Origin of the sequence: Bacillus salitolerans (assembly GCF_042680805.1) — a bacterium.
Classification (GTDB): Bacteria; Bacillota; Bacilli; order Bacillales; family SA4; genus Bacillus_CJ; species Bacillus_CJ salitolerans.
The window spans coordinates 1-52,813 of the sequence record NZ_JBHUEM010000023.1 but is presented as its reverse complement, the minus strand read 5'-3'; the positions used below and the strand labels follow the sequence as shown (position 1 = coordinate 52,813).

Below are 52,813 nucleotides of genomic sequence, written 5' to 3'. Positions count from 1 at the left end.
ATTAGATTAGTTGGAACGCCGTATGCGGTGAAAGTCGCATGTACGGTGTGAACAGGGGGAAAAGGGGGAGATAATGTCAAACCTTTACCTATCTGTATGAACAAGAGAACAACAAGTATGACAGGACGATGATTCTGAAATTAAGACAGATTTGGTTTCTATAGTAATTTATTGTCATGGGTGTATATAGTTTCATAAAAATAAAAGTGATATAATATAAGAAACCATTCATGAAAAGGTGGGTGACCACAATGAATACTGCCAAAGAGCGTTTACTTAAAATTATTGATGAGATTCCTGAACAAGAGGTAGATAAAATCTTAGACTTTGCTGAATACTTAAAGGCAAATAAAGAAAGAAGCTTGTCTAAGGATTTAACTAAGGCTAGTGAAAGCAGCCTGGATTTTTGGGACAATGAAATAGATGATGAGATTTGGAATGATGTATAATCAGGGTGACATTGTTTTAATTCTAGTCCCGTTTAGTGACCTAACAAATAGAAAACAACGCCCTGTGTTAATTATATCAAATGATGATTATAACAAAATTACTGAAGATATTGTTGTTGTCGCTATTACATCTCAGTTGAGAGATCTTGACTATTCAGTAGTTATTGAAGAAGCTAACTTAGATGAGGGTACACTCAAAACAACATCTGCAGTTAGAGCAGATAAAGTTTACACACTATCTAAAAATATTGTCAGAAAAAAGTTTGGAAAAGTGAACACTGAGGTATTAAAAGATGTTCAAGCAAAACTAAATGCATTAATAAAATAATTAAAACATAGATAATGGGACTATAGAGTGGTCTCATTTTTTAATGACAGAAATATTTACACTAGAAATTGTGAAGAAATGTACTTAAACTAAAGGGGGCACTTCTTGAATAAGAGAAATAAGATCAGCAGCTGCTGATCTTTATTTGATGAGGAAGGAAAAGGGATTGCCCCAATGGAAGTAAAGAGGCAGTTAAGTGATGGAGGGATAACTTTGGATAACGAACCTAAAAGAAAGAAACCGGTTAATGATGTAATAGACCATTTTGAGAAAATTGATGGTTCCCTTGAATTTGATAAGAAAAATTTACCGAAAAAAGCAAAACATACTGGTTATTTTATGATAGGAATTTATGTTTTTTCGATTGTATTAGTGCTATTCGCAATAGTATATGGGTTCTTTAAGTGAAATGGTAAATTTAAATTTCAACTATGCGGTGCGGTTGTTGAAAAGTTAATTTATAAAAGGTTCTATTTTACTAGGCTCAACAAAAGTCAGCACGAGTTTTTCTTCTTTCCCTTTCCATTTAACAGTTGCTTGTAAGGTAGTGTTTTGATTTATCTTATTAGAACAACAGGTATAACCTCTATTATATGATGTGTTATCTTTTAATAACGCAGTTTTGCTACTAGTTTTACCAAAGGGTTTATTGATGGTGTAGTAAATAGGGGGTTCATCCCCATTTGGTTCGTATGTGTATAATGACTTATCAGGTTTTCCTTTATACCTAATAACTTTCACATACCAATTTTCGCCTTTTTCATTTATGTGTGCGACATAGGTAATCTCCCAATTCTTACTGTAACCATTAAATACTAAAGCGTTCTCTGCACTAATGTAAGCCACAGAAGAAATAATGTCCGAATGATTAGATAGATTATCTCGATTATTTAGTTTTATGTTTGATGATGAACATCCAGCAATGCAAATGAAAAATAAAATCGAAACTGCAAATCGGCTTTTACGCACTACTTGACCACCTCCCTATGTAATAAAATACCTATTAAAAGTATAGGGAAATTATTACAGATGTAGTGAAAGAAAGAGAATAACCTCAAAACAATAATTTAAAGAAGGCAGTATGTAAAGATTCTCACTTAAACTATTGGGGGCGTTTCTGGAACAAGCAGGAACGCTTACTTTACTATTCGAGGCGGGTTAGTGTAAGAAGAAAAGATAAAATAATTCTTACTTAAATGGACTGAAGAAGTAGGTGTAAAGATATATGTTACTAAATAAAAGTGGAAAGATTAATGAAATAGTTTATAACAATACTGCTTATTATAATGGAAAATATAGATATTACCCTACAATTTCAGGATTAGTAGGTATATTGGATGAAATTATTAGTTCTAATTCAACTACCGATTTTGTAAGAATTACACCATTTTATATAAATGAACAATTGGATAGTCAAATTGAGTTTGAAGAATATATGTTTTTTATAGAATGCAGAGATTGGTTTGACGAGAAAATCCAGAAGGAACATATTATAGATTGTCTTGATGTTCCAGATACCCAACGAACACTTAACGATTTGAGATTAGGTTCAATATTATATCCTTTATGTCAAAAAGACGATGTAACTTCTTATAAAATTGCTCTTGAAAAATACAAGGAAAGTTTAAGAGAACTTCTACCCATAATGATGAATGTAGCAAAGTCAGAAATGAAATTAAAAGAAGTCGATTTACCTTTTGGTTATTTCTGTTTTGAAATTCAAAGTGGATAATATTTTCGTTGTTAAGCTAAAGGGGGCATTTCTGCAAGAAGGAGAAGTGCTTTTTTGTGGAAGTTTATTAAGTTAAAGGAACAGTTTAGTAATAAAGCAATATTGAATTTATTTTAAATTGGGGGATTTTATGTTTTTAAGGAAATTTTTTGGATTTGTTTTAACCACTCTCTTAACTGGATTATTTCTTAACCTTTTCTTTGCAATAATGGATGGTTTTACTAATTATAACTTTTTTGCTGCTTTTGGTGTTCTTCTTGTTGGTGCAACTCCATTTATACTTCTTATTGGCTTACCAGTATCTATCTTATCTGATTATCTGACTAAGAATTTAAACGACAAACAAAGAAATAAAAATGCATTATTGATTCATAGTATCTTTGGTCTAATTATTGGTTTAGTTCTGTCTTTCTTTTTTGAACATTTACTTCTTATCGTATTAACATTAATATCCGCACTAATATTCTGGATAGTTGATGAGGGTATGAGAAATAAATTTAAGGATAATAATTCAAAATTTTTCATTTAACGGGAGCGAGTGTTCAATAAGAGCATTAGCTTTTTGACTAAATGGATAAGGGGGATGGATTATATGGTATTTGAAACATTAACAGGACAACTTTCTATTAGCAGCCTAAAGCCTCTTTTTATTTTATATTAAATGTGAAATCATATACTTAAAGTAAAGAGGGCTTGCACAAAACAGTTCTATTACAAACGGGGGCTATTCTTCAACAAGGAGAATAGATTTCTTTATTGAAGTAAGGAGCCAATAGATTTGAAACGAAAAAGGACATTTTTCGTCTATATAACGAAGATGGTTAAGGGAGTTTTTTTTATGAAAAAAAATGAGTTTGGTCTTATCTCTGTTTCTTTTTTTCAATTGGATTATTTGGTTGCCAGGAAAATAGTGAAGTAAAGGTAGATCATTCACAAATTAACACCGAAAGATTAGAAAAAATTACTATTGATTCAATGGAAAGCAATTCCGAAACACTTGTTATCAATGCTACAGAAACAATTGAAATGATTAACGAAGCGATAGAAAATGCTGAAAAAATAATTAGGTATTATCAATATGGCAGACCCTGAATTTAAAATTGAAATTGGGGAGGAAACATTTTGAACAAGATTTTCTCAAAATAAAGGAGTTCTTTTTGATTTTGTAAATGGTTTGAGGGCTTTTTTGGTCAATTTTTATTTTAAAGCTACACTAATTTCTATTATTTGTAAAAAAGTTGGCTGTTTTGATTATTTGCTCTAATTCTAAAAATAATAGTCGTAATCATCCTTTTTTCGTTTGATTATTAAAAAAACAGGTTAGCTAAATTAGCTAACCTGCTTCGTTATTACTCTTCATCATTAAACGCTTCGACAAACGAGGCAAGCGTACGTGCCATAACGCCTGTTGCACCTGCTGGTCCTAGATCATGTTCAGCAGCTGATGTTGCTGTTCCAGCAATATCTAGATGAACCCAAGGTGTCTCTTCAGCAAATTCACCGATAAACGCACCAGCGAAAATGGCATGACCGTCTCTTCCAGGTGAATTGTTTAAGTCAGCCACTGGGCTCTTTCTTACACGTTCCTTTATCTTATCGGTAATCGGTAATCTCCAAATCATCTCACCTACTTCATGTGAAGCAAGTAACACTTTCTCGAACAATTCTTCATTGTTTGCCATCGCTCCTGTAATATGATGACCTAGAGCTATAACTACACCGCCTGTTAATGTCGCTACGTCTACTAAATAGTTGGCCCCGTGATGCTTTGCATATGTAACTGCATCTGCAAGTGCAAGGCGTCCTTCAGCATCTGTATTTAAAATTTCAATTGTTTTTCCGCTCATGGATGTCACGACATCATCCGGTTTAAACGCACTTCCACTAATCATATTATCGGTTGAAGGAATAACCGCAAGCACGTTTTGTTCTGGTTTTAGCTCACCGATAATTTCCATAGCACCTAAAACTGCACCTGCGCCTCCCATATCAGTTTTCATTCCAACAAGACCTTCCTTTGGCTTTATGGAATATCCACCTGAATCATAGGTGATACCTTTTCCAACTAAACCAATAACATCTGTCCACTCTTCTTTACCTTGATACTTAATAACGATCATTTTAGGCGGCTCTACAGACCCTTTATTAACAGCAAGAAGCGCACCCATTCCCAAATTTTCCATTTCCTCTTTATCTAGGATTTCATATTCCATATTATATTTAGTTGCTAGCTCAATCGCGTAATTTGCCATATCTGTTGCCGTAAGCATATTCGCTGGTGTATTGACCAATGTACGCGCTGAGTTAGTTCCTCTTCCATAAGCATAACCAACCGCTAAGCTAGCTTGTAATTCATTTTGATCACTATTTGAGTATACGATAACGGTTGAAAGTTCCTTTTCAGGCTCATTCGATTTTTGTTTATAGTCTTCAAATTTATATGTAGCAAGTGTCATTGCCTCCGAAAGTGCATGTGCAGCTTCTAAATCATTTACCTTTTCCGTTACAAAGCTGTCGAGAAGAACGTTAACTTCTGTTAACTTTGCTGCCTTCACGTTTTTAAATAATTTCCCAAAAGAGCTTCTAGCATGTTCAAAATTGAATTCATCTTCTTTTCCAAGACCAACGAAAAAAATTCTGTTCGCCTCAAGTTTCCCCAGAGTCGGAACCTTCGAAACAACTCCCCTTTTGGCAGAAATATCTCCGTCTTTCACAAGCTGCGAGAGCATATTTCCGAATGCCACATCTACTTCCATTAATAACCCCTCAAAAGAAGTTGTCTTTTCAAACAAACCAATCACAAGTGTTTCTTTTACTTCATTCAACAATAAATCATTTTTCACTGTAAACATGAAAACACCTCCATATGTATCTATCTTTATTATAGACAAACTCCATAAATATTTCGAGTATCTAAACACTTTGAACAACACTAAAATTCAATAAATATCAGAGATTAGCAAAGATACCCTTATTCATCTAAATTTAAATAAAGCCTAGGTAACTCAGGCAATTTTTTAACCTCTTCAAAGGGAAGTCTGTCTATATCTTGTGGTATAATAGATAAACATTGTTCAATAAATCGGTTTACATGCTCTAGATCAAGTCCCCAATAAGTAGGGCGATATGGTTGAATGTACCGATGACCTGCGTTCATCATTAATCTTGCACCTTTTACGTTTCCGTATTCATAATGATAGATAGCAACTGTCATTTGGAGTAATCCTTTAAGGAAAAAGTTCCCTTTATCAGTCATCCAAATGTCTTCTAATAAATCGTGGCACGTGTAATAGTCACCTTCATTGAACTTTATAAAGAATTCAAAGTATTCCATTGGATAATCAGTCATTTTGATCCCCCAATTCTTTTTTAAACGAAGATTATATATCACTATCATAACAAATTTACACATACAAGCAGCTAGATATAACATACTACGCACGAAAGGACGTTTGATCGATGAGTTTATTTACAAACTTTCCGTTATTGGCAGCATTAGCCTCTATCTTTTTTGCTCAATTCATTAAAGTGCCTATTCAATATATAGCTACTCGAAAAATTGACTGGGGGTTATTAACAAGTACTGGTGGAATGCCAAGTTCTCACTCTGCAGCAGTAACAGCACTCGCTACTGGAATTGCCTTGCAACAAGGCTTAGAATCGCCTATTTTTGCAACCGCAACGGTATTTGCTATCATCGTGATGTTTGATGCAACTGGGGTAAGAAGACATGCTGGAGAACAAGCAACGGTACTAAATAAATTAGTATCGGATTTTCATAAATTTGTTGAAGAAGCAAAGGATTGGCCGAAAAAGAAAGAACAAGAAAAACGTAAGGAGTTAAAGGAACTCCTAGGTCATCAACCGATTGAGGTATTCTTTGGTGGACTCTCTGGAATCTTGCTTACACTTGGACTTTATTATCTCATTTACTAGGAGGAACTATGAGACTCATATCCATTTGTCCCAGTAATACCGAACTACTGGCCTTTCTAGAAATTGAACACTTATTGGTTGGAATCGATGATTTTTCTGATTGGCCACAGAGTATTTGCGACTTGCCTAGGCTTGGGCCAGACTTATCCATTAATATGGAAAAGCTAGAGAAATTAAAACCAGATTTAGTCCTCGCATCGTTAAGTGTACCTGGTATGGAGAAAAACGTGGTGGAGTTAGAAAGAAGAAACATTCCTCATATTGTCTTGAATCCTGGCTCCCTTTCTGATATTGCGGACGACTTGTTACTAGTTGGTGAAAAAACGGGTTATGAACATAAAGCTCGTGAAGTAGTAAACCGTTATAATAACATAATTGATGATTACAAAAAACGATCATCAGCAATTAAAGATTTACCAACATTATATTGGGAATGGTGGCCAAAGCCTATCTTTAGCCCAGGAGGATTTAACTGGCTAACTGAGATTAGTATGCTTGCTGGTGGTAAAAATATTTTTTCTAATAAGGATACCGCTAGCTATCAGGCAGAGTGGGATGAAATTAGAAAGATTAACCCAGACCATATATGCCTCGCTTGGGTTGGAGTTCAGCAGGAAAAGATGAAGCCTGAACTGATTCGAAAAAGACCGAATGCTCTAGAGATGAAGGCGATTCAAAACAACAATATTCATATTCTTGAAGAATCTTTATATTGTCGTCCTTCTCCAAGACTTCTTGTAGGCTTGAAGAAGTTAGCATCCATCTTACACCCTACCATTTTTTCAAATAACGATGGAATAGATACTCTATTAGAAAAAAATAAAAGCGCCGTATGAGCGCTTTTTTAACTTTTCGTATTTTTTATATACTGCTGACGAAACACTTGCATAGACTCATCTTCATTTAGCACCGCTAAATCTTTCTCAGATAATTTTCCATTACCTTTTTTAACGACATACACAGTGACTTTCTTCTTTCCCCATTGCTCATAAACGTCTTTAACCGTTTCATAATACAAGTCAATTTTATGCCCTTTTATTGCTCCACCTTTGTCAGCAACGACCCCATACCCATAACCAGGAATAAAGAGAATGGTTCCTATTGGGAACATTCTTAAATCAGCTGCAACCGTTGAGTACAAATCACGCTTTACTTTAACCCCTGAATATGTAATGCCATATTGTGGATGACTTGGACTTTTTCCTGTTGACTCCACGCCAGCTGTATAGCCTGTTGCAGTGACTGTAACCGCTGGATATTGGGACCAGTCAATTGCATCTTCTAACGATAACGGAGTCGATACCGCAGCACTAGATGAGATTGAGGTTGGCGTCATGGAAAACTTATTCAAATATTTATAGGACAAACTAGTTTGTCTAAGTGCATTTTCTTCTGAAGTTCCCGTCATCGGATCGTAAAACGCTGAATAAAATGGATGATCGTAGCGCTCCAACCATTCTGATAATTCCTTTGCTTGTACACCTGAAATGGTTGTATAGGTTGCAAATAAGGCCGAACAGAACAAAACGGTTAATGCAATTCTTTTTGTAATCGTTTGAAATTTAATCATTATTAAAGCTTCACTCCTCTCACGCATCTATTCATTTCCAAAATTTATTTTTTTTATTCATGAAATCTGGAAAAATACGTGAAAAGTGTGAAAATTCTGTTTTAAAAAATGGGATTATCATATAATTCCAAAAAAAAACTCCTTGCTGTAAACCAGCAAGGAGTTACTATTAGAACATTTGATAACCTTTAGCGCGTAAAGTTTTAATCACTAATCCTGAACAAATAGCACCAAACAAACCAAATAATAATATAATAATATCAGCTAATGCCAAGGATGTTAATCTGTTACTTAATAACGAGAAAGAGTTTTGGGTGTCTGTTAAATATTTTATAAAACGGACTTCGTCTATAATAAGTATTGTTACAACTGGATATACAATTGCCATCACCCATGTCGCACGAAGAAGCATATTTAATAAAAATCCAATTCCAAAGAATAGAACAAAGAATAGTAATACTGATATTAATAAAACCGGCAAGCTCATTGGCATTGCTCTTCACCTCCAGGACACATCATCATTTAGTGTACTGAATTGAATGAGTTTGGTCAACAGAGCCCGATCACTATTCACTGGATTGTAATATATTCTCTTCTTATTTCTTCCCTGTTCCGCCGCAACACGTGCAAGTTTCAGAACCACCTAACAATAATTGAAAATACCCCTTACCTGAACAATATACGCAGTCCTTTTTTTCATAACCTGTTGTATTCATCTCTTCTCTCTCCCTTTTTAAATAATTTAAATTTTCTGATAATATATCAAGTTTTAAGTAAAAAGGAAAGGACTAAAAAACGATAAAAATAACTGATGAAAACGGATACAATGAATTATTTCTCCATATATCTTTCAATATCTTATCTTATCAAACGTTTTCAAAATAATTGTTATACCTGGAAGACCATTAGTAAAAAAGCTTATAGGAGGTGTAACCAAAATGGTCTCCAGGGTTAATTTTATCATTCATTTTCGTTAACTGATTTTCTTGCATTTCCATGTAATAATGAAGTAATACTGATGTATTTGGGTCTTCCTTTAATTTTTCTGGACTCATAAACATTGCCTCAAATAATTCATCAAGCTGTACCTTAATACGTATATCTCCCTCAGCCCGCAATGAAAAAATTACCATATTGTCACTAATTTCATCGTTAAGTACACCAGATCGAATCCCCAAAATCCCTGTTATATTTCCTGCTATTCCCGTTTCTTCTTGCACTTCTCTTTTGACAGCTTCATCTAACGTTTCACCTGGATGGACAAATCCTGCTGGAATTGACCATTTTCCTTTTAATCCACCATATCTCTTCTTGACGACAAGCCAATCTCCATTTGTATTGGTAACCAGTCCAGCAACAGCTAACCAAACATTTCCACGTTTATTCATGTCCTAACACTCCCTCATTTACGAAATGTAATGTATATTTCTTTCATATCCAAAATTTTTATGAACAAAATACGAAAAAATTGGCTAGAGCCAAGTCCTTGAACGTCAGTGTTTGCATAGTTTTTCTTATACAGTGTCTTAGTGAAACCGTAAAATAATAAGTACTTGTATGTAGTCTTTTATTCACGAAGAATTAGGAACAAAAGGCGCACGCGCCCAAGAAAAAGGGTGGGTTTCCCTTTTATGCATGACAGGTTATTTGACCTCAAGTGGCTGGGCGCTGGAGCTGGATTTAGCTGCAATATTGTATAAACTAAACACCAGAAGCTTATACTTTCTAAACTTACAAAAAAAGGCAAAGACTTTTACGTCTTTGCCTTTCATCATATCATAGCAGCTTCGGAATTATAGGAAATTCCACTTACCTTTTTTGATTACTAATAATGGTCCACCAATTAGGAATAAGGCACGGTTATCAATCATTTTCTTCATAAAGGCTGCCTGCCATCCAACTAGTTTGCGGCCAAATACAGTTCCAATCGCATCATCGTGGCCAAGAGAACATACTGTTCCCTTAATATCAGGCGTAAATGTTTCCATATTACCTTGTTCACGAATTAATACCGTTAAATTATGAGCACATGTTTCACCCTGTTGCATAGCAATTTGTGCTGTTGGAGGGTATGGACGATTGATTTCCTCATTAATGATAAGAGCAGAATCACCCACAATAAATACATTATCATGACCGGGAGCACGTAAGTCTGGCTCTACCTTTACACGCCCACGCATCGCTTCAAAACCAGATCCTTCAACAACGGCACTACCACGAACACCTGCAGCCCAAACAACGGTTCCAGCTTTAATTTCTTCCACATTGTCATCAGCACCAACAATGATTCCCTCAGTTGTACATTCTTTAATAGCTGTACCGATGCGGAATTCAATTCCTTTTCTTTCAAGGTAATTTCTAGCATATTCAACAAGCTCTGGATCAAATCCAGGTAAGATCATCGGTGCAGCTTCAACACAAATCACTTTTACTTTTTCACGAGCAATATCAAATTCCTGGCAAAGCTCAGGCACACGATTTGCTAATTCTCCAACAAATTCAATCCCTGTAAATCCTGCTCCACCTACAATGATTGTTAATAGTTCATCTTTCTTTTCTTTCATATTTGAATATGTTGCAAATTGATATTCAATATGCTCTTTTATTTGACGTGCAGCATTAATATTTGCAATCGAGAATGCATGCTCTTTTAGTCCTTTAATACCGAATGTCTCTGACTCAAAACCTAACGCCATAACTAAATAGTCATATGTAACTTCACCATTCTTTAAAATTACTTTCTTTTCCTCAGGAACAACCTGCTCTACTGTATCCTGAACAAAATCTACTTTACTACGATCAATAATATCCTTAATCGCTATACGAGAACGATCATGATGAAGAGTTCCAGCTGCATTCTCATGTAACCATGTTGTTTGGTAATGGTAATCATTATTGTTCACTAGAGTGATATCGGCTTCATTCACTCCTAATTTCTTTTGTAGGTTCACAACCGTCATTATACCGCCGTAACCAGCACCTAATACAACTACTTTTGGCTTTCTCATAACAATCACATCCATCTAAATAATTTTTTTATTCTTTTTCTTTGTGATGAATTTCACTAACTTTTGCAAAAAATAAGAAAATTGCGCGAAAAATGTCATAAATTCTTAATATAATGTCTACAATTCATATTATTCGTTTTTCATTCTATTTTCAACCCTAAAAATGCCTCTTTCTATATTTAAATTGCCCCATTCCACTTCGTTTTTTTCCGATAACTTTCGTATTATTTGGAAATTTATTTTTTCAAGAATTAATACCCGTCCTAGATACTATGTATAATATATGAAGAAATTTTCCTTTATATATGAAATCCATTTAGGGGGGAATGATTTTGACAGAGTCGAACTTGTACGATATAACCATAATTGGCGGTGGTCCTACCGGTATGTTCACGGCGTTTTATGGGGGCATGCGCCAAGCAAGAGTAAAAATTATTGAAAGTCTACCTCAGCTTGGAGGACAATTATCTACTCTTTACCCTGAAAAATATATATATGATGTGGCTGGTTTTCCTAAGGTTCGTGCTCAAGAGCTCGTTAATAATCTAATAGAGCAAATGGCTAAATTTGAACCAACCGTTTGCCTTGAAGAATCAGTTGAGTTTGTGGAGAAACTGGAGGATGGAACCTTTCAATTAAAAACAAATAAACAAGATCATTTCTCTAAAACCATCATCATAACTGCTGGAAATGGTGCTTTCCAACCTAGAAGATTAGACTTAGAGGATGCTGGTAGGTTTGAAGGGAAAAATCTACATTATTTTGTTGATGATATTACTAAATTTGCTGGGAAACGGGTTTTAGTATGTGGCGGCGGGGACTCTGCTGTGGACTGGGCTTTAATGCTTGAGCCAATTGCTGAGAAAGTATTCCTAACACATAGAAGAAATAAGTTTCGTGCACACGAACACAGTGTAGAAAACCTGTTTAGCTCCAAAGTTGAAATTAAAACACCGTACCAACCAACTACATTAATAAGTGAAAATGGGAAAATTGCAAAGGTTACACTTCAAGAAGTAAAAGGAAATAATATTGAAACACTTGAAGTAGATGCAGTTATTGTGAATTTCGGATTTGTTTCATCACTTGGACCTATTAAGGACTGGGGGTTAACCATCGAGAAAAACTCAATCGTCGTTAACTCAAAAATGGAAACAAACGTAAGGGGGATTTATGCTGCTGGTGATATTTGTACGTACGAAGGAAAAGTGAAGCTGATTGCTTGTGGATTTGGAGAAGCACCTACAGCCGTCAATAATGCTAAAACGTACTATGACCCTAACGCAAAAGTGCAGCCTTTACATAGCACTAGTATGTTCTAAATAACTCAATGTTTTACGTTAGAGCATGATAAAACGCTTGGTTCTAATAGAACCAAGCGCTTTTCTTAACAATCTTCAGGAGCCCCTGCATTTTGTGCAGTTCTAAAAGAAGACCCGCAGCCACAACCTGCAATGGCGTTTGGATTATCAATCGTGAAGCCGCCGCCCATCATCGATTGCTTGAAATCAATCTTCACACCATTTAAAATAGGCGCACTCTCTTTATCTATTAATACTTTAATGCCATGTTGTTCAATTTCAATATCCTCATCGTTTTTTTCTTCCTCAAATCCGATACCATAGGAAAGGCCACTACAACCTCCACCCTTGACACCGACACGGAGAAACAAATGCTCATTTTCTTGCTCTTTCATCATGTCTTTAATTTGAAAACCAGCTGCCTCAGAGATTTGGATCAATTTTGGCACCTCCTTTTTCCGTTGATAGTATATAGTATACAGAGGTTAGAACAATGGCTCAACAATACTGTTTAACCTTTACTTCTTGTACAAGTATTCCCCACTACATATAACTTCAGCCGGCCCAGTCATGTATACATTTCCGTCCTCCGACCAGATGATAGTAAGATCTCCACCAGCTAAATGTACCATTGTTTTTACTCCACGTTTCGTTTTATTATTCAGGACAGAAGCGACAACAGCTGCACATGCACCTGTTCCACATGCTTGGGTAACACCGGACCCTCTCTCCCAAACTCGAAAATGGATCTCGTTATCACTTACCACTTCAACGAATTCTACATTCACACTCTCTGGAAATCTAGGGTCCTTTTCAATCAATGGACCTACCGAAAGAACTGGTGCTTCAGAAATCGTAGACACATACATAATACAATGTGGATTGCCCATTGAGACAGCTGTAATTCGGTAGTTTTCTCCACCTACAGGAAATACTTCATCAATCACCCTATCATTTTCACCCGCTCCGAGCATTGGGATCGATGATCGAGTTAACCTTGGCTCACCCATATTGACGGTGACAGAGTGCACCTCTCCATTATTTTCATGAACCACTGCATCGACTAAACCTGATATAGTCTCAATTTTGAACGAAGTATCTTTCACAATACCATGCTCAAAGGCATATTTTGCTACACACCTAAGACCATTTCCACAATTTTTTCCCTCAGATCCATCATTATTAAAGATTCTCATTTTCACTGGTGCGTTCTCAGAGGGACAAATTAATATCAGTCCATCTGAACCAATGCCTGTATAGACAGATGATACCTTTACCGCTAAATCAGGTAATGATTCTTCGTCTAATCTATTTTCAAAAGTATTTACATATATATAGTTGTTACCAAGTCCGTGCATTTTTGTGAAAGGAATATTCTGCACTTTATCACCTTCTACCTTCTTTTCTACATACAATAAGTATAAAGTTAAAGCTGCTGCCTGACAATGTATTGAACACTAGGATGAAAACTTAAGATAAAGAGACTGTTTATAGGTATTTATACCCACTACTCTCTAATAATATTTTACAAAAATGTAGGAAAAACGATTGAGTAAATTAGTAATTTCTAGTACATTTAAATTATATCATTCAAAAGAAAAAGGAGGGAGCAACGTGCTTGAAAATCTAGATATCCTATTTGACAAATCTGTCAAATGTGGGATTTGTAAGCATTCTTATAAAACCAAAAAAGTTCGCTCTAGGTTCATTAAAACGGTACACTCTGATTCCGATTATTGCTCTTACTATCAGGATGAAGAAAATAGTCCGTTATTATACCATGTAAGTGTATGTCCAAAGTGTGGATATTCAGTAACCGATGAATTTTCAAGCTACTTTCCACCTAAAAGTATAGATGGGATACAATCATCCATTACTTCACAATGGGCAGATCGAGACTATGGAGGAAAACGATCGTTAAAGGATGCGGTTGAGGCTTACAAATTAGGAATTTACTGTGCGACATTAAAAAAAGAAAAACACATCATTTTAGCTGGATTATATATGAGATTAGCATGGATTTTCCGTAAAGAAAGACAAACAGAGCAGGAGCTCCGATTTATGAAACTCGCAGTCCTTGAATATGTGCAATCATATGGAAATGAGGATTATAAATCAACCGAAATGTCTGAACTTCGCCTCCTTTATTTAATCGGTGATTTGTATCGCAGATTAGGAGATGACAAGCAAGCAATCATTTACTTGTCGAAGGTAATTCAGAAGAAAAATCAAACGATTGAGTATGGAATTATTGAAAAAGCTCGAGATGTTTGGACTGAAATACGAGAGGAACAAAAAAAATCCATATAAAAAATGCCTTCATCACATACACGAAGGCATTTTTGTATTTAAATTAAAACATTGGATTTTCTTCTAAATATTGATAAATATTTTCCACTAATTCATCTGGAGTCTCTCCAGTCACTACATCACCATTCACAAGAGCGTATAAGGAATCAAAGCATTTCCCACAATAACCTAAACAGCCGTATTCTACAATATCCATATTCGGATCTCGTTCAAGCTTCTCACGGGCTTTCTGGGCACCGCTTGCTAAGTTACTAATACAAAATTCTATAATCGGCTTCATATCTATTCACCTCTACGTTTACAGGCTACCTCTTTTTAGAGTAAACGTCAATGGATTCATTTTGCACAATGACTAAATGCCGCTAGTTTCATAAAAATCTTGTGATTACCCACTATTTTCGTTATACTTTTTAGTGGTATTTTGAACAAACATTTTCTCATGTATGATGATTCTTTTTTACTAAGAACATTCTTGATATATTTTTATGACACTTATGGCATCAAAAAGGAGACATTCACTATGAAACATCTAGTACTTTTAGGTGGGGGCTATGGGAACATGCGTGTATTACTTCGTTTGTTACCAAATCAATTACCTGATGATGTAAAGATTACATTAATTGACCGTAACCCTTATCACTGCTTAAAGACTGAATACTATGCACTTGCTGCTGGAACGATCTCTGATCAACATATTCGCGTTACGTTTCCTGAACACCCTAGATTAACGGCACATTACGGCGATGTAACTGGGATTGACTTACAAACGAAGCAAGTTCATCTTCACAAACAAGAACCGATTGCCTATGATGATTTAATTATCGGATTAGGATGTGAAGATAAATACCATAATGTTCCTGGAGCAGACGAATTTACTTACAGCATTCAAACGATTGATAAATCTCGTGATGCTTATCAAGCATTAAATAACCTGGGGGCAAATAGTGTCGTTGGTATTGTCGGTGGAGGACTTAGTGGGGTTGAGCTGGCAAGTGAGTTAAGAGAGAGTCGTTCTGATCTTACCATTAAATTATTTGATAGAGGAAAACATATCCTCTCAATGTTTCCTGAACGATTAAGTAAATATGTTGAAGATTGGTTTAATGAACACAACGTAGAAATTATTAGTAGCTCTAATGTGACGAAAGTTGAAGAACATACTATATATAACAACGATGAGGCTGTTCATTGTGATGTCATTGTTTGGACAGCTGGAATCCAGCCTAGTAAAGTAGTTCGTGACCTAGAAGTAGAAAAGGATGCACAAGGACGTGTCGTTTTAACGAATCAACACAACCTTCCAAACGATGAACATGTATACGTTGTAGGTGATTGTGCAAGTCTTCCTCATGCGCCGAGTGCTCAATTAGCTGAGGGGCAAGCTGAACAGATTGTTCAAGTATTACTTAAGCGTTGGAGCGGAGAAGAACCACCAAGTGAATTTCCGCCAATTAAATTAAAAGGGGTATTAGGTTCTCTTGGTAAAAAACATGGTTTTGGTCTAGTAGCAGATCGTGCGCTCATTGGTAGAGTTCCTAGACTTCTTAAATCAGGGATCCTTTGGATGTATAAGTATCATAAAGGATGAGAACTAAAGTTCTTAATCGTAATTTTCTTCCAATAGCTTATAAAAAACCCTTTGGAACGAGATCCAAAGGGTTTTACTTATTCCTCTGATTTATAGCCATATTTCTCTAATTCAGCATAAATGGTTTTAAGTTTTGGATTTCCTTCCCCTACAATTTCATCGTTTATGACCACTACTGGATAAAACATTTCCTCTTCTATAACTCGCTCCGCAAACTCTGCTTTCTCTGAATCACTAGGTGGCTCGTTAATATCTATATAGGTTATGTCGAATGGTTGGTTCGGAAATTTTCTTGAAATGGCGGCTTGTAACCAGTCATATGTTTCTTTTGATGATGGTAAATTTACACAACTTGGACAGAGCACCGCAGCACCATATACACAAACCTCAACTTTTTCAAATGTCATGACTTCAACACTTCCCTTCAACCTTATTTTACCCAAATTAATAATAATTTCCTACTACTGAGTTTTCGATTCAACAGAATAGATTTTTGAGCTAAAAGTAATTATAATAAAAGTATGGAAAGGGGTTGATATTTTATGGAAATGAGAGAACAAGTTGCTGAAGTATTAGATAAACTTCGTCCATTCCTACTTCGTGATGGTGGGGATGTTGAATTAGTGGATATTGAAGATGGTATTGTAAAATTGCGACTTTTAGGTGCTTGCGGTAGTTGTCCAAGTTCGACGATTACATTAAAAGCAGGTATTGAAAGAGCTTTATTAGAAGAAGTTCCTGGAGTAATTGAAGTCGAACAAGTATTCTAATACTACTATTTAGCGCTCTCTATTCACTAGAGAGCGCTTTTTCTATGATTGACTACATCTATCACCGTTACACGTTTCTAGTATGTTAATTCTACTTCCGGATGTTTCAACCTGTAGTAGTTCAACTTTACAATGAAGATAAGAAAGTTCTTGTACGACACCTTCCCCAAAACCTTCCTGAACAAAAAGGAGAACAGTTGGTCCTGCACCACTTAATGTCATCCCATAAACATTTTTATTTTTACTCGAATAGTCTTCAAGTGTTTCCCATTTATTAACTAGGGGAGCACGGTATCCTTGATGAAAAAGGTCCTTTTTCATGACCTTACCCGCTAAGTCCCAATCCCCCTTTAATAGTGCTGCTACAAGCACATTACTATGGGCACTTCCTTGAATCGCATCCATAAATGGCAAACTTGCTGGAAGTACGCTTCTAGCATCTTTCGTTGAAACCGAATAAGAAGGAATAATGGCGACAATATCCACTGTTGAACAGTCAGATTTTACAACAACAGGTACTCCTTTTACAAAGGTCGTAATAACGAGCCCTCCGTACAATGATGCTGCTATATTATCTAAGTGGTTTTCCCATTTTAAAGCTGAGATGAGTTTTTGTTCGTTCGAGAGAGACAATTTTCCTATTGTATTTGCTAATTCAATTCCTGCAATGATTGCAGAACCACTACTTCCTAATCCTCGCGAAAGGGGGATATCGCTTTGGACGTCTATGTGTAACGGTTCTACTGTAACCCCGTAATCCTTACAGATACCACTATAAACTTGATAGATTAAGTTTTCCTCTCCTCTTTCCATTTCAAGTAGTAATTCACTAGATGTGGTAATGGACGATTCCTTTGACCTAGAAACTTTAAGAGATAAGTACTTATTAACAGCAAGCCCTATTGAATCAAACCCTGGTCCAAGATTTGCAGTACTTCCTGGGACGGTGATACAAATAGAATCATCCTCATACATGACTTACCACCCCTTTTAAATACCGCTGTATTTCTTCTCGATTATTGGACAAAGTTACGGGGCTTAAATCTTGAATTTCCATGGCATAAGCAGGATCTTTTAACCCATTCCCTGTCAACACGGCTACAACAGTAGTGCCCGCCTTTATTTTATCCCGCTTGCTGTCCTTTATAATTCCAGCAATGGATGCACATGACCCAGGCTCTGCAAAAATTCCTTCCTTTCGAGCAATAAGCTGATAAGCTTCGGTAATCTCTTGGTCTGTGACCTCTTCAAAGGCTCCTCCTGATTGACTAACTGCTTCAACTGCACCATTCCAACTAGCCGGATTACCGATTCTAATCGCAGTGGCAATTGTTTCAGGAACATCTACTTTTTGGTTACGCACTAATGGTGCAGCTCCACTTGCTTGGTACCCATACATTTTAGGTAAATATGTCCCATAGTGTTCATGATATTCTTTAAACCCTTTCCAATAAGCCGTAATATTCCCTGCATTCCCAACCGGAATCGCAAGAATATCTGGCGCCTTTGAAAGCTGATCACAAATTTCGAAGGATGCTGTTTTTTGACCTTCGATACGATAAGGATTTACTGAATTTACTAGTGTAATTTCCTCAGCGTTACATACCTGTTGCACGATAGCTAGTGCATCATCAAAGTTTCCATCAATCTGGATAATTTCTGCGCCATACATAAATGCCTGAGCAAGCTTTCCAGCTGCAATCTTTCCTTGCGGGATTACAATGATACACCTAAGACCTGCTCGGGCTGCATAAGCAGCTGCGGAGGCGGATGTATTCCCTGTCGATGCACACATTATCATCTTACTGCCGTGTTCCATTGCTTTGGCTACCGCTAAAACCATCCCTCGATCCTTAAATGATCCAGTCGGGTTCACTCCTTCCCACTTCACAAAGAAATTTATATTTAACATTGCTGAAAGATTCTGTAAATGAAGCAAAGGTGTATTGCCTTCACACAATGTCAGAGATGGAGTTTGTTCAGTCACAGGTAGAAAAGCTTCATATTCCTTTATTAATCCTCTCCAGAGTGACATTATTCTTCCCCCTCAACACGGTATGAGCTTAATATGCTGTCAATTACATCTAGCTGCTCAAATTCGTTGAATACTTCTTCATAGTTTTCATAGGAAGAACGGTATGTGATTAAAACGACCTCCGCAACACTTTTACTTTTTGGCTGTTGAAGGATACGCTCTAAACTAATTCCATGCTTAGCAAAAATGGATGTGATTTGTGCAAGTGCTCCTGGTTTGTCTTTTACTAAGATACGGAAGAAATATTTACGATCCATTTCAGCATTAGATTTTAGATCTTTTCCATATTGAGGTGTAATATAGCTTCTCCCCGTCGTACCGAGGCGTAAATTTTTGGCTGCTTCTAAGACATCTGATACAACTGCTGTTGCAGTTGGAAGACTTCCTGCCCCAGGTCCATAAAACATTGTCTCGCCTACAGCCTCTCCATATAAATAAACAGCATTAAACTCATTATGAACAGATGCAAGAGGATGTGAATTTGGTAGTAAAGTTGGTTCCACACTGATTTCAATCTTTTGGTGCTTTCTGTCACCAATACCTAACAATTTCAATGTATATCCAAGATTTTGAATATATTTGATATCTTCTAGTGAAACATGTCTTATCCCTTTTACATGTACATCACTTAAATCGATATTTGTTGAGAATGCGAGCCCTGATAAAATAGCCATTTTTCTTGCAGCATCTAATCCATCAATGTCAGAGCTAGGATCGCTTTCGGCAAAACCCTTTGCCTTTGCATCTTGAAGTACATCTCCAAAATCCTCATGGTTTTGTGACATTTTTGTAAGTATATAATTCGTTGTGCCATTAACAATGCCAACAACCCGATTAATTTCGTCTGAAGCTAAACCATGGGTAAGACTACGGATAATTGGAATTCCCCCACCAACACTTGCTTCATAAAATAAGTCACATTCATATTCATTTGCCAATTGAGCTAACTCAGCACCATGAAGAGCTATTAAATCTTTATTCGCTGTAATAACATGCTTTTTATTCTGTAATGCTTTCGTTACATACTGCTTCGCCTGCTCAATTCCCCCCATAACTTCCACGACGATATCAATTTCTGGATCATTTAAAATATCCTCAACATTGTCTGTTAAAACTTGAGGAGCAACCTCTAAATCTCTTTCCTTTTCTTTCGACTGAACCGCTACATGTTTTATGACTAACGGTGCTCCAACCTTATGTAAGAACTGCTCAGCATTTCTAGCAATTAGTCTCATAACACCACTTCCAACAGTTCCTAATCCTATCATTCCAATGACAATTGGCTTGTTCATTTTTCCTCTACTCCTTTTTGTTCATCTGAAATGTACATTTGTTTATTTATAATGGACATTATATAATGGGTCACTGGATAATAGCAATATATTTTTATGAATGCTTAACGAAATGTAGTTGCTCGAAAGGGAAGGTTTCTTTATGCATACTGTTTTTTGAAACAATTTTATAAAATATACGAACAAAAGGCTCAGGACGCCCCGTTTAGCCTAAGGCAGAGCTAATGTTCTGTCATAAAAAAAGGGTGGTTTTCCCTTATATTCTTGACAGGTTATTTGGCCAAGGGAAAAAATGATTTTTCTTTTTCCCTCGAGTAGGATGAAATGGCAAAGATCGTCGCCATTTCATCTTGACTGGTCGCTAGAGCTGGATTTAGTAGTACCAGTGTATAAACTAAACACCAGTAACTTTCTTATCTTACAAAAAAAAGAAGGGGTAAGTTCCCTCCTTTCTCATCCAATCCAATTTACTTTTGGTAAGTTCTGATACCTCACCCGCTGTGATAATGTAGCATGAATATTTTTTAATAACTGTTCATATTGAACCGATCTTTTTAGTATATTTTTTAATTCCAAAACTGATTCACTCTTAACCCCTTCATCATTTGTCCGATAATACCTTTCAATACATTCAAAATAATGTACTGGAAAAAGCAATCTTGAATACAGTAGTCTGTATGAAAAGGAGGAAAGAGGTGAAACAGACTCATATTCAGCTAGCATGTTATAGGCGTTTCGATTTTCCCTATTTTTTCCTGACCAAAAATCAGCACGAATCCATTCGACTAAGTCTCTACTTGGATGATCGAACACCCAATCAGTAGGCAGCTTCATAAATTCCTTCTCATTCCAACAATCACTCGAGAATCGATGATGACATACAGTCCCTGCATCAATCTCCTTTGGCTGATCATCTATTTCGGTATCCACTAAATATTGAATGGCGTTTTCTGTAAGACCAACATAATAAGGAAAGGATTCTATAAATAATCGTTCAAACGTTTCACCTGGGTGGTCTGTTAGCTTCTTCAGCCAAAATTGCTCCATCTGGTCAAGTCGTTTTTCCCAAAGATTTTTCCATTGTCCAATTCGAATTAGTTTTTGCACAGGAAAAGGGATACGGCGACCGTTATGATGAAACTTTGCTAACTCCGCACCGATTGAAGAATTTCTATAGGAAGCATTAGAAGGGCATTTCAATAAAACAAACATCCCCTCATCTGCTTTGCTAATAATTTCTCCTCTTTTGTTTTTTACAATGGTCGCAACATGCTGATCACCTTTATAATAGAAATAGTCACCTAGCTGCGATATCTCATCTAGTTCCCCTGGGTCAATATGCGACACTGGAACAACTAGATATGTACCATTTTTATATTTATATTTCTCAAAGCTTCGAAAGTTGCCTACGTGATCTACCTCTATGTTATATAAGCTTTGTAAATACTTTTTCATGGTTTCGCTCCCTCCTTCTGCTTATTTATATGAGCAAGTTAGGGAAAACTTGTAATAAAACTATTACTTTTTCGAATAAATTAGTAATCAACGGAAATTATGTAAGAGGTAGACGACAATAAAAAGAAGGGTGAATATGATGGAAAATCCTTATATAAGTGATTTAGAAACAACGGCAAGAGCATGGCTTAGTGAAAGAGGAGTGACAATAGAGGATATTGGTGATCTTGTATACTTTCTCCAAGTAAAATATCATCCAAATTTAACAAAGGAACTATGTATCCATAATGTAGAAAAAGTGCTTTCAAAACGCGAGGTTCAAAATGCAATCCTAACGGGAATACAGTTAGATCGATTGGCAGAACAAAAGGCACTCGAGGAACCCTTACAAACCTCTATTGAAATTGACGAAGGACTGTATGGAGTTGATGAGGTCATCGCCTTATCCATTGTGAATATATATGGTTCGATTGGCTTTACTAATTTTGGGTATATCGATAAACAAAAGCCGGGAATTCTTGAAAAACTAAACGACAAATCTTCCGGTAAATGCCATACCTTTTTAGATGATATTGTTGGGGCTATTGCGGCAGCTGCATCTAGCAGATTAGCTCATAGTGCAGCAGCAAATGAGGCCCAGGGGTAATAAGGAAAAAATTGTGCTAAGAAACATTTGGCTAGGTGCCAGTTTTGATTCAACACCGCAAGTTAAATAACCTGAAGCAAATAATGGAGGATCACTTCTAATTACTTCAGGTTATTCACTCTCACCTGTAGGTTCGCTCACATAAAAAGCCTATTTCCTTCCTTAGTATAACCGCGGGCTTCATACGGAAATTTTATTGCTTCAAATTCGATCAAGCCATTCCTTTAAAGAATGTACAACATAGGTAGGTTGCTCCTTCAACTCAAGTAGATGACGTGGAGTGGTGACACCCGTATGAACAAGAAGTGTGTCAAGCCCCGCATGGATGCCTGCTAAAATATCTGTATGATAATTATCCCCTATCATCAAAGTATCGTTAGTAGAAGTACCAAGTGTCTTTAATGCTTGATCCATAATAATCCTCTCAGGCTTACCGATAAAAATAGGGCTCACCTCTGTTGAAACAGTGACGACAGAGGTTAATGAACCGTTTCCAGGTAAAAGCCCTCTTTCAGTCGGGATCGCAATATCACCGTTTGTTGAAATAAATCTTGCTCCGTTTCTCACTGCCAGACAAGCATGAGCTAGTTTTTCGTAATTGATTTGTCTGTCAATCCCCATTACAACGAAATCTGGGGATTCTTCTTTCATACTAAATCCTTTCTCAACTAAAGCCTGTTTGATCCCCTCTTCTCCAACTACATATACAGATGCATCCTTCTTTAAATCATATATATAGTTAGCGGTTGCTTGACTAGTTGTAAACACTTGCTGTGGCTTTGCTGGAATATCAAAACTCCTCAATTTCTCGGAAACCTGCTCTGGTGTTTGAGACGAGTTATTCGTTACAAATAGATAAGGGATATTTTTCTGATGTAACGTTTGTACAAATTCACACGCATCTATAATCTTTTCTTTCCCACGATACATGGTACCGTCTAGATCAATTAAATAGCCTTTATATTCTTTCAAACTAGTCACCCTTTCTGCCTATATGTAAATCCTTGATGTATATTCTTTGGATATTCAGTTTGTTCTAGTGAAAAAATCGCTCCGGCTGGAAGCGATTAGCAAGATCTCCTATTTGTTATGTTGTTGAGGAATAAAAGCACTTACTGGACCTAATTCATTTAGTAGATAATTCCGAATTTTATCGGGGAAAACAGTAATCGCCTTCCATTCCTTCTCAATGGTTGCATGCAATTTTTGGTGATTCACATTCGTGTATTCTTGGACTAGGACCTTACGGAAAGATATCAATGATTTTAGTGAAAGGGCGTCTTCAGGTGATATAACCTTCTCATCCTCTAAAATATCAATAATGTCCTCATAGCTTCCTGGATCTCTCATGATAAATCCATCAATCATTGCATTCCCTACATCAAGGATTGATTCAATCATAAGGTGACCTATTCTTTCAAGAGCTGAACGATGAACTCCAGTATCCCACTGGTCAACCTCAGAAAATTGGTGTGTCAACTTTTCTAAATAGGTTAACGTCTCTTCTATCTTAGCTCGATCAACAAAATACATAATTCATTCATCCCTTCTTTCCTCATTCAACATTAAAAGGAAGACACCATACTAGGTAAAGCGTCTGGCTTGGCATAGAAATACCCTTGCGCTAAATCGACATTATTGCGAGAGAGAACCGATGCTTCTCCTTCTTTTTCAATTCCCTCTGCGACAACGATAGATCCAGTTTCTTTCGCTATTAACAACAAACCTTTCAACATAGATTCTTTTACCGTACATGTATCAATATTTTGAATGACCGATCGATCAATCTTTATAATATCGGGTAATACTTCACTAATTGTATGTAGACTTGCATAGCCTGCCCCTGTATCGTCAACGGCAATACGGAACCCCATCGATCGTAAAGATTGGATATTTTCAACGAAGTGCTTGTATCCTTGAATTGAATCGCGTTCAGTAATCTCAAGAATGATTTTATATGGATCAACCTGTCTGTACTTTGTTAACAATTTCTTCATAGATTTAAGAATTTCAGGATTTCCAAGACTAATCGGTGTAAGATTAATAAATACAAGATGAGGACATCCTGTTTTTATGATTTGTTCAAAGGCTTGCTCTAACACAATCATTTCTAAATTAAATAGTCTGTTTGTTTGCCTCGCCACTGAAAAGAGTTGAAGTGGACTTTCCAATGATGTACCTTTGGGACCCCTTGATAATATTTCCCACGCCTTAATTTGATTACTAGATACATCGATGATAGGCTGGGCAAGTAATTCAACATCCTTATTCTTTATAATTCTTGTCATCTCAAATACAAGCTCATTATATTTAGAATGAATTCTCTTTTCAGCCATAGCATCAGCTTGGCGATAGGCCCTATCAATCGCATCTTCAGCACTAGCTTCTATTTCTTCTATAAACATATAACCGGTATTAAGCTGGACAGGCATGTCTATATTCGAATGATGATGAAGGATATCCAATTTTGACATAATGTCATTAATAGAGATTTCCAAATCAATAAAGCCCTTCTTACTTTCCGGAAATTGAACAATAAGAGCAATTCCGTTGCTCGAATAATTGTGTAAAGATAAAATATTTTGATTTGGGAACACTTTTACAACAGAATCCTGTAAAGCTTGTCTAACAAATAGTTGGTATTGTTTACAGTGAGATATTCCAAATTGCTCAATTAGGTTTTGCAAATTTGAAATATTAAATACAATGACCGCTATTTGTTGACCATTTCTAAAGGATGCCTGAACCCCTTCAAGAATCGGGTTTCGTAGTACAAATGAGGGCGGGTAGAATCGTAGGTATTTCCGAGCAAGAAAAAGCTTACTCCATTTGCTTACTTGTTTGTTAATTGATTCCCAAAACCGCTGGGGCATAATTTTGGATCTCCCTTCCTGTTGCGGTAATGTCTTCTAATATTCTTTATTTTACCATAAAAACCAAAATACTTCGTTTTAGAATATAAAAAATTCTCGGTTCCTTTACACATGTATGTTTGAAAATGTTAAGATAGAAAGAGCAAAAATAGAAGAAGATTTGTCACGATGTAGGAGGATTAATATGTCAGAAAGATTATACTTATATGATGATATGGTTCAGACAAAAACGCGATTTGTAAGCTTTATGGGAGAAAATCATCGTTTTGATTTGGCGATTATTATGTCTGACCGTTATTACGGAAAAAAGCTTGTACTCGATATTCAAAGCGGTCGTTTTGCTATAATCGGACAAGATGATCTTGATGAACCTGGTTATTTAGAAGAGGCATACAACCTAAATGAAGAGGATGCCGAGGAGTTACGATCATTTTTATACGAAATTGTATAACATCAAATTTAGCCAACAGTACAAAAGGCTCAGGGCGTCCCGTTTAGCCTAAGGCAGAGCAAATGTTCTGGTATGAAAAAAAGGGTGATTTTCCCCTTTTTCTCATTTTGGTTTATTTTGACCTCGGTCGCCTTGTGCTGGAGCTGGATTCCAACTCACTAGCCCATTCTCTTGCTTAAAACTTTTATACTTTCCTAATAATAAAAAATAGCAATCGATATAATTCGATTGCTATTTTTTCACTTTACGTATTACAAAATACGAACAGCCAAAATTACAATACTCTAATAAATATTCTGATAAGGTACTGATTTTTGTATCATAGGTTGCCTTTTGATTTTGATCATCAAAGAAGCCTCTTAATCGAAGTTGATTATAACCCCAATCACCTACGATGTAGTCATATTTATTTAATATCTCACTATATCTCGCGCGAAAGGCTTCTTCATTAAATCCATTACGATAATTTTCTACTACCTCATATTGGATATTATTTAATACAATCATGTACTCACCTCTATGACCTATATTTTACCACATTTAGTACGTAAAAAAAGCTAATCTTAGAAATCTTAACTACCATATCTCGGATACAAAGAGATTTTTTATGCAGTGGAATTATACGATCCACGTAATAACAATTTTTTGAAGGAATGATTGTTCATCAACTAATCATCCCCAACAATTGCTACGTACAAAAAAACAGCTTTATGGTCAACCTACATATTGAGGGGGTGACGAAGTTGAAAAAACCACTTTTACTTGTAGGGATAGCCTTTTTATCACTACTTACAGCTTGTCAATACGAAGCTTTTTCAGATGATGAAGAGTTTTATTCAGAGAATGGAAAAGCGATTCATTTAACGGAACGTAATGAAACGTATAATGAAAATAATTTACGAGATGGCAAAGATAACGACATCGGAACAAAATTTGGATTTGTTCGTCATCAGAAAAGTCCAATTCCTGGTGATCGGGATGAATATTATTTTGATGATATGCCAGCACTAGACCGTGAAAAGGTCGCGGATATTATTAGTAAAATGGCTGTTCTATTACCGAATGTCAATGATGTAGCGACATTGGTGACTGATGAAGAGGTTTTAGTTGCCTATGAAACTGATTCCGCCAATCGCTTTGAAACAGCCGACCAAATAAAGAAAACAGCTATTTCTGTAGTACCTCGTTACTTTCACGTGTATGTATCAGATAATCCTCGAATGATAAGAGAAATTGAAAAATATGGCCAATTGGACTCAAACAGCCGTGATATTGACTCGATTCTGGATGTAACGATAAAGGAAATGCTAAATGATCCACAGGGTCGTAAATTAAATGATGGTGAAAATGCTAATGGGGAAGCAATTAATGAAATCAATGAAGGTAATGATGAGGATTTAAATCAAAGTAATCCTGGCAAATCCCCTGTGAATATGTACAATAGAGATGCTCGGAACACAAACAATCGTTAAAGTGAAAAAGTCCAACTCTAATGAGTTGGACTTTTTAGTAACCGTAATACTTTCCTAGAATGATTTCTAGGAAAGTCTACAATTATGCCTGTTGTTTAGCAGCATTCACTTGTTCATCCGCGTGATAAGAGGATCTCACTAGTGGACCTGATTCACAATGGCTAAAGCCTTTACTTAAGGCAATCTCTTTCAATTCTTGGAATTCTTCTGGTGTGTAATATTTTTCTACTTTTAAATGCTTTTTAGTTGGTTGTAAATATTGACCAATTGTCATAATATCAACATTGTTAGCACGCAAATCATCCATCGTCTCGATGATTTCTTCCTTCGTTTCACCCAATCCAATCATGATACTTGATTTTGTTGGAATATCAGGTTGCATTTCTTTTGCTCTTCTTAAGAACTCTAACGAACGTTCATATTTTGCTCTTGCTCGAACTCGGTCTGATAACCTTCTAACCGTCTCAATGTTGTGGTTAAGAATATCTGGACGCGCATCCATAAGTAATTTTAAATTCTCATATACACCGTTCATATCCGATGGAAGAACTTCTATAGATGTTGTTGGGTTTTTTCTTCTTACAGCATGAACTGTCTCTGCAAATACAGCCGCACCGCCATCCTTTAAATCATCCCTCGCTACAGCTGTTATTACGGCATGCTTTAAGCCCATAATACGAACACTATCTGCTACACGTTCTGGTTCTTTCCAATCAAGTTCATTCGGAAGACCTGTTTTTACGGCACAAAAACGACAAGCTCTTGTACAAACATCTCCTAATATCATAAAAGTGGCTGTTTTGCGAATTGCCCAGCATTCGTGAATATTAGGACATCTAGCCTCTTCACATACTGTATGTAAATTGTGCTCACGCATCATTTTCTTTAAACCTGTATAATTCTCATTCGTATTAAGCTTAATTTTTAACCATTCCGGCTTTCTAACATACTCTTCCTTCTTGGCCATCATTATCACTCCTATATCCGAAATCAACTTTTATGAAAAGTTGAAAACACCATTACTTTTTAAGCTAAGTTACTAGTCCTAATATCCTGTACTCACTTTACCATAACACAAGGAATTAAGCCAACATTGACTTCTAGTTAAATCTCTATTTTTATGGTCCATGGAGAGTTTCCAATAATTCGCATTTATGAATTGACAGCAACTAAAACAAACTAACATTATGAGAAAATCAGCTAATGTTCGATTCCCGAACATATTAAGAAAGGAGCTTAACTAGTGAAAAGATTAATTGTATTACTACTAGTCTTTTCCATTATTTCCCCATCAATTGTTTCGGCATCTTCTGATGAACAAGCCAAGCTTTATGAGAGAAGAATGGAATTATATAAAAAATTCGAAACGATTACTCATATTCCTTGGTATTACCTAGCTGCAATCGACCAATATGAACGTAACTTACGCTATTCACGTAAAGATCTCCCTAAACCAGAAGGAGCTATTGGGATTCATTTTTCAAAAGAGGAATGGAGTGGGCCACTAAACCCAGTTCAAGAGGATACAAGTCCCTCTACAATTAGCATCTTTGGAGGAGTAGGTCAAGACGGAAATGGGGATGGCACTGCCAATCGTTTAGATGATGAAGATGTCCTATATACAATGGCGCAATATATTCAAAGCTATGGTACTGATCATGATAATATAAAAATTGCGTTGTGGGATTATTACCAGCGTGATAAAACAATAGACCTTATTTTAGGGCATATGAAAATTTATAAGCATTTTGGCACATTAGATCTTGATAAGCATGCTTTTCCAGTTCCGCTCCGTAGTAACCATAGTTATAAAAACACATGGGGTGATCGACGTGGCTGGGGTGGACTACGTATCCATGAAGGCACTGATATTTTTGCCGGTTACGGTGTCCCAGTTCGTGCAACCACTTACGGTATTGTAGAAATTAAAGGCTGGAACCGATTTGGTGGCTGGAGAATTGGAATTCGTGATTTAAATAATACTTACCACTACTATGCTCATCTTAATGGATTTGCCAAAGGTATTGAAGTTGGACAGATTGTCGAACCTGGGATGATTATTGGATCTGTAGGTAGCTCTGGATATGGCCCACCTGGAACAGCTGGTAAGTTTCCACCACACTTACACTATGGCATGTATAAAGATAATGGATATTCTGAATGGTCTTTTGACCCTTATCCTCACCTTAGAGCATGGGCAAGAGAAGAACGAAACAGAAAGTAAAAAATCGACAGGTCACTAAGACCTGTCGATTTTATTTCTAAGCATTTGATTTTGCTTTTTTCACAGCATGTGTAATGCTTACTGCTAATCCACCCCAAATAATAACAATCCCAACAATCATCATAACGATTGCACTTCCGCCCATTATTGAGATACCTCCTTATTTTCAGGGATTTTAAGCTCATCCTTATCCCACTTAAAGAATGTAAAGACGAATCCAAGAACGATAGCTCCGATTGCCACAATCCATCCAGAAGATAGTAGGAATGATAAATCATAACCTCCGTAGTACGTTTCTGGATTTAGGTTGGTGCGAATATTTTTAAACATCATGTAGCCTAGTACCGCTGGAGTTATAATTCCTAGGCACACCTTCCACCATGTACCAAGCGCGATATCAGAAACACCATTTGCATGAGTCTGAAGGTTCTTAAGCTCTTTCGCAAACCAAGCAATTGCAATAACTTGAACTAATCCTGATAATGCTACACCAAAGCTATTAATAAAGTAATCAGCAACATCTAAGAAGTATAATCCACCTTTTGTTGCAAATAGAATGGAGATTACAGCTGATAACCCTCCACCGAAGAGAACCGCTTTAGTACGGGATACTTTGAACTTATCTTGAACCCCTGCTACAAATGTCTCAACAATCGAGATTAGCGAGCTGAGACCTGCTAATACGAGAGAACCAAAGAATAAGAACCCGAAAAGACCGTTTAATGCAGGGAATTCATTAATGATTTGCGGGAAAACCACAAACGCTAACCCTACCCCAGCACTTACAACATCTTCTACTGCCATATTACTTTGGGCAGCCATAAATCCTAATGCACTAAATACTCCAATTCCAGCTAATAACTCAAATGCAGAGTTACCAAAACCAGTAATGAATGCGTTGTTCGTAATATCAGACTTTTTAGGTAAATAGCTTGAATACGTAATCATAATGGCAAAAGCTATCGATAAACTGAAGAAGATCTGACCGTAAGCTGCTACCCAAACTTTCCCATCCATTATACTATCCCAGCTAGGAGTGAAGAAAGCATTTAATCCTTCAGCTGCACCATCTAGTGTAATGGCACGGATAACAATAATAGTAAATAGTACAACTAGTGTAGGAATGAAAATACGGTTCGCGACCTCAATTCCCTTTTTAATCCCTTTAAATAACACTCCAAGAGTAACTGCCCAAACAATTAGTAATGGTAAGAATACTCCAGGAACTAACCCACCAATTTGACCTGGTGTCTCCGCTAGCTGTAAGTAGTTGCTAAATAAAAATCCTTCTGTGTCACTACCCCATTTTAGGTTAAATGAAAAGACGGTATAAGATAATGCCCAAGCTATAATAACCGCATAGTAGGTTGAGATGACAAAAGAAACAGCTACCTGCCACCAGCCAATCCATTCCAATTTTTTGTTCATTCTTCCGTAAGAAAGTGGTGCTGAGCCACGGTACTTATGGCCCATCGTAAACTCAAGAATTAATAGTGGGATACCGGCTGTTAAAAGTGCAAACAAATAAGGAATAAAGAATGCGCCTCCACCATTTTCATAAGCAGTTGCAGGGAATCTCCAAATGTTTCCTAACCCTATCGCGGACCCTACAGCTGCTAAAATAAATCCTGCTCTCGTTCCCCATTGAGGACGATTACTCATACTTTTGACCTCCTTTTTTCGTTACCAACGACCTACTTTACTAGATGTTGGAAACTTTCAACAATTCTGATTATTTAATATATAGTTAGTATATCCACAGATTATGTATATGTAAAGACAAACTTTATAAAAAAAACTTTCATTTTAATAACATTTTCCAAGATTTAGCTCATTTCTGTTTTCACCACTTCCCTCATGAAATGGAGAATTCCTAGTCATACTAGAAGTAAGAGGTGTTATTCTAGTGAAAATATTATTATTGTTATTACTTATTTTTCCCCATCTTCAAGTATCAACGGAGGAAAATTTTACTGTTCATTTTAATGGTGAAATCATTGCATCAGTTAGTAGAAATGATTTTGCAACTACACATCCAGATATTCCTATCATTGATGACGAAAAATTTTATCAATTCATCCTTGATTTGGAGGAGAAGGTTTACATAGCTCCAGTCGATGCTAAAATTGACGAGGCTGGTTCTATTCAAAAGGAGCAGGCTGGTCGAAGATTGCACCATCAAAAACTACTAGAAGCATTCCATCAGTATTATTATGGAGATGGACCTCGATTAATAGAGGTCCCAACGTTAACCATTTACCCTAAAGTTGACAGTGAACTGCTCGCTTCTATAAAAGTAAAGCGAATTGGTCAATATATGACTTATTTCAATAGTAGAAACAAAACCCGAACTCACAACATTGGTCTCGCTACCGAGTCTATCAATAATCATGTTGTTTTTCCTGGAGAAGTATTCTCTTTTAATGGGGTTGTTGGAAAAAGAACTAAAGAACGAGGATATCTCCCTGCCCCGATTATTGTAAAGGGGGAATTGTCTGAAGGAATTGGAGGAGGAATTTGTCAGGTTTCCTCCACACTTTTTAATGCTGTGGACCAGGCAGGTGTAAAGATAGTAAAACGATACTCACATAGTAAACGTGTACCATATGTTCCACCAGGGCGGGATGCTACAGTTAGTTGGTATGGACCTGATTTTACGTTCAAAAATAACTACAATCAACCTATTTTAATACGAGCAAAATCAATGGAAGGTAGAGTATATATATCGATATATTCATCGGAAGCCATTAACTACGAGCCCCGAAATGTCCCGAGTGCCTCAAGTGCAGATTTTGAGGAGGAGTTGTTATATAAGGAGTATTTTGAATAATTTCGATGTCAAAATGACTGAACAAGATTGCATATGTAGGTTGAAATAATGGAATCCCTATATGAAATTCATTCACCGAACAAAAGGCGCAAGCACCCCGTTTAGCCTAAGGTAGAGCAGATGTTTCTAAATGAGAAAAGAGGTGCTTTTCCCCTTTTTCTCATTTAGAGTAATTTGACCTCGAGTGGCTGGGCGCTGGAGCTGGTTTACTATAGTACATTGTACTAAGATACAATCATGTTTATCATTTCTTATTCATTTACAAAAACTTGGCTTGCGCCAAGTCCTTGGGTATTAAATCTATCTTCTTTGGAAATATTTGTTACCTTTAAATATTCCAGTCATACTTATATTTTCCTTTTTTTTCAAAATACTCTTTGAAGATAGAGGTACTTTTTAATCAAACGGTATTATATATGATCAATATATAATTTAAATAACCAATGTTAGTTTAGTAAACTATATCTTGTTTAAGCTTTTAGAATACCATTTCTTATAAAATCTCCGTGTTTTCATCAATGTTCTCTCGATATGATTGAATATATAGTAGGAGTTTCTTCCTTAAGCCCCTTAAACTGTCATTTACTAGGTCTTTTTCATCAATATCAACAGACCTAACCAATCTCGCTAACGCGAAATAATGATGAAATACTTTGAAAATTTCTATGTGTTTCAGTACCCTTTCATCTAGAGCTGTCTCATGCTTATACCCTTCTATAAAAGAGTCAAACATCCTACCTTCCAGCTTCTCTAAATCTCTTAATGCATACACGATGTCCGCAACATACCAATTTCTAGAGCAATCATCAAAATCTAATATTGAAACCTCATTGTTATTCCATATGATATTATCTAATTCAAAGTCAAAATGAATCGACCCATAATTTTCATTCGAGACAGGAATAGCTTTCATTTTTTCAACGAGAACCCGAAGACCCTCTTTTTCATTAGAAGTTAAGTAGGGCTGAATATGTTCCACTTGATCAAACCAGCTTTTTCGATGAAGTGTAAATTCATCAGGCATTGTTTTAAAAATATGATGTAACCTCCCTAAAGCACGGCCCCATGAATAATAATCCTCTTCTTTTAAGTTTTCAATATCCCAATGGTTCCCTTCTAGAGCTTCAAATACAACTGAATAAAACAGACCATGATCTGTATCAACGGATTCTATTAGCTGATTATGTCTCGATATTTCTGGTAAGGCGACCTTCACACCATGTTCATGTAAGTAATTTACTATTCTTAATTCATCATGTATTTCGTCAAAATTTCGTTCCGAGGAGTGATTAAATCTAAGGAAATATCGTTTACCATCTCTCTTAAACACAAAAATAAAATTGGCACTTCCCCGGTAGTAATAGACACTTCCCTCATCATATCCCCATCTTGTGAGAATGGTTTCTGCAATGGCACTTCTCCAATTTTCATCTACCGTTTTCACGATTTTGTTCATCATACTTAGTTTTAACATACGATTCATCTCCAATTTTTATTGATTCTATTTTTTCAATAAGTAATGGAGCCTTTCATGCAATAAAAATGACCAAGAAGATACCTCTTGGCCTGAAAGATTTTTTTATGATGTAAAAAGCTCAGGACCATACCTGTCCTCGGGCTACATAGAAGAGAAATCGATTGGTGAGGACAGATACTTTGAATACTTATTGGTTTCAACAAACATCTATCATCACCCCTTTCATTATTACTTTTAGTATATACCACATTTTGGAATATGACTAGTCCTACGTAGTCACAACATTATTTAAATGTAACTAGATTGTCACCTTTTTATCACAGGAAAGTTGAAATACTAAGAGAATTCATAGGATAAGGAGGCGATCTTATGATTAAGATGCAGTATAAAACTGTCGCACATCGTTGGTTCAATGAGTATTTTACTAAAGGAGACTTACAAGTCCTAGATGAACTGACCACCGAGGATTTTATCTATCATTCCCGTCGTGGTGAGAACACACGCGAAAAAATGAAGGATTTTATGGTTTGGTATCGCAAGGTGTTTCAAGACGATGAATGGACCATTGAGGATATGATCGAACAAAATGATAAGCTTGTCGTTCGTTATACAGGATGGATGACCTATAAAGGTGGTTGGTTTAATATTCCACCCGAGAACCAGCGAGTCAAAGAAACTGGAATCATGATCTTTCAATTTTCAAATGGAAAAGTTTGCAGGCTATGGTGTGAAAACAGTGATGCAGCTATCCTTTTTGAGCTTGGTGCCTTAAAACAGAATACACATGAAATTTTCTAAAAGGACTGAATGAACTTTGGATAATAATTCAATTTATGTGAATTGGGATGAAAACTATGTGAAGCTCACATGGATTCCTGTAAAGGTGCTGCCTGATCCTTCAAAGATTACTAGTGTTCATGGACTCTGTTTCGAGAAAGGAAAAATGGTAGTAGTTCATGTAAAAGGAAGAGGGTTTAATAACCCCGGCGGTCACATTGAAAAAGGAGAAACACCAGAAGAAGCCTTCCACCGAGAAGCGTATGAAGAAGCTTCTGTTAGAGGCAACATTCAATTAGTTGGAATGATTGAAGTAAGTCATGAAGAAAATCCCTTGTATGACCAAAACGGAAAATATCCTCTAATCGGATACCAACTGTATTACCGAATGGATATCATAGAGTGTCTACCCTTTCAAAGAGAGCATGAAACCACTTGTAGAATATGGGTTGAACCAGAGGAGTATCCTTATATTATAGATGATCATGAGCTCTCATTACTTGCCTTAAAGGAAGCCCTTCGAATGAAAAATTGAATAACACACATATTAAGAGGTAGTTAGAACTTCACTCAATTTTTTCCATAGGAGGAATAATGAATGGAAGGCAACGAAAACCATCCAAAACAAGTAGATTTTGATCCAATCGTCTGTGAATCTGTGGAAGAAGATGATTACTTTTGGAATGAGCTTCACACAATCGTGGAAGACGGCGTGGAGGCAAGTATAGAGGAATAGACAACCTTCAGACGAATCAAGAGAATGAATATTTTAGAAGTTAATTATGAGAAAAATCTACCTACTACCTAATAAAGGGCTATCAAAAAGTCACGTAACTGACCTTTGATAACCCTTTTATTTTTTGGTTCTTATTGTTGTTATATTTATCTGGTGGGTTTGACCCTTTTCTCGTGTTGTACGAAGCTTGCTTGATGCTATGCACCTGCAGTGTCTCCCTTACTCCGTACCTCACCAGGATTCTACGCGCTGATATCTAGCATTAATGTCTTACCATCTGCCTCACCATAAGGAACATCTGAGAAAAAGTTGGTAAATCAAAAATATTCATTGTCATCTCCCCAATATTTTATTTAAATAGCTCTCCAAATGAATACCAGCCTTTTGAGAGGTTCTCGGTGCACAAAGATTATAATCCATTACCTTCTTATTTATCGCCTGAATCGTCCTTTTAATGTTGTACTCATCTTTATAAAAAGCCAGATCAGATTTCAAACGATCGATCTCCCGTCCAAGCTCCACCCATCTTGGTAGCACTTCATTATCCTTTAATACTTTGTTTAATTGTTTATCAGGGTTGTAGCTTAAATCATAATCTGTGTTTAGCTCTTTTCCCTTTATTTCATCAAACTGTCCTTCTTTTTCTGCTCTCCGAACTATGCTTGTAATATGGTCTTCATAAAACCAAGTGAAATTACTAGTGGATTGATCAGACATCATAATGTTTTTTGCTTTTTCTCTAGAGCCAATCTCATCTTTTTTCATATAATCCCTCCAAAAGGTTATAGCTTACCAATGTATAAAAGCTGATCAACTTCTATCGAATCCGCAGCACCATCTAGAATGGCTTGAATGCTATGAAGGCTATCATGTAGGGACACATATTCACCGGGTTTTCCTGTAACTGGCTCAGCTATATAGAAAGCCTGTGACAGGAATGCCTCCAATCGTGCTCCTCTATTAAAATGATGGACATCTGCTTCATGAATTTTATCAAGACCGATTGCATTAACTAGAAATCTAATTTCACGGTACCGTCGTAAAAATTTTCTCGCTCTTCTTTGTATCGTTAAATGATTTGTGTCTAGCAGTGCATCTTCTAATAAAATTGAGGTCGATGAAATAGGATTAACGCCGGGGTAAATTCTTCTTGCAACTAAATCCATATCGAAGGACCAAAGTGTATCTAGTGGGCCAAACGGGTCTTCTTCATCTACCGCTTCCCCGCTTGGATCAAATAACATCGTCGTGATAGATGTTACTCCAATAGTTTGTAGTCTATCTTTTGTTTCATATATATCTCCTGATTCAATCGCAGATCGCTCTGAAGCAAGCAGAATTTTATCCTTATCTTCCACTTTTGAAATAAAGGTAACTACATCATCCATACTATTTCCAACGAAATCTACCGATTCCCTTATATCTGTTACTACTTCATGATTTTCTGTTGTTTGGTAAAATATCGACGTAAATCCTTGTTCCTTTAACCTATAAAATAATTCCGCCACGAGTACCTGCTGTCCCATTTGAGCTCTTGCTACAAATCCAATCGTACCGCCTTGAACTAGTGGAGCGAACACATCAAGTACTTTAATGCCTGTTTCAATCATTTTAACGGCGTTACCTCGAATGATGAGATCATCAAGTGTACAGTTCGCAAGATTAGCGAGGGCAACTAATGTTTTGACTTCCGCTCTCCCAACCGGAATCTTCCCCGTACAAAGATTTGATACAGTCGCTGGACGTAATCCGACCGCACGGGCTGCCGATGTTAAATTGGGTACACTTCTTTTGAGCAATGCAACATTTAAATGTAACTGTTCATTCATGGCACATTCTCCTTCTTATCCACTATTTACTTTTAATAGTAAATTATATTACTATAAAAGGCAACAATTGTGACTTTATAGGTGAAAATCATACTATGTATAAATATCGTTTTAGTCGATAAAGCCGGATTGAACTTACTTTTTCACCGTATCATTACTAATATTCGCCGTAGCTTCACCACTTTTCGCCGTATGGATCTGCACCAAGTCTTTGGAAAATAGTGATTGCTATTGATTTTTTAAAGTTATCAAAAATACTTTCCTACTAGAAAAAAGCCAGGTAACTTACCTGGCTTTTCTCGTTATGGAGAGATCTCTATCGATGGACTAACTCCTTCACCCCCAGCGCCGTTATAAAATTCTGGTACTTGACCTGGCAGAACCGCCATTCCGATTGGAATTTCTGTTGTAACCGTTTTCTGCTTTGTCGCAAACGGAACAATAATTTGGACATTTACCTTAATTTTGACCGCAACCTCTAACCAAGCATTGTTAATTCCAAACTCTTCTGTCGAGGTTACAATATCTGAACTTACTTCTCCAATGGGCATGAACCGAATTGGTACCTTTGGACCTAAGTTACCTAGTAAAGCATTGTTGGTTGCTTGCCCGAGAGGAATTTCATATGTAATTCCCCTTGATTTGGCTTGTTCTGATGTCTCAATTTCAATATCAGATATAAATTCAAGTGCGCTTAAATTACCATCAGCAACTTCATTTAAACTTCTTTGTACAACATTTGTGGTTTCAGAAAGTACCCTTGTTACAATAGAAGGATTAAATTTAATGAGGCTTACATTCCCATCAGCATCTAGCTCCGTAATAATCAACTCATTAATGTCCATGTCCTCTGCAATTTTTTGATTAATTGCTTTATTGATCACTAGTGTAGCAATCTGTTCTGTTTTGGATTCTGCATAAGCAATCAATGTTGGTTCAATTCCTTTATTAACTATCCATAATCCAATAGCAGTTGAGAATGTAAAAATCACAAATGAAAGCAAAAATACATAGCGAAAAGGCAACGGACCTCTTCGCGGTTTTTTACCGCGAAACTTTACCAAGCCTATCCCCTCCTTTTCATGCTGCTCTATTCCTATCACAGTTTTAATCCCTACTAACTTATATGTATGCAAGGAGGAGAGAAGATAAGCCAATCTTTGTCCCTGTATTTATATAAAAAAATTTTTTGCCTATTTTTTCAAAAAGGGGTTGAAAACTGACAATAGTGTCACTTATAATAACGACATGGGTGTCAGTTAACGACACACGTGTCACTTTATTGCAAGGAGGGTTATATTATGACGTTCAATATCATCTTTTTCTCCATTACAATTTCAAAGCGGAACTACACACCTATGGAAGTAATGAATGAGATCTCAATTCAAAAGATACAAGAACAGATTACAGATAGAAGATGTGAAATGCATAGGTATCTATAATTTAGGAGGTGATTCTGTTGAAAGATAAACAAAAATCAAGGTTGTTTTCTAACAAGTCCTATTTATCCTTAATATCTGCTCAAACGGTTTCCGCATTAGGAGATTGGCTAGACATTTTAGCTATCATTACACTGGTGGCCATACATTGGAATGCCTCTCCTTTTGCTGTGACAGGTATTATGCTTTGCTTAGCTGGTCCAAGTATTGTTCTCGGTCCACTTGCCGGTGCTTTAGCAGATCGGCTAGACAGGAAGAAGATTATGATTGTATCTAACCTTGCTTGTGCCGGGCTAATCGTTTGTGTCGCTTTTACTAACTCATTATGGCAAGTATTTGTTCTCATTACTTTAAAGAGTATATTTGAAGTATTATTTATGCCAGCGAAAAATGGAAAACTTAAAGAGATTGTCCATGATGATGATATTCAGATGGCTATGAGCGTAAGTAGTATGATTGATAATGCTGCAAAAGTTATAGGTCCTACCGTTGGGGGAATATTAGTTGCCACGCTCGGTGTAAAATGGGCTTTCTACATTGATGGAATGACGTTCTTACTATCAGCTTTATTATTATTGGCTGTTCCAAAATCAAACTTCCTTAATCAGAGCGAACAAGATGCAACATCCAAGAAACTTTCATTTCAAGCAATCTTACTTGACTTAAAAGATGGAATCTCCATTTTGAAGGGAGTACCTATCCTATTAGCTAGCCTGTTTTTATTTAGCCTAGCTTTACTTGTATTACAAATCGCTGACACTCAATTTTCTGTGCTGTTACGATTGATTATGGAGGATCCAACGAAAATGTTGGGATTTGTCATGGCTTCAAGTGGAATAGGAATGTTTGTATCTGCAGCACTGATTTCTAAAATGAAGCTCCCTTCTGTATTAATTACAACTTCCATTGGCTGCATTTTTGTTGGTGCAGCATTTGGTACGGCAGCTCTATTAAATGGTCTTGATGATGTAGCACTCTACATTATATTCCCTGTCATTTGTTTCTTTGGTGGAGCGTCCTTTGGTTTGGCTGCTATCCCCTTTCAAATAAGTATTCAAAAACAAATACCCGTTTCAAAAACTGGCCGAGTATTTGGTACAATAGGAAGTGTTACAACCATATCAGCGTTTATTGGTATGATATCAGGCGGTATATTGTCTACCCTCATTGGTGTTGTTCATACATTTATACTAGCAGGTGGTAGCCTAGTACTCATTGGAACAGTTGCACTTATGACTAAGAAAAGATTTGAAGGTAGGGATTGGCATGTCACCGAAAGTGACGGAGGAATACAAAGAGAAGCGAAGGCTTGAGATCTTAGAGGTTGCTGAAAAAGTATTTACGGAAAAGGGATACGAGAAGACTACAATGAAAGACATTGTAGAAGAGAGTGGATTTAGTAGAGGCGGCGTATATCAATATTTCTCAAGTACAGAGGAAATGTTCAGAGCTATTGTAAAGGAATTAGATAAGAGAACGGACAAACAAATCAACGACATTCTTTCGTCCACAACTCCCATATGGATAGCTGTTACGAATATAGTCAATAGCTATCGAAACCAGCCTGATATTAGTTTTGCCGCAGTTCAATTCGAGTACACTGTAACAGGCTGGAGGGAGAGTGACCGTTACAATTATACAAGAGATCGGTCACAATTTTTCCGAGATCGCTTTGCAGAAGTAATAGAAGAGGGTGTCAGAAGAGGAGAATTTAAACCTCTCCAACCTATTCAAGCCATTGTTGATTTTACGTTAAATGCTCAAGATGGATTTCTGCTTTGGCATCAATTATTAGGTGAAGAAAACAAAAAAGAATTAGAGGGACAAATCGATGCACTCATTTTTTATCTCGAAGGTGTGCTTCAAGTAGATCATCATTAGTCTAGCTTTTCCTTCTTTCATTAAAAACAGTGCTTAGAATCAACTAAGCACTGTTACTTTTTTTATCAGCTAAAATGCACTCAACAATTACTAGATCCAGCCTATCTTTTAAATTCACTTCATAAGGCTCTTGAAGTTCTACTCCGTCATTTTCTAGAATACGGATGAATGGTCGGTCACAATACCCCGAATTTTGTTTAACTACCACACCTGAAAGACCATTGTTTAGGGTAACAGTAATCCCAATTGGATAGATTGCGACAGAATTACGAAATGCTTCAATAATTTTAGAATCAAAATGATGCCCAGCACCAGCGTATAATATTTCAAGTCCTTCGTTTGGAAGCATTGCTTTCCTGTATACTCTATTTGATGTAACAGCATCAAATACATCTGCAACTGCTATTATTTTTCCAAAGATGTGAATTTCATCACTTTTTATGCCGCGTGGATACCCTGAACCATCTAACCTCTCATGGTGTTGAAACGCACAGTGAGCTGCCATTAAAGGTATAGTTGATAACTTTCTAAGTAGATCATATCCATAGGTAGTGTGCTTTTTCACTTCATTAAATTCATCAGCTGTAAGCCTTTCAGGTTTTAGAAGTACATCTAGTGAAACCATCATTTTTCCGACATCATGAAGGATAGCTCCTAATCCTATGACTTCAAGCTGTTTTTCTGGAAGTTTCATTTCTATTCCAATTGCTAAAGAATAAAGCGTTACATTTAATGAATGAGTAAAGATATAATGATCATGTACAACTACGTCTGTAAGTAATGAAAGTAAATCTTTATTGTCCTTTAGTTCTAATATGATATTTCGGATAATGTCATTGAATTTTTTTGACGATTGTTCAAGGACGATGGAATTTGTCATCATATTCTTCTGGTTAAGTTCCCTGAATGTATGCTCAATCGATTGTACAGCTTCCCTCCGTACCTCGTCAGAAATCGGGGATTTTAGCTCCACGTCATTCGTTCTCTCATCTTCTATGTAAACATAAGTTATTCCTAGCTCTTCTAATCTTTCTATCATCCGTTTAGTAAGAGGAATCCCCTTATTTACAAGAATTTGACCTTTTTCATTAAAGATAGCTTTATGTAATTTAGTCCCTGCTTCTATGTATTGGGTTGCAACTAATCTCATCTTACTAACTCCTTATTTATGAAATCATATTTCTAGTATAGTACTTTTAGTGAATTTCTGTAAGTAAATAAAGCAAAAAATGACGAAACCTGTCAATATAAATTGACAGGTTCTATGATAATCATTCATTTTGGGTTATCGTTAGGTTCATTCGTTCTACTATACCATTTTCAATAGTGCTTCTCTTCCAGTTGTTCCAACTGTAATCCCTAAATTTTCAGCTTCTAATGTGACGGATTCCAAAGGAGCTTCAAGAAGTTGCTCAATAGTGCGGACTCCTACAGCTCTCCCTGCAACGATTCCACGATCTTTCAATTTTTCATTTAGTAACGCAACATCTAATGCACCGCACATAATATATCCTTTTTCATTTGTAACGGCCATAAAGTTCGTTTTCGGGAGTTTGACTGTGATCGCAGTAAATTGGTACTGATCAATTATAATTGGTGTCATTGTAACCATAACTTCACACCCCTTTCTTCATATTCACTTTATGAAGAAGAAATGTAATTCGTGCAATAATTCTATTGCTTTCTTCGTAATTTCCATTTCAACAAATCACGAATCATTTCAGGCAAATAATACTCTTTATATTTTGCATTCATAATCTCTGGAAATAACCGTCCAAATGTAAACATATCAAGAGTTGCAATTACATACTCTCGTTCAGCCTCGATGGGTTGTCCATTTATTCTAATATTCCTTACGTGTGGCAGTCCATCGGTTAATGAAGTAGTGTCAAACTCAATCCCGTCATAGATCATTTTTCCTAACACCTTACCTCTAAAACCAAACCCCTTCATTTCTAGTTTTTCCATTCTTTCTGTTGCGGCTTGTAGAATTACTTCTTTTAGCTCATCACCTTGTAAGATGACTTTGCACGGATTAATAGGGTGTGGACAAATTCTATGTAATTCCCCTACTGTTAGATCCCCTGCACGTAATGAATCAAGTAGTACTCCAGCGTTCACCATTCCAATTTCAGCCTTACACCATTCCTTTAAAGCCCCTGCTAATATTTCTGGTAATATGGATTGCTTAAACCAGTGTACTTCTAGGGGGCGTGAAAGTGAGCCTATCTTCTCTTCTAAAATCATACTTGCCACCTTATTTTCTATTATGAGATATTCTTTTGTATCACTACATTCTGGAACTTCATCCATTGAATGTACGATTGATGTTACCTCTTTTTCCTTATAATCAATCGTCACATGACCAACATGATATCCAAATTTTCCTGCTGCACATACTAAAGTGCTGTTAATGGTTTTTCCTTCAGGAAAAAGGTGATGTGTGTGCCCTCCAAGGATAAGGTCAATCCCCTCTATTTCATTTGCAATCCTCTCATCTTCATTCACTCCTAAATGAGACAATAGCACTACATATTCAGCTCCATTCTCCTTAACCTCTTGAATAATCTCTGGCAAAATGATAAGTGGATCCGTTACTTTCCACTCGAGAAGCTCATAAAATTTCTGAAAGGCAACTGTTGCTCCAATAAATGCAATTGTTGATCCATAACTTGTTTCATGCAATTCATAAGAACTTGCCCAAGTAGGTCGTTCACCATTTTCTCTAAATAGATTAGAAACAATCACCTTAAAATTTGCCTCATTGTACAATGTATTTAACTGTTCATGTGATAAGGTAATTCCTTCGTTATTCCCAATGGTCACATACTGATATCCGATTTGATTCATGAGTCGTACATTCGCTCTTCCAAGTGATGCTTCCGAAATAGGATGAAAGCGATCCATATGATCTCCGATATCGACTACAATCATGTCCTCATCGATTTCATCCAATCTTTTACGCTCTGACTTTATAAAGGATACGACTTTCGTCCAATTGTCAAAATGACTATGTAAATCATTAATATGATAAATATGTAGACGTTTTCCCACAGATTGTACACCTCAATATCCTAATATTCCTTCATAAATTAATCGTAAGCCTAGTACTAATAGAAAAATTCGTAATATCCACATAATTGTTTGAGGCATTAGCTTTGTATTTATATAGGAACCAAGATTAGCTCCAATCCATGCTCCCGGTACGAGCAGGATGACTAACAGCCATTCTATGTTCCCAAGATAGTAGTGAGTGATTGAACTTGTAATGGACGATAGCAAGATCATGAACATTGAAGTAGCGACTGCAACATGGACAGGAAAACGAAAGAATAGTAACATAACTGGAACCATAAGCGCTCCTCCACCAATTCCGAATAACCCCGATAAAAAACCGACTACAAATGAAATGGAGAGTGCTACTACTAGCTGGTATCCATATTCGTGCTGTCTGCCATCCATGTCTATATAAGTGAACATGATTCCTGATGGTTTTATTGGTGGCAATTTGTCTCTAATAAATATGACAAATGAAATAAATAGAATAAATAATCCGAAATACAATGAAAAGCTCGACGTATGTAAATATCCATTTGCGTAGGCACCAACAATTCCACCTGGTCCACTTCCAATAAAGAATATAAAACCACTTTTCAAGTCAACTAAGCCTTTTTTGACATACGCAATCGTTGACGCCATTCCTGTTGCAATGATTGATAGTAAGGACGTTCCCACTGCAACTTGCGGGGAAATGTCCATAAATTCTATTGTCCCCAAAAAAAGTAAAGCAGGAACGACAATGATGCCACCACCTAGACCAAGTAAGCTCCCCAATGTTCCTGCCAAAATTCCTACTAAGAAAATCAAAATCCACTCCATGTAAATATCCTTCCTAAAATAGATCCAATTGGCGCGGTGCTAGACCTTTATACTCAAGTTCTAGCATATCTATTAATTCCTTTGCATTGTCCGCTGCATCTCCGCCAGAATTATTATTAAATAAAACAAATAGATTGTCATTTTTTCTCTCAAGTTTCTTTAGACGAGACACCCATTCCTCAAGCTCCTGTTTATTATAACGATAAAGATATCGAACTTCTCTCCAATTTCCTTCCTTCGGTTTTGTCCAACCATGAACATTACGACCGTGAAAACGAACTAATGTTTGATTTGACGTTACTTCAAGGACGGTTGGAATAGAACCTGTTCCTACTTGAGGTTCATCACAAATGCTATGTATCCAACCTTCATCCTTCATATATTGAATCGTTTTATTTCGATATACATCCGAGAACCAGGAAGAGTTTCGAAACTCTAAAGCACATGGCATATTTCCCATTTGTTGCTTACAATACCTTAAATATTGTACATTTTCCTTTGTACAGTCAAACCACGGCGGAAACTGAAACAAAACCATTCCTAGCTTTCCATACTTTTCATACGTCGTTGTTGAATCAAGAAAAGCTTCAAACATCTCGTCTGTTGTTTCAAAGGGAATATCCGCTCTCATATGTTTCGTCATCCCTTGATAGGCTTTCACGATAAATTTAAATGATTCAGGTGTATCCTTTACCCATTTTTCCACATTTGATTTAGGCTGAATGGCATAAAAAGCAGCATCTACTTCGACAATTGGAAAGTGGCTTGCGTACACTGATAATTTTTCCCTAGGTGAGATAGGAGGTTGATATAAGGTATCGTGATCTCCCCACCCTGTAACACCAATATAGATCATGTCAATAACTCCTAATATGTAATCTTTCTTTTCATCATACTTTATCCCAAGAAAACTAGGCAAGAAAAGGATATCCACTACTTTTGTATCCTCTTATGGAAGGATGAAAAAAGTAGGATATCCCTTTTTTATCTTTTATATAAGATGGAAAGCAAAACAACCATCACAATATCTAACTTAGATTGAAAGAGGAAGGTAGGTAGCCCTTCTGTTGACAGTAATGGTACTTTGGTTATAAGAAGAGCCCCAACCATAATAACCAGTAACGGAATGGTAACCTTCCGAACTTCATAATCTAGAAATAAAAAGAGTCCACATAGTAATTCAATAATCCCCACAACTAACACAGTTTCACCTGGATATGGAATACCATATCCACTGAACACACCAGCTGCCCCAGGAGTCACAATCTTTAAAACCCCAGAAACAAAAAATACATAACCTACTACCCAGCGAATTAGCTTTAATGAATGCAAATTCTTAACCTCCTACATTTTAGTCTCGGTAGTAAATTGTATGTTGCTTGTCTTTTCGATAAAACAAAAAACTCACCCGTAAGGGGTGAGTTTGATGATTAACCGATGGAACCTTCCATTTCGAACTTGATAAGACGGTTCATTTCAACTGCATATTCCATTGGAAGCTCTTTCGTAAATGGCTCAATAAAGCCCATTACGATCATTTCTGTTGCTTCTTGCTCTGAAATACCACGACTCATTAAGTAGAATAGTTGTTCTTCTGATACTTTTGATACTTTTGCTTCGTGCTCTAATGAAATATTGTCATTTAGAATTTCATTGTACGGAATTGTATCTGACGTAGACTCATTATCCATGATTAGAGTATCACACTCAATGTTAGAACGAGCGCCATCTGCATTACGTCCAAAGTGAACAATTCCTCGATACGTTACTTTTCCACCTTGCTTCGAGATAGACTTCGAAACAATTGTAGACGATGTGTTTGGTGCTAAGTGAAGCATTTTTGCACCAGCGTCTTGGTGTTGGCCCTTTCCAGCAAGTGCAATGGATAAAGTCATACCACGAGCACCTTCACCTTTTAATATAACTGCCGGGTATTTCATTGTTAATTTTGAACCGATATTTCCATCGATCCATTCCATTGTTGCATTTGCTTCACAAACCGCACGTTTCGTAACAAGGTTATACACATTGTTAGCCCAGTTCTGAATCGTTGTATAACGGCAATAAGCATCTTTTTTAATTATGATTTCTACTACCGCGCTGTGAAGTGAGTTTGTCGTATAAACAGGTGCAGTACAGCCTTCTACATAGTGTACGTGTGCCCCTTCGTCAACAATAATAAGTGTACGTTCAAATTGACCCATATTTTCAGAGTTAATTCGGAAATAAGCTTGCAGTGGTGTATCTACCTTAATTCCTTTTGGTACGTAGATAAAAGATCCACCAGACCAAACAGCCGAGTTTAGTGCAGAGAACTTATTATCTGCCGGAGGAACAACCTTTCCGAAATGCTCACGGAAAAGATCTTCATTTTCTTTAAGCGCTGTATCTGTATCCTTGAAAACAATACCTTGATTTTCAAGATCTTCTTGCATATTGTGATAAACAACCTCTGATTCATACTGAGCAGATACACCTGCCAAATACTTTTGTTCTGCTTCAGGAATACCTAATTTATCAAATGTTGCTTTAATTTCTTCAGGAACCTCATCCCATGAACGCTCAGACTTTTCTGATGGCTTTACATAGTATGTGATTTCTTCGAAGTTTAAGCTTGCCATATCTCCGCCCCATTGAGGCATTGGCATTTTGTAAAATTGCTCTAACGACTTTAAACGGAAGTCTAACATCCATTGTGGTTCCTTCTTCATACGAGAAATTTCTTCAACGATTTCTTTAGTCAAACCTCGTTTTGAGCGGAAAATGGAAACGTCCTTATCTGCAAAACCATATTTGTAATCACCGATCTCAGGTGCTTTTTTAGCCATTTATCGTTCCCTCCATTCGAAATCGAATAGCGAAAGTACCGACTAGCCTAATAAAGGACAAATTGTTTTGGATGAAAAAGTGGTTGTATACTTTCTCTATTCCAAGATATTTTGACTTAAGGCAGCTAGGTGCTTTAGCTAAACAATACGTAGTTATTGTTCTTGACTATTAATTCCTTTTTCCATTGCCTTCCAAGCTAATGTGGCACATTTGATTCGAGCTGGAAATTTTGAAACTCCTTGTAAAGCCTCAATATCCCCTAAATCGATTGAATCATCATAGTCCTTATTTTGCATTATATCAGAAAAAATCTTTGAAAGTTCCAGTGCATTCTCAATAGTTTGCCCTTTTATCGCTTGTGTCATCATAGATGCTGATGACATAGAGATCGAGCATCCTTCTCCATCAAATTTAACATCTGTTACTTTACCACCCTCAACTTTCATTTGAAGCTGAATACGGTCACCACAGGTTGGATTATTCATATCAATCGATATGTTTCCATCCTCTAATGCTCCTTTATTTCGTGGGTTTTTATAATGATCCATAATTACCTGGCGATAAAGAGTATCTAGGTTATTAAAAGACATTGCTAAAATACTCCTTTGTTTTAATTAACCCCTGAACAAGCAAGTCAATATCTTCTTCAGTATTATATAAATAAAAGCTAGCTCTTGCTGTTGCCGAAACCTTTAACCACTTCATTAGGGGCTGTGCACAATGATGACCTGCTCTAACTGCAATTCCATCCGCATCTAGTACCGTTGCCACATCGTGCGGATGCACATCATCAATCGTAAAGGTAACAAGACCCGTTCTTTCCTTAGGTCCGTAAATTGTGAGTCCTTCAATTTCTGACAAACGTTCAGAGGCATATTTTGCTAGTTTCTGATCGTGTGCATCAATATTGTCTAAACCAATTTCTTCAAGAAAATCAATGGCTGCTCCAAGGCCTATGGCTCCTGCAATAATTGGAGTTCCTGCTTCAAACTTCCAAGGTAGCTCTTTCCAAGTTGATTCTTGAAGCTGAACAAAGTCGATCATCTCTCCACCGAATTCAACTGGCTCCATGTTTTCAAGGTGTGTTTTCTTTCCGTATAGAACCCCAATCCCAGTCGGGCCACACATTTTATGTGCTGAAAAAGCGAAGAAGTCGCAGTCAAGATCTTGTACGTCCACTTTCATGTGCGGTGTTGCTTGTGCCCCATCCACAACCATAATTGCTCCATTTTCATGTGCGATTTTGGACAGCTCTTTGATTGGGTTTATCACACCAAGTACATTGGAAATATACATTATAGAAACAATCTTCGTATTTGAAGTAATTGTTTTTCTCGCTTCTTCAAGTGAGATAGAGCCATCTTCTTGTAGTGGCAGGTATTTTAATGTGGCACCCGTCTTTTTGGCTACTTGCTGCCAAGGAATAATGTTACTATGGTGCTCCATATAGGTAATAACGATTTCATCACCTGCTGTTAGGTTTTCACGACCATAGCTCATCGCTACCGTATTAAGTGCTGTTGTTGTCCCACGTGTGAAAATAATTTCTTCTGTTGACTTTGCATTGATAAATTTTCTTACCTTTTCTCTTGCTCCTTCATAGCCATCCGTTGCTTTTGTTCCAAGTGAGTGAACGCCTCTATGAACATTTGAATTGTACTCTCTGTAGTACTTTTCTAATATTTCAATCACGCGAATAGGCTTTTGCGAAGTTGCCGCACTATCAAGGTAAACAAGCTTTTTACCGTTAACTTGCTGGTCCAAAATCGGAAATTGCTTGCGAATATCCCGGATATCCATTATCGTACTTTCCTTTCAATAACCTCAACAAGCTGCTTTTTAACACCCTCAATTGGTAGCTCATTTACAACTGGTGCTAAGAATCCATGAATAACAAGACGCTCTGCTTCAACCTGTGGAATTCCTCTGCTCATTAAGTAATAAAGTTGAAGAGGATCCACACGACCTACTGAAGCTGCGTGACCTGCCGTTACATCATCTTCATCAATCAATAATATTGGGTTAGCGTCCCCTCTTGCTTTCTCACTTAACATAAGAACTCGAGAAGTTTGTTCTGCATTTGCCTTTGTTGCACCATGCTCAATTTTTCCAATCCCGTTGAAAATGGAAGAAGCACTTTCCTTCATTACACCGTGCTTTAAGATATACCCTTCGGAATGCTTACCGTGGTGAATGACACTTGTTGTAAAGTTCTGCTTTTGTTCTCCGCGTCCAACTGTAACAGTTTTCGTGTCACCATATGAACCATCACCAACTAAATGAGTGATATTTTCTGAGATGGTATTTCCATCATTCATCAAGCCTAATGCCCATTCAAGCTTACCGTCACGACCAACCATTCCGCGGCGATTCACGTAGGTTGTAATTCCAGCGGCAAGGTTATCAACAGCACCGAATGTAACCTTAGCATTCGTCCCTACCATTACTTCAGTAACGATGTTCACAAGTGCGTCACTTGAAGAGGATGATGAAATATAATTCTCAACATATGTTACGGCACTATTATCCTCAGCCACTATAATAACGTGATTGAACATACTAGCTTCACTATTATTTTGTACATAGATCGCTTGGAGTGGCACTTCTACTTCTACGTTCTTTGGTACGTATACAAATGCTCCTCCGTTTACAAATGCCGCGTGAAGAGCTGTTAGCTTATGCTCATCAACCTTTACTGCATCCTTCATAAAATACTTTTGTAATAAGTCACTATGCTCACGAGCTGCTGTGTGTATATCTGTAAAAATAACACCTTTACTTTTCAGTTCATCTTGGATAGATGTAAATGCTGTTCCTTGATCAAGTTGAACAAGGATATTTTGTTTTTGATTATCTAAGTCAACAAGTGTTTTTACATGTTCGGGTAGTGCATCGATCGATTGGATGCTTTCACCTTTTACCACGTGGTTCTTAAAAGATGTAAAATTCCAATTATCAATTTTTGTTTTATCTGGCTTTGGTAGTTCAAGACCTTCGAACAGTGAAAAAGCTTGTAAGCGAAGATCTAACAGCCATCCTGGTTCCCCTAACTCTTTAGAGTAGTTACGGATATACTCTTGATCAAACGGAAGTTTCGTCTCTAACGTCATAATAATCCTCCTAACCGCTTACGCTTCTACTGTTTCGTCTTCAATACCTAACTCTTGCTTAATCCAGTCATACCCTTCTGCTTCAAGACGCTGAGCTAATTCAGGTCCACCTGATTTCACTACGCGCCCTTGCATCATAACATGTACCTTATCAGGAGTAATGTAGTTTAATAGGCGCTGATAGTGAGTGATGATTAGACAGCCAAAATCTTCTCCGCGCATTTGGTTAATCCCTTTAGACACAACTTTAAGTGCATCAATATCTAAACCTGAGTCAATTTCATCTAATATAGCAATTTTTGGCTGAATCATCATTAACTGAAGAATTTCATTACGCTTCTTTTCACCACCAGAGAAACCTTCATTTAGGTAACGCTGTGCCATATTTGGATCCATTTCTAAAAATTCCATATTCTTATCCATTAAACGAATAAATTTCATTAATGAGATTTCATCGCCTTCTTCTCTGCGAGAGTTAATCGCTGAACGTAAGAAGTCAGCATTTGTAACCCCACTAATCTCACTTGGATATTGCATCGCTAAAAATAGCCCAACACGTGCTCGCTCATCTACTTCCATTTCTAATACATCTTCACCATCAAACGTGATGCTTCCAGATGTTACTTCATATTTAGGATGACCCATAATAGCAGATGATAAGGTAGACTTACCAGTACCATTTGGTCCCATAACAGCATGAATCTCTCCACCTTTAATCTCAAGATTCACACCCTTTAAAATTTCTTTCCCATCAATAGAAACGTGAAGATCTTTAATTGTTAAAGTAGAACCCATAAACTTTACCTCCATTATTTAAACAATAATTGTGTCTTTTTACACGAATAAATGGTTCATTCTCACTTTATTCTCATTCTAATCTTATACTATTTAAAAAATAATATCAAATTTCAAGAAATGTAAGATAAAGTGAAGAAAAACAATGTTTCCGAGCTTTTTTTTAGAACTCATAACTTTTTCATTATGTATAACTTGCAAACAAATTTCAACTACTAAGCCTTTTCTACAAAACGGTTTAAACAAACATTTGTTTAACCATTGATAAGGGAAATATTACCAGTGATGATCGTGTCATTATATTCTTTGCCATAAAAAGCTTTGCCATACTTGTATATCCGAACAAAAGACGCACGCGCCCCTTTTAGCCAAAGGCAGAGCAAATTTTCTGTCATGAAAAAAGGGTGGTTTTCCCTTTTATTCATGACAGGTTATTTGACCTCGTTTAGGATGAAAATGGCAAGATCGTCGCCATTTCATCTTGGCTGGGCGCTGGAGCTGGGTTTAGCAGTAAGATTGTATAAACTAAACACTAGATAACTTAAACTTACTTAATTTTAAACTAAAAACCAGCCTTATAGGGCTGGTTCGTTGCTAGTTATGATAAAAGCTTTTGCGCTCAATATTTGAAATCATTTGCCTACTTAATTCATATTCCTGCTGTCGTTTTTGCTCAACCTTTAACCGACTATCCAACTTACGACTATACTCCTCATATCCAATTCCATGTGAATGGTGCATCGCTCTCTCCATCCCGGATGTATAGTTCAGTTGTAAATAATTAATAATCAATCAACCCTTTCGAAAATTATTTTATTTTTCTGAAATCTAATTACAACTACTATTCTAACAACATTCCATACTCCCTACAAATCAACTCTCACCTTATATTACGGGGATTTCAGCCTTGATTGAAGGCAACGGATCAATATCTTTTATTCCTTTATGAATCCTCCTTTTTCTATGGAATAACTAAGTTGTCTACGATTAGGCTTGTTTGAACTGGAGCGCCCGAGATCTTCAATTTAGTATATCTTCATGAAAAAATGACCTTGAATAGATCATTGTCAATTCATCCTGACTAATAGGCAGGGTTCTACTATCGACCCAGCATGTATAAACAAAATGAAAAAGACCCCGAAGAGTCTTTTACTTATTGCGTCATTTCATTGAGTTCTGTCATACATTCTTGAACAAGTGTAACTGCCTGACTCATTGCGGCACCACCACCAAATGCTGCAGCAACCCCAACTGCTTCTAATATCTCTTCTTCTGAAGCCCCTTGATCTAAGCATCCTTTTGTATGATAGATAATGCAATATTCGTCTTGTGAATATAAACTGATTCCAAGAGCGATAAGCTGCTTTTGCTTTTGATCAAGAGTTCCCGCCTTAAAGCACGCTTCTGTAAAAGCATTATAATGATGAGCAATATCTGGCATTTTCTGAGTAAAGGTACCAAGACCCACCTTATAGTCGTGTAACGCTGCCTCAGTTGAATTACGTGGTTGGAATTCCATATGTACGTCAACCTCCATTTATTTTTCGTCAAAATTAGTATGGTTCTTTTCCCACGTTGTATGCATGAGTAACATGTATTGCTAGGAGGCAGTTAATACGTACAAATGAAGGTGTGTTTTTTCTTTGGAAAAAATTACACTTTTTATTACCAACTTTATTCATCTATTTAGCTTATGACTTTACCTCGTTTTGCTTGTTTACTTATCTCATTTTGCTTTTTACTTACCTCGTTTCTCCTTTTACTTACCTGTACTTCCTTTTTACTTACCTC

62 protein-coding genes are annotated in these 52,813 nt (G+C 36.7%); 22 read left to right on the top strand and 40 right to left on the bottom strand.

From position 1 onward, the window contains the following. Positions 1-251: 251 nt before the first annotated feature. From ACFSCX_RS14700 to ACFSCX_RS14690, 3 genes are all read left to right on the top strand, one after another. The gene (locus ACFSCX_RS14700) at positions 252-449 is read left to right on the top strand and encodes a DUF2281 domain-containing protein (protein WP_377929001.1); all 198 of its coding nucleotides are present in this window, start codon (positions 252-254) and stop codon (positions 447-449) included. Beyond that, on the top strand, positions 439-777 hold the full coding sequence (locus tag ACFSCX_RS14695; RefSeq protein ID WP_377929000.1) for a type II toxin-antitoxin system PemK/MazF family toxin: 339 nt from the start codon (positions 439-441) through the stop codon (positions 775-777). The genes ACFSCX_RS14700 and ACFSCX_RS14695 overlap by 11 nt, the downstream gene beginning before the upstream one ends. Before the next feature lie 213 nt (positions 778-990). After that, the gene (locus tag ACFSCX_RS14690; protein ID WP_377928999.1) at positions 991-1,185 is read left to right on the top strand and encodes a hypothetical protein; all 195 of its coding nucleotides are present in this window, start codon (positions 991-993) and stop codon (positions 1,183-1,185) included. A gap of 45 nt (positions 1,186-1,230) precedes the next feature. Here ACFSCX_RS14690 and ACFSCX_RS14685 read toward each other — a convergent pair whose 3' ends face one another. Beyond that, positions 1,231-1,746 (bottom strand): hypothetical protein, encoded by a 516-nt coding sequence (locus ACFSCX_RS14685; protein ID WP_377928998.1) that lies wholly within the window; start codon positions 1,744-1,746, stop codon positions 1,231-1,233. 256 nt (positions 1,747-2,002) lie between these two features. Between ACFSCX_RS14685 and ACFSCX_RS14680 the strand changes: the two genes are divergently transcribed. Together ACFSCX_RS14680 and ACFSCX_RS14675 are read left to right on the top strand one after the other, a co-directional pair. After that, positions 2,003-2,509 carry a hypothetical protein gene (locus ACFSCX_RS14680; protein WP_377928997.1) on the top strand — a complete coding sequence of 169 codons (507 nt, stop codon included), beginning with the start codon at positions 2,003-2,005 and terminating at the stop codon, positions 2,507-2,509. A gap of 130 nt (positions 2,510-2,639) precedes the next feature. Further along, the gene (locus ACFSCX_RS14675) at positions 2,640-3,038 is read left to right on the top strand and encodes a hypothetical protein (protein ID WP_377928996.1); all 399 of its coding nucleotides are present in this window, start codon (positions 2,640-2,642) and stop codon (positions 3,036-3,038) included. An 820-nt stretch (positions 3,039-3,858) separates the two neighbouring features. Here ACFSCX_RS14675 and ACFSCX_RS14670 read toward each other — a convergent pair. Further along, positions 3,859-5,361, bottom strand: coding sequence for a leucyl aminopeptidase (locus ACFSCX_RS14670; protein ID WP_377928995.1), 1,503 nt, complete (start codon positions 5,359-5,361; stop codon positions 3,859-3,861). Positions 5,362-5,480: 119 nt separating this feature from the next. Continuing rightward, entirely contained in the window at positions 5,481-5,858 is a 378-nt protein-coding gene (locus ACFSCX_RS14665; protein WP_377928994.1) for a DUF309 domain-containing protein, read from the bottom strand. Between the two features lie 110 nt (positions 5,859-5,968). Here ACFSCX_RS14665 and ACFSCX_RS14660 point away from each other — a divergent pair, with 110 nt between their 5' ends. Then, the gene (locus ACFSCX_RS14660) at positions 5,969-6,445 is read left to right on the top strand and encodes a divergent PAP2 family protein (RefSeq protein ID WP_377928993.1); all 477 of its coding nucleotides are present in this window, start codon (positions 5,969-5,971) and stop codon (positions 6,443-6,445) included. 8 nt (positions 6,446-6,453) lie between these two features. After that, positions 6,454-7,281 (top strand): cobalamin-binding protein, encoded by an 828-nt coding sequence (locus ACFSCX_RS14655; RefSeq protein WP_377928992.1) that lies wholly within the window; start codon positions 6,454-6,456, stop codon positions 7,279-7,281. 8 nt (positions 7,282-7,289) lie between these two features. On the opposite strand, the gene ACFSCX_RS14650 is transcribed toward ACFSCX_RS14655, so the two are convergent. The 5 genes from ACFSCX_RS14650 to ACFSCX_RS14630 all read right to left on the bottom strand — a co-directional run bounded on the left by ACFSCX_RS14650 (position 7,290) and on the right by ACFSCX_RS14630 (position 11,023). Continuing rightward, positions 7,290-8,015, bottom strand: coding sequence for a 3D domain-containing protein (locus ACFSCX_RS14650; protein ID WP_377928991.1), 726 nt, complete (start codon positions 8,013-8,015; stop codon positions 7,290-7,292). 169 nt (positions 8,016-8,184) lie between these two features. Beyond that, positions 8,185-8,508 carry a YuiB family protein gene (locus ACFSCX_RS14645; protein ID WP_377928990.1) on the bottom strand — a complete coding sequence of 108 codons (324 nt, stop codon included), beginning with the start codon at positions 8,506-8,508 and terminating at the stop codon, positions 8,185-8,187. Between the two features lie 103 nt (positions 8,509-8,611). Beyond that, on the bottom strand, positions 8,612-8,731 hold the full coding sequence (locus ACFSCX_RS14640) for a YuiA family protein (protein WP_377928989.1): 120 nt from the start codon (positions 8,729-8,731) through the stop codon (positions 8,612-8,614). 189 nt (positions 8,732-8,920) lie between these two features. Beyond that, positions 8,921-9,403, bottom strand: a complete 483-nt coding sequence (locus ACFSCX_RS14635) for an NUDIX domain-containing protein (RefSeq protein WP_377928988.1) — start codon at positions 9,401-9,403, stop codon at positions 8,921-8,923. Between the two features lie 405 nt (positions 9,404-9,808). Then, a complete protein-coding gene (locus ACFSCX_RS14630; protein ID WP_377928987.1) occupies positions 9,809-11,023 on the bottom strand; it encodes an NAD(P)/FAD-dependent oxidoreductase in 1,215 nt (404 codons plus the stop codon). 386 nt (positions 11,024-11,409) lie between these two features. Here ACFSCX_RS14630 and ACFSCX_RS14625 point away from each other — a divergent pair, with 386 nt between their 5' ends. Then, complete coding sequence (locus ACFSCX_RS14625; protein ID WP_377929003.1) at positions 11,410-12,345, top strand: NAD(P)/FAD-dependent oxidoreductase; 936 nt, start codon at positions 11,410-11,412, stop codon at positions 12,343-12,345. A gap of 65 nt (positions 12,346-12,410) precedes the next feature. Here the strand turns inward: ACFSCX_RS14625 and ACFSCX_RS14620 are convergent, their stop codons facing one another. Beyond that, the gene (locus ACFSCX_RS14620; RefSeq protein WP_377928986.1) at positions 12,411-12,764 is read right to left on the bottom strand and encodes a HesB/IscA family protein; all 354 of its coding nucleotides are present in this window, start codon (positions 12,762-12,764) and stop codon (positions 12,411-12,413) included. A 78-nt stretch (positions 12,765-12,842) separates the two neighbouring features. After that, entirely contained in the window at positions 12,843-13,682 is an 840-nt protein-coding gene (dapF, locus tag ACFSCX_RS14615; RefSeq protein ID WP_377929002.1) for a diaminopimelate epimerase, read from the bottom strand. A 256-nt stretch (positions 13,683-13,938) separates the two neighbouring features. Here dapF and ACFSCX_RS14610 point away from each other — a divergent pair, with 256 nt between their 5' ends. Further along, complete coding sequence (locus tag ACFSCX_RS14610; RefSeq protein ID WP_377928985.1) at positions 13,939-14,634, top strand: DUF2225 domain-containing protein; 696 nt, start codon at positions 13,939-13,941, stop codon at positions 14,632-14,634. 43 nt (positions 14,635-14,677) lie between these two features. Here the strand turns inward: ACFSCX_RS14610 and ACFSCX_RS14605 are convergent, their stop codons facing one another. Beyond that, positions 14,678-14,914 (bottom strand): YuzB family protein, encoded by a 237-nt coding sequence (locus tag ACFSCX_RS14605; RefSeq protein ID WP_377928984.1) that lies wholly within the window; start codon positions 14,912-14,914, stop codon positions 14,678-14,680. 240 nt (positions 14,915-15,154) lie between these two features. Here ACFSCX_RS14605 and ACFSCX_RS14600 point away from each other — a divergent pair, with 240 nt between their 5' ends. Beyond that, positions 15,155-16,222, top strand: a complete 1,068-nt coding sequence (locus ACFSCX_RS14600; RefSeq protein ID WP_377928983.1) for an NAD(P)/FAD-dependent oxidoreductase — start codon at positions 15,155-15,157, stop codon at positions 16,220-16,222. A 77-nt stretch (positions 16,223-16,299) separates the two neighbouring features. Here ACFSCX_RS14600 and ACFSCX_RS14595 read toward each other — a convergent pair whose 3' ends face one another. Next, positions 16,300-16,629, bottom strand: coding sequence for a YuzD family protein (locus tag ACFSCX_RS14595; RefSeq protein ID WP_377928982.1), 330 nt, complete (start codon positions 16,627-16,629; stop codon positions 16,300-16,302). Between the two features lie 135 nt (positions 16,630-16,764). Here ACFSCX_RS14595 and ACFSCX_RS14590 point away from each other — a divergent pair, with 135 nt between their 5' ends. Then, positions 16,765-16,992 (top strand): NifU family protein, encoded by a 228-nt coding sequence (locus ACFSCX_RS14590; RefSeq protein WP_377928981.1) that lies wholly within the window; start codon positions 16,765-16,767, stop codon positions 16,990-16,992. Between the two features lie 42 nt (positions 16,993-17,034). Here ACFSCX_RS14590 and thrB read toward each other — a convergent pair whose 3' ends face one another. From thrB to yutH, 4 genes are all read right to left on the bottom strand, one after another. Then, positions 17,035-17,967: a homoserine kinase gene (gene thrB, locus ACFSCX_RS14585; protein WP_377928980.1), complete on the bottom strand. Its 933-nt coding sequence runs from the start codon at positions 17,965-17,967 to the stop codon at positions 17,035-17,037. Beyond that, positions 17,960-19,027 (bottom strand): threonine synthase, encoded by a 1,068-nt coding sequence (gene thrC / locus ACFSCX_RS14580; RefSeq protein WP_377928979.1) that lies wholly within the window; start codon positions 19,025-19,027, stop codon positions 17,960-17,962. Before thrC ends, thrB begins: the two co-directional genes overlap by 8 nt. Then, a complete protein-coding gene (locus ACFSCX_RS14575; RefSeq protein WP_377928978.1) occupies positions 19,027-20,319 on the bottom strand; it encodes a homoserine dehydrogenase in 1,293 nt (430 codons plus the stop codon). Before ACFSCX_RS14575 ends, thrC begins: the two co-directional genes overlap by 1 nt. Before the next feature lie 453 nt (positions 20,320-20,772). After that, complete coding sequence (gene yutH, locus ACFSCX_RS14570; protein ID WP_377928977.1) at positions 20,773-21,774, bottom strand: spore coat putative kinase YutH; 1,002 nt, start codon at positions 21,772-21,774, stop codon at positions 20,773-20,775. Positions 21,775-21,910: 136 nt separating this feature from the next. Here yutH and ACFSCX_RS14565 point away from each other — a divergent pair, with 136 nt between their 5' ends. Continuing rightward, the gene (locus tag ACFSCX_RS14565; RefSeq protein WP_377928976.1) at positions 21,911-22,420 is read left to right on the top strand and encodes a phosphatidylglycerophosphatase A family protein; all 510 of its coding nucleotides are present in this window, start codon (positions 21,911-21,913) and stop codon (positions 22,418-22,420) included. Positions 22,421-22,621: 201 nt separating this feature from the next. Here the strand turns inward: ACFSCX_RS14565 and ACFSCX_RS14560 are convergent, their stop codons facing one another. From ACFSCX_RS14560 to ACFSCX_RS14550, 3 genes are all read right to left on the bottom strand, one after another. Then, the gene (locus ACFSCX_RS14560; RefSeq protein ID WP_377928975.1) at positions 22,622-23,392 is read right to left on the bottom strand and encodes a TIGR01457 family HAD-type hydrolase; all 771 of its coding nucleotides are present in this window, start codon (positions 23,390-23,392) and stop codon (positions 22,622-22,624) included. Positions 23,393-23,500: 108 nt separating this feature from the next. After that, on the bottom strand, positions 23,501-23,953 hold the full coding sequence (gene hepT, locus ACFSCX_RS14555; protein ID WP_377928974.1) for a type VII toxin-antitoxin system HepT family RNase toxin: 453 nt from the start codon (positions 23,951-23,953) through the stop codon (positions 23,501-23,503). Between the two features lie 32 nt (positions 23,954-23,985). Then, positions 23,986-25,293 carry an EAL domain-containing protein gene (locus ACFSCX_RS14550; protein ID WP_377928973.1) on the bottom strand — a complete coding sequence of 436 codons (1,308 nt, stop codon included), beginning with the start codon at positions 25,291-25,293 and terminating at the stop codon, positions 23,986-23,988. Positions 25,294-25,477: 184 nt separating this feature from the next. Between ACFSCX_RS14550 and ACFSCX_RS14545 the strand changes: the two genes are divergently transcribed. Then, positions 25,478-25,744, top strand: coding sequence for a DUF3055 domain-containing protein (locus ACFSCX_RS14545; protein WP_377928972.1), 267 nt, complete (start codon positions 25,478-25,480; stop codon positions 25,742-25,744). A gap of 231 nt (positions 25,745-25,975) precedes the next feature. Here ACFSCX_RS14545 and ACFSCX_RS14540 read toward each other — a convergent pair whose 3' ends face one another. Further along, positions 25,976-26,251 carry a YutD family protein gene (locus tag ACFSCX_RS14540; RefSeq protein WP_377928971.1) on the bottom strand — a complete coding sequence of 92 codons (276 nt, stop codon included), beginning with the start codon at positions 26,249-26,251 and terminating at the stop codon, positions 25,976-25,978. Positions 26,252-26,487: 236 nt separating this feature from the next. Between ACFSCX_RS14540 and ACFSCX_RS14535 the strand changes: the two genes are divergently transcribed. Continuing rightward, positions 26,488-27,216: a YhcN/YlaJ family sporulation lipoprotein gene (locus tag ACFSCX_RS14535; protein ID WP_377928970.1), complete on the top strand. Its 729-nt coding sequence runs from the start codon at positions 26,488-26,490 to the stop codon at positions 27,214-27,216. Positions 27,217-27,298: 82 nt separating this feature from the next. Here the strand turns inward: ACFSCX_RS14535 and lipA are convergent, their stop codons facing one another. After that, positions 27,299-28,183 (bottom strand): lipoyl synthase, encoded by an 885-nt coding sequence (gene lipA, locus ACFSCX_RS14530; RefSeq protein ID WP_377928969.1) that lies wholly within the window; start codon positions 28,181-28,183, stop codon positions 27,299-27,301. 276 nt (positions 28,184-28,459) lie between these two features. On the opposite strand from lipA, the gene ACFSCX_RS14525 reads away from it, so the two are divergent. Continuing rightward, positions 28,460-29,440 carry a M23 family metallopeptidase gene (locus tag ACFSCX_RS14525; protein ID WP_377928968.1) on the top strand — a complete coding sequence of 327 codons (981 nt, stop codon included), beginning with the start codon at positions 28,460-28,462 and terminating at the stop codon, positions 29,438-29,440. 37 nt (positions 29,441-29,477) lie between these two features. Here the strand turns inward: ACFSCX_RS14525 and ACFSCX_RS14520 are convergent, their stop codons facing one another. Beyond that, entirely contained in the window at positions 29,478-29,585 is a 108-nt protein-coding gene (locus ACFSCX_RS14520) for a methionine/alanine import family NSS transporter small subunit (protein ID WP_377928967.1), read from the bottom strand. Continuing rightward, positions 29,585-31,102 carry a sodium-dependent transporter gene (locus ACFSCX_RS14515; protein ID WP_377928966.1) on the bottom strand — a complete coding sequence of 506 codons (1,518 nt, stop codon included), beginning with the start codon at positions 31,100-31,102 and terminating at the stop codon, positions 29,585-29,587. Before ACFSCX_RS14515 ends, ACFSCX_RS14520 begins: the two co-directional genes overlap by 1 nt. A 244-nt stretch (positions 31,103-31,346) precedes the next feature. On the opposite strand from ACFSCX_RS14515, the gene ACFSCX_RS14510 reads away from it, so the two are divergent. Next, positions 31,347-32,270, top strand: a complete 924-nt coding sequence (locus ACFSCX_RS14510) for a VanW family protein (RefSeq protein WP_377928965.1) — start codon at positions 31,347-31,349, stop codon at positions 32,268-32,270. A 493-nt stretch (positions 32,271-32,763) separates the two neighbouring features. Here the strand turns inward: ACFSCX_RS14510 and ACFSCX_RS14505 are convergent, their stop codons facing one another. Next, the gene (locus tag ACFSCX_RS14505) at positions 32,764-33,744 is read right to left on the bottom strand and encodes a phosphotransferase enzyme family protein (protein WP_377928964.1); all 981 of its coding nucleotides are present in this window, start codon (positions 33,742-33,744) and stop codon (positions 32,764-32,766) included. Positions 33,745-34,116: 372 nt separating this feature from the next. On the opposite strand from ACFSCX_RS14505, the gene ACFSCX_RS14500 reads away from it, so the two are divergent. The 3 genes from ACFSCX_RS14500 to ACFSCX_RS14490 all read left to right on the top strand — a co-directional run bounded on the left by ACFSCX_RS14500 (position 34,117) and on the right by ACFSCX_RS14490 (position 35,260). Next, positions 34,117-34,545: an ester cyclase gene (locus tag ACFSCX_RS14500; RefSeq protein WP_377928963.1), complete on the top strand. Its 429-nt coding sequence runs from the start codon at positions 34,117-34,119 to the stop codon at positions 34,543-34,545. 58 nt (positions 34,546-34,603) lie between these two features. Then, on the top strand, positions 34,604-35,059 hold the full coding sequence (locus tag ACFSCX_RS14495) for an NUDIX hydrolase (protein ID WP_377928962.1): 456 nt from the start codon (positions 34,604-34,606) through the stop codon (positions 35,057-35,059). A gap of 63 nt (positions 35,060-35,122) precedes the next feature. Then, complete coding sequence (locus ACFSCX_RS14490; RefSeq protein ID WP_377928961.1) at positions 35,123-35,260, top strand: hypothetical protein; 138 nt, start codon at positions 35,123-35,125, stop codon at positions 35,258-35,260. A gap of 333 nt (positions 35,261-35,593) precedes the next feature. On the opposite strand, the gene ACFSCX_RS14485 is transcribed toward ACFSCX_RS14490, so the two are convergent. The 3 genes from ACFSCX_RS14485 to yunB form a co-directional block, all read right to left on the bottom strand. Continuing rightward, positions 35,594-36,025 carry a DnaJ family domain-containing protein gene (locus tag ACFSCX_RS14485; RefSeq protein ID WP_377928960.1) on the bottom strand — a complete coding sequence of 144 codons (432 nt, stop codon included), beginning with the start codon at positions 36,023-36,025 and terminating at the stop codon, positions 35,594-35,596. 17 nt (positions 36,026-36,042) lie between these two features. Further along, a complete protein-coding gene (locus ACFSCX_RS14480) occupies positions 36,043-37,089 on the bottom strand; it encodes a helix-turn-helix domain-containing protein (RefSeq protein WP_377928959.1) in 1,047 nt (348 codons plus the stop codon). Positions 37,090-37,391: 302 nt separating this feature from the next. Continuing rightward, positions 37,392-38,153, bottom strand: a complete 762-nt coding sequence (yunB, locus tag ACFSCX_RS14475) for a sporulation protein YunB (RefSeq protein WP_377928958.1) — start codon at positions 38,151-38,153, stop codon at positions 37,392-37,394. Between the two features lie 237 nt (positions 38,154-38,390). Between yunB and ACFSCX_RS14470 the strand changes: the two genes are divergently transcribed. From ACFSCX_RS14470 to ACFSCX_RS14460, 3 genes are read left to right on the top strand one after another with little or no spacing between them, the layout of a single operon-like run. Next, complete coding sequence (locus tag ACFSCX_RS14470) at positions 38,391-38,531, top strand: YrzI family small protein (RefSeq protein ID WP_377928957.1); 141 nt, start codon at positions 38,391-38,393, stop codon at positions 38,529-38,531. A 17-nt stretch (positions 38,532-38,548) separates the two neighbouring features. Further along, positions 38,549-39,841, top strand: coding sequence for an MFS transporter (locus ACFSCX_RS14465; protein WP_377928956.1), 1,293 nt, complete (start codon positions 38,549-38,551; stop codon positions 39,839-39,841). Next, positions 39,795-40,409: a TetR/AcrR family transcriptional regulator gene (locus ACFSCX_RS14460; RefSeq protein ID WP_377928955.1), complete on the top strand. Its 615-nt coding sequence runs from the start codon at positions 39,795-39,797 to the stop codon at positions 40,407-40,409. Before ACFSCX_RS14465 ends, ACFSCX_RS14460 begins: the two co-directional genes overlap by 47 nt. A 43-nt stretch (positions 40,410-40,452) precedes the next feature. On the opposite strand, the gene ACFSCX_RS14455 is transcribed toward ACFSCX_RS14460, so the two are convergent. The 13 genes from ACFSCX_RS14455 to ACFSCX_RS14395 form a co-directional block, all read right to left on the bottom strand. Continuing rightward, complete coding sequence (locus ACFSCX_RS14455) at positions 40,453-41,559, bottom strand: HD-GYP domain-containing protein (protein ID WP_377928954.1); 1,107 nt, start codon at positions 41,557-41,559, stop codon at positions 40,453-40,455. A gap of 159 nt (positions 41,560-41,718) precedes the next feature. Next, entirely contained in the window at positions 41,719-42,021 is a 303-nt protein-coding gene (locus tag ACFSCX_RS14450) for a YunC family protein (protein WP_377928953.1), read from the bottom strand. 62 nt (positions 42,022-42,083) lie between these two features. Beyond that, the gene (locus ACFSCX_RS14445) at positions 42,084-43,463 is read right to left on the bottom strand and encodes a bifunctional metallophosphatase/5'-nucleotidase (RefSeq protein WP_377928952.1); all 1,380 of its coding nucleotides are present in this window, start codon (positions 43,461-43,463) and stop codon (positions 42,084-42,086) included. A gap of 12 nt (positions 43,464-43,475) precedes the next feature. Then, on the bottom strand, positions 43,476-44,288 hold the full coding sequence (locus ACFSCX_RS14440; RefSeq protein WP_377928951.1) for a sulfite exporter TauE/SafE family protein: 813 nt from the start codon (positions 44,286-44,288) through the stop codon (positions 43,476-43,478). Positions 44,289-44,301: 13 nt separating this feature from the next. Continuing rightward, positions 44,302-45,144, bottom strand: a complete 843-nt coding sequence (locus ACFSCX_RS14435) for a DUF72 domain-containing protein (protein ID WP_377928950.1) — start codon at positions 45,142-45,144, stop codon at positions 44,302-44,304. Positions 45,145-45,272: 128 nt separating this feature from the next. Then, on the bottom strand, positions 45,273-45,620 hold the full coding sequence (locus ACFSCX_RS14430; protein WP_377928949.1) for a DoxX family protein: 348 nt from the start codon (positions 45,618-45,620) through the stop codon (positions 45,273-45,275). A 98-nt stretch (positions 45,621-45,718) separates the two neighbouring features. After that, positions 45,719-47,116, bottom strand: coding sequence for a Fe-S cluster assembly protein SufB (gene sufB, locus ACFSCX_RS14425; protein WP_377928948.1), 1,398 nt, complete (start codon positions 47,114-47,116; stop codon positions 45,719-45,721). 153 nt (positions 47,117-47,269) lie between these two features. Further along, positions 47,270-47,707, bottom strand: coding sequence for a Fe-S cluster assembly sulfur transfer protein SufU (gene sufU, locus ACFSCX_RS14420; protein WP_377928947.1), 438 nt, complete (start codon positions 47,705-47,707; stop codon positions 47,270-47,272). Further along, the gene (locus ACFSCX_RS14415) at positions 47,697-48,917 is read right to left on the bottom strand and encodes a cysteine desulfurase (RefSeq protein ID WP_377928946.1); all 1,221 of its coding nucleotides are present in this window, start codon (positions 48,915-48,917) and stop codon (positions 47,697-47,699) included. Before ACFSCX_RS14415 ends, sufU begins: the two co-directional genes overlap by 11 nt. Continuing rightward, on the bottom strand, positions 48,917-50,227 hold the full coding sequence (sufD, locus tag ACFSCX_RS14410) for a Fe-S cluster assembly protein SufD (RefSeq protein ID WP_377928945.1): 1,311 nt from the start codon (positions 50,225-50,227) through the stop codon (positions 48,917-48,919). The genes ACFSCX_RS14415 and sufD overlap by 1 nt, the downstream gene beginning before the upstream one ends. An 18-nt stretch (positions 50,228-50,245) precedes the next feature. After that, positions 50,246-51,022: a Fe-S cluster assembly ATPase SufC gene (gene sufC / locus ACFSCX_RS14405; protein WP_377928944.1), complete on the bottom strand. Its 777-nt coding sequence runs from the start codon at positions 51,020-51,022 to the stop codon at positions 50,246-50,248. 594 nt (positions 51,023-51,616) lie between these two features. Next, a complete protein-coding gene (locus ACFSCX_RS14400) occupies positions 51,617-51,763 on the bottom strand; it encodes a hypothetical protein (protein ID WP_377928943.1) in 147 nt (48 codons plus the stop codon). 412 nt (positions 51,764-52,175) lie between these two features. Further along, positions 52,176-52,541 (bottom strand): carboxymuconolactone decarboxylase family protein, encoded by a 366-nt coding sequence (locus ACFSCX_RS14395; protein ID WP_377928942.1) that lies wholly within the window; start codon positions 52,539-52,541, stop codon positions 52,176-52,178. Positions 52,542-52,813 lie beyond the last annotated feature (272 nt).

Coding starts and splice junctions, on each gene's coding strand:
- ACFSCX_RS14700 (WP_377929001.1), top strand. CDS start 252: ATGAATACTGCCAAAGAGCGTTTACTTAAAATTATTGATGAGATTCCT.
- ACFSCX_RS14695 (WP_377929000.1), top strand. CDS start 439: ATGATGTATAATCAGGGTGACATTGTTTTAATTCTAGTCCCGTTTAGT.
- ACFSCX_RS14680 (WP_377928997.1), top strand. CDS start 2,003: ATGTTACTAAATAAAAGTGGAAAGATTAATGAAATAGTTTATAACAAT.
- ACFSCX_RS14675 (WP_377928996.1), top strand. CDS start 2,640: ATGTTTTTAAGGAAATTTTTTGGATTTGTTTTAACCACTCTCTTAACT.
- ACFSCX_RS14670 (WP_377928995.1), bottom strand. CDS start 5,361: ATGTTTACAGTGAAAAATGATTTATTGTTGAATGAAGTAAAAGAAACA.
- ACFSCX_RS14665 (WP_377928994.1), bottom strand. CDS start 5,858: ATGACTGATTATCCAATGGAATACTTTGAATTCTTTATAAAGTTCAAT.
- ACFSCX_RS14660 (WP_377928993.1), top strand. CDS start 5,969: ATGAGTTTATTTACAAACTTTCCGTTATTGGCAGCATTAGCCTCTATC.
- ACFSCX_RS14655 (WP_377928992.1), top strand. CDS start 6,454: ATGAGACTCATATCCATTTGTCCCAGTAATACCGAACTACTGGCCTTT.
- ACFSCX_RS14650 (WP_377928991.1), bottom strand. CDS start 8,015: ATGATTAAATTTCAAACGATTACAAAAAGAATTGCATTAACCGTTTTG.
- ACFSCX_RS14645 (WP_377928990.1), bottom strand. CDS start 8,508: ATGCCAATGAGCTTGCCGGTTTTATTAATATCAGTATTACTATTCTTT.
- ACFSCX_RS14640 (WP_377928989.1), bottom strand. CDS start 8,731: ATGAATACAACAGGTTATGAAAAAAAGGACTGCGTATATTGTTCAGGT.
- ACFSCX_RS14635 (WP_377928988.1), bottom strand. CDS start 9,403: ATGAATAAACGTGGAAATGTTTGGTTAGCTGTTGCTGGACTGGTTACC.
- ACFSCX_RS14630 (WP_377928987.1), bottom strand. CDS start 11,023: ATGAGAAAGCCAAAAGTAGTTGTATTAGGTGCTGGTTACGGCGGTATA.
- ACFSCX_RS14625 (WP_377929003.1), top strand. CDS start 11,410: ATGTTCACGGCGTTTTATGGGGGCATGCGCCAAGCAAGAGTAAAAATT.
- dapF (WP_377929002.1), bottom strand. CDS start 13,682: ATGCACGGACTTGGTAACAACTATATATATGTAAATACTTTTGAAAAT.
- ACFSCX_RS14605 (WP_377928984.1), bottom strand. CDS start 14,914: ATGAAGCCGATTATAGAATTTTGTATTAGTAACTTAGCAAGCGGTGCC.
- ACFSCX_RS14600 (WP_377928983.1), top strand. CDS start 15,155: ATGAAACATCTAGTACTTTTAGGTGGGGGCTATGGGAACATGCGTGTA.
- ACFSCX_RS14595 (WP_377928982.1), bottom strand. CDS start 16,629: ATGACATTTGAAAAAGTTGAGGTTTGTGTATATGGTGCTGCGGTGCTC.
- ACFSCX_RS14590 (WP_377928981.1), top strand. CDS start 16,765: ATGGAAATGAGAGAACAAGTTGCTGAAGTATTAGATAAACTTCGTCCA.
- thrB (WP_377928980.1), bottom strand. CDS start 17,967: ATGTATGAGGATGATTCTATTTGTATCACCGTCCCAGGAAGTACTGCA.
- thrC (WP_377928979.1), bottom strand. CDS start 19,027: ATGTCACTCTGGAGAGGATTAATAAAGGAATATGAAGCTTTTCTACCT.
- ACFSCX_RS14575 (WP_377928978.1), bottom strand. CDS start 20,319: ATGAACAAGCCAATTGTCATTGGAATGATAGGATTAGGAACTGTTGGA.
- yutH (WP_377928977.1), bottom strand. CDS start 21,774: ATGAAAAAGTATTTACAAAGCTTATATAACATAGAGGTAGATCACGTA.
- ACFSCX_RS14565 (WP_377928976.1), top strand. CDS start 21,911: ATGATGGAAAATCCTTATATAAGTGATTTAGAAACAACGGCAAGAGCA.
- hepT (WP_377928974.1), bottom strand. CDS start 23,953: ATGTATTTTGTTGATCGAGCTAAGATAGAAGAGACGTTAACCTATTTA.
- ACFSCX_RS14550 (WP_377928973.1), bottom strand. CDS start 25,293: ATGCCCCAGCGGTTTTGGGAATCAATTAACAAACAAGTAAGCAAATGG.
- ACFSCX_RS14545 (WP_377928972.1), top strand. CDS start 25,478: ATGTCAGAAAGATTATACTTATATGATGATATGGTTCAGACAAAAACG.
- ACFSCX_RS14540 (WP_377928971.1), bottom strand. CDS start 26,251: ATGATTGTATTAAATAATATCCAATATGAGGTAGTAGAAAATTATCGT.
- lipA (WP_377928969.1), bottom strand. CDS start 28,183: ATGGCCAAGAAGGAAGAGTATGTTAGAAAGCCGGAATGGTTAAAAATT.
- ACFSCX_RS14520 (WP_377928967.1), bottom strand. CDS start 29,585: ATGGGCGGAAGTGCAATCGTTATGATGATTGTTGGGATTGTTATTATT.
- ACFSCX_RS14515 (WP_377928966.1), bottom strand. CDS start 31,102: ATGAGTAATCGTCCTCAATGGGGAACGAGAGCAGGATTTATTTTAGCA.
- ACFSCX_RS14505 (WP_377928964.1), bottom strand. CDS start 33,744: ATGTTAAAACTAAGTATGATGAACAAAATCGTGAAAACGGTAGATGAA.
- ACFSCX_RS14500 (WP_377928963.1), top strand. CDS start 34,117: ATGATTAAGATGCAGTATAAAACTGTCGCACATCGTTGGTTCAATGAG.
- ACFSCX_RS14490 (WP_377928961.1), top strand. CDS start 35,123: ATGGAAGGCAACGAAAACCATCCAAAACAAGTAGATTTTGATCCAATC.
- ACFSCX_RS14485 (WP_377928960.1), bottom strand. CDS start 36,025: ATGAAAAAAGATGAGATTGGCTCTAGAGAAAAAGCAAAAAACATTATG.
- ACFSCX_RS14480 (WP_377928959.1), bottom strand. CDS start 37,089: ATGAATGAACAGTTACATTTAAATGTTGCATTGCTCAAAAGAAGTGTA.
- ACFSCX_RS14470 (WP_377928957.1), top strand. CDS start 38,391: ATGACGTTCAATATCATCTTTTTCTCCATTACAATTTCAAAGCGGAAC.
- ACFSCX_RS14460 (WP_377928955.1), top strand. CDS start 39,795: ATGTCACCGAAAGTGACGGAGGAATACAAAGAGAAGCGAAGGCTTGAG.
- ACFSCX_RS14455 (WP_377928954.1), bottom strand. CDS start 41,559: ATGAGATTAGTTGCAACCCAATACATAGAAGCAGGGACTAAATTACAT.
- ACFSCX_RS14450 (WP_377928953.1), bottom strand. CDS start 42,021: ATGGTTACAATGACACCAATTATAATTGATCAGTACCAATTTACTGCG.
- ACFSCX_RS14440 (WP_377928951.1), bottom strand. CDS start 44,288: ATGGAGTGGATTTTGATTTTCTTAGTAGGAATTTTGGCAGGAACATTG.
- ACFSCX_RS14435 (WP_377928950.1), bottom strand. CDS start 45,144: ATGATCTATATTGGTGTTACAGGGTGGGGAGATCACGATACCTTATAT.
- sufB (WP_377928948.1), bottom strand. CDS start 47,116: ATGGCTAAAAAAGCACCTGAGATCGGTGATTACAAATATGGTTTTGCA.
- sufU (WP_377928947.1), bottom strand. CDS start 47,707: ATGTCTTTTAATAACCTAGATACTCTTTATCGCCAGGTAATTATGGAT.
- ACFSCX_RS14415 (WP_377928946.1), bottom strand. CDS start 48,917: ATGGATATCCGGGATATTCGCAAGCAATTTCCGATTTTGGACCAGCAA.
- sufD (WP_377928945.1), bottom strand. CDS start 50,227: ATGACGTTAGAGACGAAACTTCCGTTTGATCAAGAGTATATCCGTAAC.
- sufC (WP_377928944.1), bottom strand. CDS start 51,022: ATGGGTTCTACTTTAACAATTAAAGATCTTCACGTTTCTATTGATGGG.
- ACFSCX_RS14400 (WP_377928943.1), bottom strand. CDS start 51,763: ATGCACCATTCACATGGAATTGGATATGAGGAGTATAGTCGTAAGTTG.
- ACFSCX_RS14395 (WP_377928942.1), bottom strand. CDS start 52,541: ATGGAATTCCAACCACGTAATTCAACTGAGGCAGCGTTACACGACTAT.